Genomic DNA, 57,551 nt, shown 5'->3' with positions numbered 1-57,551 from the left:
ACGGGCAGTTGCCCGTTGTCGAACCCCGGTCGGGGATTCTCATCCCCCCAGGAAGGGAGAATATAAAAGAAAAAAGCCCGTACTTTCGTACAGGCTCTCGTCTGAAATGATGGCGGTGAGGGGGGGATTGACTCGCTTCGCTCGCCCTGCGGGCAGCCCACTCATGTTATTCGTGGTCTGTCCAGCGGGCAGTTGCCCGTTGTCGAACCCCGGTCGGGGATTCTCATCCCCCCTGGAAGGGAGAATATAAAAGAAAAAAGCCCGTACTTTCGTACAGGCTCTCGTCTGAAATGATGGCGGTGAGGGGGACCGCTAAATATGAATGCAAAGATGTTCAATCTAATCCTGTAACCTAATAAAATTAAGCGTTTTTTCTTGATGCCTGTCCGATTGAAACCAATATAACCCTGACGAAACACACCACAGATGGCATACTGAATGGCATACCAGAAATGTGCAAGAATTTTTCATGGCATACTGGATGGCATACTGAAAACAGCAGGATTTTCCCTTTTATGGCACTACTTACTGACACTAAAGCCAGGCACATTAAACCTGATGACAGGCCGTTGCCTCATGGCGGAATTACGGGACTTACGCTTCATCCTTCATCAGCAAAGGGGAGGGGAAAGTGGGTTTTACGCTATGTAAGTCCTGTTACTCAAAAAAGGCGAAATGCCGGACTGGGGACTTATCCCGAAATCGGTATCGCGGAAGCAGCACGTATGGCGCAGGCCATGCGCGAACAACTGGCGACTGGTGATGATCCGCTTGAGTTGAAAAAAGCCGAAGCTGAGAAGGTTATTATTCCGACATTTGAAGCAGCAGCGCGTCAGGTTCACGCTGAACTCTCGCCGGGATGGAAAAACCAGAAGCACATAAAGCAGTGGCTATCAACACTGGAGCAGTATGCGTTTCCGTCATTAGGAACTAAACCACTCGACCGCATCACGCCTGCTGATGTGGCAGAAACATTGCGCCCTGTGTGGCTCACGCTGGCAGAAACAGCCAGTCGCGTAAAACAGCGAATCCATGCGGTAATGCAATGGGGATGGGCTCACGGGCACTGTGTTGCCAATCCTGTTGATGTTGTTGACCATTTACTGCCGGTACAGGCGGGTATTAATGTACGAACTGAGCACCAACCGGCGATGCCCTGGCGAAATGTACCGCTTTACGTGGCGACGAAAGTCTACAGTGACGAGCGCTATAACGTGACCCGTGCGTTGTTGCTGATTGTGATCCTTACCGGGGCGAGGTCAGGAGAAGCCCGTGGTATGCGCTGGCAGGAAGTTGATTTGGACAAGCGAATATGGATTGTTCCACCGGAAAGAATGAAGGCGGGGATTCAGCATCGTGTTCCATTATCTTTGCAGGCTGTCGCTGTGCTTGAAAAAATGCAGGGTTTGCACGATGAGCTGGTTTTCCCGTCACCACGAAAACAAATTGTATTGTCTGATATGGTGATGACCACTTTCCTGCGTAAAACGGGGGCTGTCAGCGATACGCCAGGACGCCTCGCAACCGCTCATGGATTTCGTTCCAGTTTCAGAGACTGGTGCAGTGAGCAGGGGATATCACGGGATGTGGCCGAACGGGCACTGGCACATACGCTGAAAAACAAAGTAGAGGCTGCGTACCATCGTACTGATTTACTGGAACAGCGTATTCCGGTGATGCAGGCTTGGGCTGATTACGTGTTTTCGGCAGTGAAGTAAACTTGTTCTGCGCCTTTCGGGGCGCTTTTCTTTTTTGGGCTTAACTGTTGATTGGGACAGAACTACGGGTACTACCTGTTCACCATAACCACCATGCAAATCCAGCCAGTGTTATATGAACAGGTAGGTTTATTAATAAGTCCAGGTTACTCTCCCGCTTCAAACTTCAGTGCCATTTCGTAATAGCTGTTATCATTAAGGTACCAGGGGAACATACATGACTGATTCATTAGAAGATCTCGATAATATCGAATTTTAGAGTAACTATCTTTTTTTATCACTTTATGCCGCAAATACAAACTTCTTGCTGACACTATAAAATTATAATCCTCAAGTTTTGATTTGACTTTATCTGAAATTGTATTTTTATTATTCATCTCGTAATAAATCGCTACCCCAGGCTCTTCCCAACGGCTGACCTCAATATCAAATGCTCCCAGCGTCCCCAGCCAGCTTCCCTGCGTACCACCAAACATTCGTTTATGAAAATAAAATCGGCTCATGTTTTTAAGGAGCCGTTCGGCATTTGTTGCCGAAGCACGGTCTTTACACTTAAAATATGCAAAAGAATGTGGTTGTGCCTCCAGCAACCAGATATCAACAATCCTTTTGTAGTAATCGGCAATATTCTTTCGTGCTGGACGAGGCATCCGGGAGTCAAGAGCAGGGAGAGCAATTGTACCATTCTCCTTGAGAGAAATTATTACTGCCAGTGATCTTTGTAGCATCTTAAACTCAAACAGCAGGCCTGCACGGATGAACAGTAGCGATAATTCCGAACCAGACTCCTTCACGATCTTGTCATTTTTAGATGAGTATTTTTCACATGGAATAACACCAAGACTCACCAGTTCCCGATAAAAACTGAATCGCCACGGGTTTAACAGACACCTCAGAGTCATTTAAGATGGCTTAAAGAGAGGTGCCCATGAGCGGTAAGCGTTATCCCGAAGAGTTTAAAACTGAAGCAGTCAAACAGGTTGTTGATCGCGGTTATTCTGTTGCCAGCGTTGCAACACGTCTCGATATCACCACCCACAGCCTTTATGCCTGGATAAAGAAGTACGGTCCGGATTCTTCCACTAATAAAGAACAGTCAGATGCTCAGGCCGAGATCCGCCGTCTCCAGAAAGAGCTGAAACGGGTTACCGACGAACGGGACATATTAAAAAAAGCCGCGGCGTACTTCGCAAAGCTGTCCGACTGAGGTACGCCTTTATCCGTGACAACTCCTGTTGCTGGCCTGTTCGCCTGCTCTGTCGGGTGCTGGATGTTCATCCCAGTGGTTTTTACGCCTGGCTTCAGCAGCCGCATTCACAACGCCATCAGGCAGACCTGAGACTGACAGGACAGATTAAACAGTTCTGGCTGGAGTCGGGATGCGTCTATGGTTATCGCAAAATCCATCTGGATCTGCGTGACAGCGGGCAACAGTGCGGAGTAAACAGAGTCTGGAGACTGATGAAACGTGTCGGAATAAAGGCTCAGGTCGGATACCGAAGCCCGCGGGCACGTAAAGGCGAGGCCAGTATCGTGTCACCCAACAGGCTCCAGCGACAGTTCAATCCGGATGCTCCTGATGAGCGTTGGGTAACGGACATAACCTACATCAGGACCCACGAAGGCTGGCTGTATCTTGCCGTTGTTGTTGATCTGTTCTCACGCAAAATTATCGGCTGGTCCATGCAATCCCGGATGACAAAGGACATTGTCCTGAACGCACTGCTGATGGCTGTATGGCGGCGTAATCCCGAAAAACAGGTGCTGGTTCATTCGGATCAGGGCAGTCAGTACACAAGCCATGAGTGGCAGTCGTTCCTGAAATCACACGGCCTGGAGGGTAGCATGAGCCGTCGCGGTAACTGCCATGATAATGCGGTTGCAGAAAGTTTTTTCCAGTTGTTGAAACGTGAACGGATAAAGAAAAAGATCTACGGAACGCGGGAAGAAGCCCGCAGTGATATTTTTGATTACATCGAAATGTTTTATAACAGTAAGCGTCGGCATGGTTCTAGCGAACAGATGTCACCGACAGAATATGAAAACCAGTATTATCAACGGCTCGGAAGTGTCTAGATTATCCGTGGCGATTCAAACCGAGAGGGGCATCGGGATATTCCAGCGCATAGCAACATTCAGTTAGTCGGTATCTGATTAGATGCGGCATGGTTGATAATGCCAGCGCCTTATCATTCATCAACTCTTCCGTTACTCCAACAAGGAATTCACTGCCCACACCATTCTCGCGAGCAAGCTTGCTCAGCATAGCAATACTAAAATTTCGGGCGTATTCAGCAAATTGTTCATGCATAGTCCTGTTATAAGGCGTACCGCCAGCATCAGTTTTTTTATGGTACTCATCCATATTAGAAAAATAGTTGCTGTCAACAGACAGGTGAATTTCAAGAGCTGCCAGCAGATAGTGCCGGGTTATCTCAGCCGGTTTTCCGGTTATCCCTGTTTTCTGAAGTAGACCGTTGATTCTGCCAAATATGCGCGGATACCACTCTGCAGCGGGTTCTCCGTAGATGAAACTCATTACAACCTGACTGAAGTGAAGGCTGTCGATGGCATCAAACGCTGCTTTCTGTAAGGGGGTTGTTGCTGGCATAAGTTAGTGTCAAAAAAAGTAAGTGATAACTGCCAATTTTAGACACTATCAGACCTCATTACAATCCATCGCATACCAGCCAGTTGGCTCAGGTGGAGAATAACGGCGAATCGTTATTCAACAGACAACTTAATTTCGAACAGTTTAATGAGGTAGAAATATGATCGTCCATACCCCGACCGTGAAGATTCTTCGCATGCGTGCAGTTACAGCCAAACTCGGCATCGCCCGTTCGACCATTTACGACTGGCTCAATCCGAAGTCACCACGCTACGATGCTACTTTTCCAAAGCAGCGGCGACTGGGGCAACAGTCTGTAGGATGGCTGGAAGCAGAACTGGATCAATGGCTGCAGGAACGTGAAACGCCAAATATTTGAACACATTTTACCTGACAGGCTGGCATATAGCTCGTGCCCGGGAAAGGAATGCTGAAATATAGTCGGGGATAAGCGTTAATCCAGCCAGTCACGTATAAGTCGAGGTCGTTATTTTATTCTGGGGAGAGCAATAAATCTATTGAGGTACGGTATTTAAAAATTGTTATTTAATCTAAAAATATCCAAGGGATATATTATCTGATTGAGTATTACCTTCTAATTCTTAAAGAGGAAAATAACTAATGCACCTTGCGTATAATAAATATATTAATTTTTTAGCAACTTCAATTATTGATAAAGTTTGTGTTAACAAACCAGATATACCGATTTCTCATATTTGTCTTACTGGAGACGCTACTTTTTCTCGCTGAGCGCTGGCTGACACTGATTCATCTCGCTTTGCTCTCAATTTTAAAGAAATAAACGCTCTTCATGCGGTCCGGTAACGCCGGACGGCTCAATATCCACACACATTTGACTCAATTAAGGTGCAATATGCGCATTTACATCGACGATGGTTCTACACATATCAAAATGCTGTGGGAACAGCACGGCAGGACTTTCAGCCACCTCAGCCCTAACAGCTTCAAACGCGGATGGTCAGCCACGTTTGGTAACGGTAAGCCGTTTAACTACACCGCAGACAAAGAGAAATACTCGTTTGACCTGATTTCCCCCGACTCACTTACCACCAGCAATATTAAGTGGCAGTACAGCCCGCTCAATACCCTGGCAGTCCATCACGCGCTACAGACCAGCGGACTTAAGCCACAGGGCGTGGATATCGTGGTGACGCTACCGCTTGCGGAGTTCTATGATGAAGACGCCCAGTACCGGCTTGATAACATTGAGCGCAAGAAACAGAACCTGCTGCAACCGGTGGTGCTGAATAACGGTCACGTCTTTACCATTACCCGCGTCACCGTGCGCCCGGAGTCCATTCCTGCTGGGATTGCGCTGTGCGATCAACTCTCGTCCTCCAACTCGGTACTGATTATTGACCTTGGCGGAACGACGCTGGATATCTCGCAGGTCGCAGGCCAGATGTCTTCAGTATCGCGTATTTATGGCGATCCGGCGTTGGGTGTATCGCTGGTGACCGACGAGGTACAACAGGCATTACGTAAAGCCGGTATGGCGCTGTCCCGCTTCAACGTGGACCGGTTGATTATCAATCGTTTCGACGATACGTACTTAGCGAACAATATCAACGATCCGCGTGCTGTCGATAGCATAAAGCAGGCAATCCACAGCGGTATTGCACGTTACCGTGTGAGGGTACTGGAAGCGATGGATCGCTTCAAAGGCTATACCCATGTTGCGGTTGTTGGCGGAGGGGCCTGCCTGCTGGCTGATGACATTCGTACTCATGTTAACCTGCGCGAAGATCGTTTCTTTGTAGCACAGGAGCCGCAGTTCGCGCTGGTGCACGGACTGAAAGCCATTGGTTAACGGAGGTGGTCATGACTCGCAGAAAAGTATTGATTTATCTACGGCCTGAAACACATGCCAGCGAGCGCTTTGCTGATACAAGGATAGAGGCGCGTCATCGGGGTGATCGCGGTGAACTATCGCGGACAGCATTGCTGGCAGGTATAGCGCTGGGGGAAATTGACAGTCGGTTGCCGTCGGTGCTGGCGGCTCTGTTAGCTGACAATACGAGCCCGGAAACATTACGTATCATGCTGTCGTCGTTTCTGAACATTCAACCGGGTTCTGCTCCGTCTGTAATGGTGACGGCTACGGTGCCATCCCCTGCGGCAACGGAACAACCCACCAGCAGTGTTTCGGCAAAGAATCTGGCGGGTGCTCTGCCAGAGTGATTTGTTTTTGATGTTATATTATTACATAATTCAGATAAAAAACAAGACGCTCAGCCTTTGTGGCCGGGCGTCCTTTGCTTATTTCATTCTGTTCAATATTCTATAATACCATGAATACATGGATGAATTATGTTTCCCTCCATCACACAAGGTCTCCTCACGCACATCATAGTTATGCATCTCATTACTCAGAAAAAGCTTCGCGAATGGCACTATGGATGTATATACAGGGAATTGTTTTGTGCTAATCTGTCACTAATTTAACCCAGAAGAAAAATGTCATGAAAGAATTGCAGCCTATCGTCAGAAAATTGATGGAAGAATCACAACAGGCAGCCCAGCTACGTCTGGCCGAAGACCTTGCCCTTCTGAAGCAGGTTCTCGAAATTTATGATCAAAAAACTGTCGCAGAATGCTTACGTTCTGTCAGCAATAATGACTGGACAAGGGAATCCATTAATCGATGGATAAATGGTAAAACTGCCCCCAAACAGCTTGTTGAAGTCGAAGTAAAAATGCTTCATAACCTTTTGCCTGAACCACCAGCCCACCATCCTCATTATGAATTCCGCTTCATCGATCTTTTTGCAGGCATTGGCGGTATTCGTAGTGGTTTCGAAGCGATTGGCGGACAGTGTGTATTCACCAGCGAATGGAACGAGCAAGCGGTCAGAACCTACAAAGCAAACTGGTATAGCGACCCGAATGAGCATACATTCAACTCCGACATCCGCGAAATCACCTTAAGTGATAAGCCTGACATCCCGGAGTCTGAAGCCTACGCAAACATAGACAAACATATTCCACAGCATGATGTCCTGCTAGCGGGATTCCCCTGTCAGCCTTTCAGTCTGGCAGGGGTCAGCAAAAAGAATTCACTCGGCAGGGCACATGGGTTTGAGTGCGAAACTCAGGGAACACTCTTCTTTGATGTCGCCAGGATCATCGCGGTGAAAAAACCATCAATTTTCGTACTCGAAAACGTGAAAAACCTGAAGAGCCACGATAAAGGGAAAACATTCAAAGTGATTCAACAAACCCTCGATGAACTTGGATATGATGTCGCCGATGTTGACAGCTCAGGAGCATCAGATCCTAAAATCATCGATGGTAAACACTTTTTGCCCCAACACCGCGAACGTATCATTCTTGTTGGTTTTCGACGTGATCTCAAACTGGCAGAAAATTTCTCACTGCAGGATATTCAGAAATACTATCCCGCAGTTCGTCCTGCATTTAGAGAGCTACTTGATGATGAGGTAGATGAAAAATACATACTAACCGTCAAGCTCTGGGAATATCTCTACAATTACGCGAAAAAACATCAGGCTAAGGGTAATGGTTTTGGATTTGGACTGGTGTCACCCGATGACAGTCATGCTGTGGCAAGAACACTTTCGGCACGCTATCACAAAGACGGCTCAGAGATCCTCATTGACAGGGGATGGGATAAGGATAAGGGCGAAAAAGATTTTGGCGATGCGACAAATCTTGAACACCGCCCCCGTCGTCTGACCCCGCGAGAATGTGCGCGTCTCATGGGTTTTGAAAAACCTGGTGAATGCAAATTCCGTATTCCTGTTTCTGATACGCAGGCTTACCGCCAGTTTGGTAATTCGGTTGTAGTGCCCGTCTTTGAGGCCGTTGCAAAGCTACTGAAGCCGTACATTCAGAAAGCGGTTAGCAGCACTGATGAGCTAATACAAAAGGCAGGCTGATATGATTAAGGGCTGGCGAACACCTGCCCTTAATGTTTTATTTTTTCTCTTATCCCTGTAGATTGGTATCTCTTCGATAAAGGATTGTCCCTTATGAATCAGAACCTAAGAGATATCTTTCAGGCCGCTGCCGGAAAGTACCTGAGCGCTGTCGATGCCGAAGTCACGCGCTCTCATCAGCATGAAATTGGCGGGCTCGTAAAAGTGGGGTTTGGCGATGTACTGGGACGCCCTGGGAAAGATGAAACGCTGGAGCTCATGTGCAAAATGGTTTATATCACCGATGAAACAGGTGAGCCATTGATTGCTGATGATCTCGTCACCTGGTACGATGTCCGCCGAAAATCAAAGACCCGCGCTCCCGAGTACCGGCTTTACTACCGCGAGAATTCAGTTACTGAATCCATCAATGAAGGTGATTTTCTCCTCATCACAAGGCTGGCTAACGGCTCACTCCTGATGTGTTTCACTCCGGCTGACTCTGTCATTGAAGCGCAACTACGCGAACTGTTTGGATTGTCGGGCCAGCTTGACGAAACATTCCACCGGGCTGACACAGGCGATAAAAAACTTCTCCTGCCTGTGCAGACTCTGTTTGAACAATTGGGAATAAGCTTCGAGTCTGAACAAAAAACCGACAAGGAACTGTTGGCGTTTCTTCTTGAGCACTACCCTGAAGGTCTCCCTAAATCCCATGTATTCTCCGAACTTGCGCGGAAACGTAAACCTGCAAATCCCAGGAAGGATCCAGACGAAGCTCTTATGGAATGGCTCACCGAAGAAGAACATATTTTTCGAACCTACGAGCGCTATCTCGTCAGTAACCGTCTGCGTCATGGATTTGGAGATGATGGCAGTGATGTCGATACCTTCATCGATTTTTCGTTAAGTGTACACAATCGCAGAAAATCACGCATGGGGTTCTCATTTGAAAACCACCTTGGACATCTTTTTAATTTACATGGACTTAAGTTTGAGAAAGGTTCATCGAAAAAGACAACTGAGAATAAGTCAAAACCAGATTTTCTTTTTCCTTCGTTCGATGCATATCACGATAAAAATTATGATGCAGAAAAATTAATTCTGCTTGGTGCCAAAACAACATGTAAAGATCGCTGGCGTCAGGTACTGGCTGAAGGCGACCGTCTTAAGACGAAGTATCTGGTGACAATACAACCCGGCATAAGTAAAGCCCAACTGACTGAAATGAGAGATAAACACCTAAATCTCATAGTCCCCTTTCCATTATGGGAAACCTATCCCCATGATGTTCATCAGGAACTGATGTCGGTAAAAGAATTTATAGAATTAGTGGCATCAACTTAGCATGGCTGAACATTGACGCACGATTATCGACAACCCAAAAATTAATATCGCTGTGATATCATTTCTGTACCAAATACAGCAAACAGTATGGTGAAAGGAGTCAACATGAGCGACGAGGAAGTAAGCAAGTATCCGCATAGCGCTATTTCCACCTGGAGCGGATTTGTCTACCAGGGTAAAGTGGCGCTCTATCATTGTCTCAAATTAATTAGTGCAGGTGATAGTGGATTCGAGTTACAACTGGATAGTACAGATGATTTCGCAATTTACAAAGATGATAAACTCATCAGCGCCCATCAGGTTAAAGCAAAAATTGGTGATTATCGCAGTAACTATAAGGATGCTTTAGAAAAATCGGCCGCAATAGAACTGGATAGAATAGCAGGGATCAAAAGATATTTTCATATATCACAACCCATAAACGACCATAGTGATTACATAGATGCGAATCGCGAACGAGTTGAATTCTATCCATATGGTGAACACCGGCACTGTGAACTTGACAGGATAGAAGATCTAACGAAAGATTTTATTAAAGAAATATATTTCCGTCAGGCCATATTTTTTGATGATAGCCTTATAGATGCAAACTACTGTCTACTATCAGATAAAATTAGCTCACATGCGCTAGCCATTCACAAAAAAATACAAAATGATGGTGATGCTCAACGTAAAGCAGCTTATGAATACCGTATATCGGCAGAAAGTATTCTTGCAGACATAACGGATTCGAGTCCATACGAAAGAAAGGACTACTACGCGATCGAGCTAAAAGCGCGCCTATACACTCACCTGGAAGAAAGGCTAGCTGAATCACTTCCAGGTATGTCGGACGCGGCCTACGAAAGAGCAAGACATATCTACGAGCTTATAAGAGGCTCTGAGGGTGGCGATTTCAAAACACTCTGCCAACTGATGAAGCCCTCAGAAAAGTTTTCACGCATTCAGAACTCTGATATACGTCGGTACACGGACCTCGTGCACACCATTAATGTCGAACCAATTTTAAAACGACTACCGCACTATTTAGACAGCAACAATAAGTTTTACGCACCGACGGCATTGTATTTACCAGAACCAACAGACAAAAAATACTGTACCTCCGAAATTATCGCTGAAATAAAAAATAATGATGATCTAGGCAGGCTGTTGTTCGAATTTAACAATCTCATTGCAGCCAAGGCTAATGAGAGTTTCATAATTGACACCAAGTATACAAACTGCTTCGATATAATCTCCACTGACGATCAAAATCGCATCGACAGCAACATCACCAAAAGTTTATGCATCAGCATTTTAACGAAAGACGACGCAGAGGCTCGACTTAAATGATTATTGACCTCATACATCAAGCTCTGGATGCACACAATTTCTCCAAAATACACGAGAATGACACAACCAGCTTCTATGTTAGAGAGAACGGTACGGCTGTACGATTTGCAGTCTTGCACAGGTTGGATAATTTGATGAAGCCTGGCGATCTTAACGCAACAATCAACCAGTCCGCGCCAGTGGTATTTACATCTGATCCAGCATTTAAAAAGAATTGCGATTTAATCTGCATTCATCACCTTGACAAGCTGGCAGAATTCAAAAATTATGAAGAGCAGATTTTTGAAATCGAAGAAGACCCACATTTCTACAAAAAATACGTACTTTACTATAGTGATGCAGAAGTTGAAGCCATTAAAGGACTAAACTTCACCAAGTTAAACGAATTGATTTCAGATAAAAAACAATTCGATGCTTACAAAAAAGAACCCACATCAGCGACTAAGTACAGTGCGGCTGCTAAGATATTCATTAAGCTGCCTTTTTTGGAGCTTAGTATTAACAAAGCGGAACTAGTTCCACTCCGTTTACAAATTGAAGAGGCTGTGGCAGAAGCAGACCTTACTAAGACGTATGAAACGGTAAAAAAAAACGGCCAATTAAATGCAGAGGATTTGATCAAGGAACTGATTAATGATGAACTGGCAAATTTCTAAAATTGAGATTTCAAGCTTTAAAGCTTTCAAAAAAATTCATCTGGATTTCGGTGATTCATCACTTTTGACATTAGATGGACCCAATGGATTTGGCAAAACTAGCATATTCGATGCTATTGAACTATTGCTAACCGGTAGAATAAAAAGAATTTGTCACCTATTTACAACTTTAATGATGGGTAAAAGAACGAATTATGAAGACAACTTGCTTTGGAATAACCGTTCAGGCAATAATGACCTGACTATAAAAATAGAGTTTATTAGTGGCTTGCACAAGCTTACCCTAGCCAGACATACTCCTGCAGCAAACTTTGACGAGAAATCAAACAATCGAGCAGACCAATTTATCCACCTTAAGCTTTACGAGTTGCCCGAATTCGCGTCCAACGATTATATAGCAGAAAACCTTCGCAACGAAAACATCATTGAGGAGATTTTTGGCAAAAACTTCAAAGAAAATTTTTCTTATTTGAATTATTTGGAACAAGGCCAAAACCAGCTCCTGCACACACGAGTAGACAAACGTAAAGAGGCATTAAACAACCTCTTCAATATTAGTGATGTAAAAGCAGAAACTGATAGCTGTAAAGCTATTGCTTTGCGGCTTACAAAGTTCATTGGTGATCCAAAGCGTGCTGCAGATTTATCAAGGTTAGAAACAGAGGCCAGTTCACTCAAGGAAATGATTCAAGCTGACCTGGGAGCAATTGAATATAAAAAAATTTCTACCGCAGTGCTACAACCTGGCTGGGATAAAGAGAGCCCATTTCCCACCTATTCTGCGGAAATTCATAGAGAATACATTGAGAATATCCAGAGTCTTCAAAGATTGGTTCTGCTAAAGAGTGCAATACAGACCAGAGATAAAAATGACTCGATCGAAAATTTTATTGAACTTAACAAGGACTCCATAAAAAGCCTGGCGCGTTTTGGCAACGATTTGAACAAACTGGATGGTCTCGAATCCACCAAAAAAGAATTGAACCAGCTGTTCAAGCAAGGAGGGATTATCAAACGTGGCGCTACAGTCATCAAGGCCGATGAGGCCAAGAGCCTTATTGGATGGCCCCAAGAGCGCTTAAAATTGTTTCTTGAACAAATAGTTACTCGTGATTTGCTTCAGCAAAAGAGCGCTTCTAATACCAACGCTGCAGCCGAGCTGAATCGTCTAAAAAAAGAGCTGGTGACTGAGCACGCTAAACTCTATCCCAATGATCAGCATTGCCCACTGTGTGGGGCAGAATGGCATTCCCATGATATTATGCTGCAAAAGATTGAGATCCGAACCACGCAGATTAATGACGTGCTAAACACCGATGGTCAGACCCTGATAAATCTCACTGGGCTGATGGCTGCGGAGCTGGCTCAAATTGGCTCTCAGATACAAGGCCGGATAACGCAACTATCCGTTGGTTATAACCAAGCCCTACACAGCTTTCTGCTCCGTGATAAAACACGGTTACCAGCAATTAACCAACTAGCCTCCCGACTTCAAGCCTTAGGGGGAGAGCTAAACCATTCGTTCTCCGAAAATGATGAAGAAGTGGATACTCGAACTCAGTCTTTGATAGCGTTCATCAGAAACCAGAAAATAGCAGAGACAGAGCCTTTGCCGCAAGATTGGAGAAATGTCATCACCTTTGCTTTTAAAGAGTTGCAGGACTTTTATATCGTTGAACTTCAGAATCTGAAAGACAAAGAGCTGTATATCGCAGCTAAAGCAAACGAGGCCCAGAGCGTAAGACTCAAGCAGTGCCTTGATGAGCTACAGGTTATTCAGCGTGAAACCAAAGCAGCGCAGATTGCTAAAGGTAAGGTTACTAACCTAAAGGCTACATTGGAGAAAACAGAACGCCGCTACTCGGAACAAACGATTGCTGAAATTGAGTTGATTTTCCATATTTATAGCGGAAGGCTTATCCAAAACTATCAGCGTGGTTTGGGTCTGTTTATTGAAAGCAAAGATGGTAAAGAGCTCAGGTTTCTTACAGCCGAGAAATCTGAATATGACGCAATTCTGTCGATGAGTTCCGGGCAGGTATCGGCGCTCAGCCTGGGATTTTTCCTCTCGCTGAATAGAGTTTACTCAAACGTACCGCTGATCCTGATCGATGACCCATCCCAGTCGCTGGATGAGGTGAATATTGCCTCTTTGACTGATCTTCTTCGCTGCGAGTTCAGCAATCGTCAGTTGATCGTTTCCTCACACGAGGATGACATTTCCTCCTATATGCGCTATCGGTTTACCAAGGCCGGTTTGAGCACCCGATCGTTAAACATGCAACGCTTAGCTAAGGAAGCTCTGGTCGCTGCAGGCTGAGTCATCATGATAGGGGCATATGGAGCGTGCCCACAGGTCTATGGACTGAGATAGAGGTGTGAAATGTCCGCTTCACGCCCTGAGACATTCGACAAGCTTTTTATGGCTTCAGTAAGGGCGACTTTCGCGCCTCCAGTGCCAGCAAGTATTTCGCCGCATTGACTCAGCATTTTTGTTACCCAATACGCACTGTTGCCTCACCAAAATTGTTACTTTGGCTGTGTGATAAATAATGGACTTGACCTGCCCCCACGATTAGATACAACACTCAGTTAGTAACGTCGGAATCTTCATTCTCAGAATGCCCCTTTCTCCAGCCCGCTGCAAATTCAGACGGTGTCTGATAATTCAGCGTGGAGTGCGGGCGGCATTCGTTATAATCCTGCCGCCAGTCATTAATAATTTTCCTGGCATGAACGATATCGCTGAACCAGTGCTCATTCAAACATTCATCGCGAAATCGTCCGTTAAAGCTCTCAATAAATCCGTTCTGCGTTGGCTTGCCCGGCTGGATTAAGCGCAACTCAACACCATGCTCAAAGGCCCATTGATCCAGTGCACGGCAAGTGAACTCCGGCCCCTGGTCAGTTCTTATCGTCGCCGGATAGCCTCGAAACAGTGCAATGCTGTCCAGAATACGCGTGACCTGAACGCCTGAAATCCCAAAGGCAACAGTGACCGTCAGGCATTCCTTTGTGAAATCATCGACGCAGGTAAGACACTTGATCCTGCGACCGGTGGAAAGTGCGTCCATGACGAAATCCATCGACCAGGTCAGATTGGGCGCCGCCGGACGGAGCAGCGGCAGACGTTCTGTTGCCAGCCCTTTACGACGTCTTCTGCGTTTTACGCCCAGGCCACTGAGGTGATAAAGCCGGTACACACGCTTATGATTAACATGAAGCCCTTCACGGCGCAGCAACTGCCAAATACGACGGTAGCCAAAACGCCTGCGCTCCAGTGCCAGCCCAGTGATGCGCCCTGATAAATGCGCATCAGCAGCCGGACGGTGAGCCTCATAGCGGCAGGTCGACAGGGATAAACCTGTAAGCCTGCAGGCACGACGTTTCGACAGACCGGTCGCATCACACATCAACATCACGGCTTCCCGCTTCTGGTCTGTCGTCAGTACTTTCGCCCAAGAGCCACCTGAAGCGCCTCTTTATCCAGCATGGCTTCGGCAAGCAGCTTCTTGAGTCTGGCGTTCTCTTCCTCAAGCGACTTCAGGCGCTTAACTTCAGGCACCTCCATACCGCCATACTTCTTACGCCAGGTGTAAAACGTGGCATCGGAAATGGCATGCTTGCGGCAGAGTTCACGGGCGGGTACCCCAGCTTCGGCTTCGCGGAGAATACTGATGATCTGTTCGTCGGAAAAACGCTTCTTCATGGGGATGTCCTCATGTGGCTTATGAAGACATTACTAACATCGGGGTGTACTAATCAACGGGGAGCAGGTCAGCAACACGAATCCTTTTTCACCTTCGACATCCACCTCGATATCAAAAAGGGGCTTTTCAAGGCTTAGCGCCGGCGCATCCGTTTTTTTTGCCAGCCATTCAACCGCTTCTGAGAGACTTTCAAGCGTGCTGCGTTCAAGCCCACTGTCAACTGGCACCGGGCATCCGCGCCTGAACAGGGCATGTGCATAACCTTCGCTGCAGATAACAGAGCCATCCATACCTCTGCGAAATGCCAGTATCACCCAATAGGGTGGTCTGGCGCCATCCTGCGCTTCGCCGTTAATGCTCACCCCTCGCTCCGGGCGGAAGACCTGTTCACCGTCCGGCCAGATGAACGAGACTTCGTCCCGGGAAACCTTCGTGGACGTAAAAATCTGAAAGAACATCCGCGTTTTGTTTGCAGGCCAGTGTGCATCCGGACGTTCAAGCGTCTTCATTAGTTGTTCCCTGCCGTTTTCGCTCATACCTGGAGAAAACCGCACGATCTCAGAAAGCTGGCGACCACGTATAAATTCTGTTTGTTCCGTAACGTTCCTGAGCATCTTTATGGATTCAGAGACGCTGCGGGAGGGAAGCGGATACAGGGAGTCAAGGCGGTTAATACCTGCGTCCTCAATAAGAGTAAGCAGCAGCCGCGCTATACGCGGGCGGCGGGTACGACGGGTACGATCGTCAGCCGGTGTGGCGGGACGTCCTGGAGCTTTAACAGTGGTAGCGGCATCATCCAGAGGTAGAAAATCGCGGTAGCTTATTCGTCTGCTGCCTGCAGTTTTTCGGGTGCCGGCACGGGTTGCTCCTTCATCCCCACTGAAAGGGCGGTACATACGGCAGGAAATATCATGTTCGTGGCTGAATCCTGCCAGGAAGAGTGTGCCGGTATCCTTCATCAGGTTTGCGCTGTTGCGGGCTGGGTGTTCTCCACGTACGCAGTCACATTCAAGCCAGGCCTCTTTCTGCCGCATTTCCTGAAGTACCGAACCGGCTAATGCCAGTTCGCCAGTACTCAGCGGCTCGCGAGAGCTGTAGTAAGCCTTGACGGCGTCTTCCTCCTCGGGCCGCAGCCAGCGGATTGATCCACCTGTGGGGTTTTTCTTGCGAACCAGCTGCATGGCCATGGATATGTCCTCAGAATGTCAGTTACGGAGTGTGTCAGATGACTGTTGTCGGAGCAGGGTGACGGCGTCCTGTTCAGGCATTGAAAACTGTACACGGTGGCGGGCGGCGACATCGAGCGCGAACACCTTCGTGTAGACTTCCGTCGAGCTGACCGATTTGTGTCCCATCAGACTCTGCAGCACCTTGAGCGGAATACCGGCGTAGAGCATGTGCATGGCATAGCTGTGCCGGAACGTGTGCGGCGTCACCGGCACAGAGAATGTCACGCCGTCGGCCGCTGCAGCGTCCACGGCTTCACTAATCCACGTTCTTACCGTACGGTCAGTGATTTCCCACAGTCGCGCCTTTTCGGTCCGGCCGGTGCGTTTGTTTCTGCGTTCGAGCGGAATTTTCAGGGTGGCCACCATCATCTCCAGCTGGCTGACATAGAGGTTATCTGACAGCGGGACCAGACGGTGGGGCGTGGCACCGGCGGGTGTCCGGCCGGCACTGCGGGCCGCTTTCTCTTCACGCTGTTTGAGGGTGGCCAGCTGCACAAACGGATACGGTGATACCAGCGAAAAATCCCCCCGCGTCAGGGCCAGGGCTTCGTTGATGCGCGCGCCGGTGTTCCACAGGGTGGCCAGTAACATCCTGCGGTGCAGGTCCGGGACATAATGCAGCAGGGCATTGATTTCCGGGGCCAGCAGATATTTTGGCAGTTCATCATGCACCAGAGCCATCTGGCGCAGTGCCAGCGCAGCCGGATAATCGATGGTCACCGGCAGCGACGGTGTCTGATGAAAGGACTGAGAATGGGGAATCACGCTGCTCACAAATCCAGGTTCTCCGGGTAGTTCAGATCGTCTAACATTTTTCTTTCTTCAGCGGCTTCTTTAGCCCTCCGACGACGCGCCTTTCTCCATACGTCCCACATAACACGCTGAGCTGACCATTCCGAAATCGCAAGACGTGTTTCTGGAAATTCGGCCACCCTGCGCAGGCGTCTGACCTGGATGATGGCTTTTAGCCCCAGACGGGCATACTGATACTGGCGCTCACGGAAGTATTCGTAACGCTGGCCGAAACAGTCTGCGTCCGCGACGAACGCAATAGCTTTATGGGCTTCCTGCTGCAGAACGATGAGCTCCCTGATTCGATACATCAGACGTGCATCAAGAACCTGCCAGTCGCCACTGACGTTTGTGAAACTGAGATCAGGATAGCCGACGGTTGGCTCTCGGGTCGGTTCGGGATCGTCATTATTCTCACCCGCATCAGTTGCAACATCGGAGCAGGACTCGGCGAAATTTTCCAGCAGAAATACCAGCTCGGTGGCAATAAAATGCTGCTCCCGTTTTAGCTTTTCGTCTGATGCCCGTTTCTCACGCCGGAGCGTGAACCGGTGCGTCAGCATGACAGCTGCAATTGCCGCTCCGGCCGTAATAATCGCGGTGGCCACGTTACCCCAGATACCTGGCCCCTGCATAAACACCTGCACGGTGACCGGATGCGAGGCCACAGCCGCCATTCCTTCTGCCACATTTTCCTGCATTGATTTCGTTCTCCTGCCAGTTCGCTAAATCCCGTCAGGCCTGGTCCGGCATAAAACGGCCCGGCTCAAACGGCCAGCGGTCTCCCCCGGAATATCCTTCGATCCATTCCAGCTGCCCCTGGTTAAAGTACAGGTGATAGCACTGACGGGCGCATACGGTGATGCAGCCGTCAAACCCGGTCTCATTAAGTTCATCTGCGTCATCCGGCCAGCGGAGCAGACGGCCCTCAGCGGAGATCTCGTAAAAGGCACATTCACAGTCCAGGTCTTTGGTCTGGTATTCAGATTCCGTTTCGCCGTCCGGCATCCGGTAGCGAAACGTGACAGTATCGAACATCCCCATACAGGGCTCCTTATCTTGTTGGTAAATCCCGCCGTCAGGCTTGTATCGACCAGCGTCATCGTCCCCTAACGATAATGGGGCGGACGCGGCATTTTCCTGGTTTGCTCCGCGCTCTCCGCCATGATCAGAGGCAATTCCGGCGAAATGCTGTCCGAGTTCAGGGGTACTTCCAGCGCCCCGTCCGGTCTCTGATAAAATGCAGGGGCCTCATGGTCGGCCAGCATTCTCCAGCTGCATGGATCAGAAGTAACCTCCCTGCGGGCGACCAGCCCTCCCAGTTCATCAAGCAGGGCAACCAGCGGCTCGCCGGTGTATGGTGCGGGGCCGGAGTAAAACCAGACACTGCAATATTCCTGGTTCATGAGATCCGACCCCAGATCTTGAATTTGCATTTATTCCCCAACGTTAATTATCCCGCCCTGAAATCATCTCACCCTGACGTCATTCTTCCTTTCGTATTATCGCGCGACGTAAAAATCACACGCCTGATAATAAGCAGACATATAACCACGCCATTAAATTACCGGATGCGGGTTTCAGCCTGATCCGACTTTTGCGCGATAAGAGACTTTCCGGAAGTGTACCACGCACACGAAATAAGCAAAGCGGCCTTTTCGCCCCCTGCGTGCCGGGTCACGGGGCAGGGCGAAAACACAACATCTGGTATGAGATGTATCTGACTGAAGCACTAGATGTTGTGTTTCTGCGCCGCCGCGCGCCGGGGCGTGTTCCGGAGATCCGGGTCTGACAGAAATCGGATCTGCGGAATGATGAGTGACAAAAAAGCGTCTTTAAACTGGACATATACGGGTTCTTAACGTACATTCACGTATAAAAGTCGTACTAAGCCGGTTTAACCCCATATTCACTGAAAAAGAGAGGTCCCCGTGGACATGAAAGATCAGCGTATTGAACTTCGTCTTCCTCAGCAGCAACTTGAGGAGCTGGACGATTTTATTGCCGGCATTGAAGGCCAGTATAAACCCACTCGCTCTGACGTACTGCGTTCATTTATCGCACAGGGCGTGCGGGGCAAATTTACGCCTGCCAATCAGGAAGCTGAGATGTTCCCCCTGGCGGCGCGCCTGAACCTCTTTTTTCAGATTTGCCAGCAACTGACTCGTGACGGAAAGCCGCTCAATGCTCTTTCACGCGCTTACGACAGCCAGCGATATATGGTCAGGGATTTCCGCGAGAGTACCGTTACGGCTGAAACGCTGGTCCGCCGGGTTTATCTGCAGCGCATGACCTGGTTCTTTGAGCTGGATGCCCCGCACCTCAGATCCATTAATACCGATCTTGACCAGGAAATGATTCTGGCCCTGATTAATCCGCAGCACAGCCCTGAGGTCTGTAAAATTCTGGACGGTGTGACGGCGCTGCGTGACATGTTCTCGGATATTAAAACGGTACTGGACACGGCCAGAAAGGATATAGAGTACAATTCTGACAGCGAGCTGACCCGCAAGATGCTGAACCGCATTGACATGTGCTCGGAAGATAACAGGCTGCCGCTAACGTTCAAAGGGTATCCGGATACAGCAGCCTTTAAGCTGCAGATCGAGATGTGGGCAATGCTTGACTGGATTGAACGGGGGGAAGGCGACCGGCGTATCGTCGATTCAAGACTGCGTTGTGATGAGGATCTGACGGACAGGTATGCCGTCATGCTTGAGGTTTACCAGAATATCTGCAGTCAGCAGAGATTCGATCTCGACGGCCTGCAACAGCTGGTCAGAAGCCCTCAGTTCCACAGTCTCTGAACCTGGTGAAATCCCCGGAAGGGGCTTTTTTTGTTGCCGGTCAGCCGGTCAGTGACCCGCGAACCACATTCATCATGTGTTGATAGTGATTTGCCTGGCTGGCAGTAAGCCGCAGGCCCTCTGCCCAGCATTCATCCGAGAATTTCAGCGCTTCTTCTCCGGTGCGCTGCTCCGGTTACGACAGCGCTGGTCCTCCGGGCACTGACCAGCAGCTGTCTGCCCTTCCGTCTTGCTTGCTATCTGTGGGTGCCCATGACACATCAGGTCAGTGAGTGCGCCCCATGACTATCCGGTATTGATACCTTCAGGAAACAGCAATCTCCGGCGCATGCTCCCTGATTACGTTTAAAATAGCATTACTTCGCTCATAAATTTCACTGAAAAACGGAATATCTTTTTTTAAGACTGAGTACTGTTCTATGATCACGGTACGGTCATACAGCGCCTGCAATAGGCTTTCGTATATAGAAAATTCGGCTTTAAAATACTCCAGATCCCATACAAGATTATTTTTGCCATTTATGTATGACTGCAGGCGGGGCAAAAGAACCTTAGCTTCTTTTCTGATCTCCCCCAAAAGCCTCTCATAAATTTCATTATCGTCAGCATCCTGGCCAATCCGCGCACTGAACAGATCAAAATCGTAGCGAAAGGGGTTCTGTTGCCTGTCCATTTCAATATGGTTCAGGTAGCCCGATTCCTGCATGGCCTCCGTCATTTCCCCGTCAAGCCCGGGGGACGTTCTGTTTTCGAACACGGCCTGCGTAATGTCGTTTAACGTCGTGACAGTCACTTCCCCGTCTGAGTCCCCCACGGTTTTGATACCGTGATTTTTTAAAATACCGAGTGCCGTTTCCACAAAACGAACCGTGTTTTTTGCATGACTGGCGTGCGGCGAAACCTCAAGCGCGAATGCCGCCTCGTTTTCGGAAGCAGGACGGACCATATCCGGGACTGTCACCAGAAGTCCGCACCGTTCAAGATCAGCCGGCGAGCAGAAATTCGCATCACTGACAAGATTTATGCCTGCTTTTTTAAAGCATTGCGCTACTAAACGTGAACAAAACTGCTTTCTGCTGTTTTCACGGAATTGCCTCGTAAATTCAGGGCCTTTTACTAAAATGGCTTCAGCAACTGAATACTGGCTGCCCACAAGGTAACGGGCCTGATTGCACACAATTGTTGTTATTTCTTGTCCCGGATCTCTGGCCAGCCTAAGGACTTTGAAATCAGATATGGCCCTTACCGCCGATCGGTTTGGAATCCGACTGAAAACGCCTCCGGCCCTTGTGGCTTCAATAATCGTCCCGCCAACATATATCATTGCATGAGAGTAGTGGCCGCCGGTTTGCTTGCAGATTATATCTGAGTGCATTTCATACCCCCGCTCGAGAATAATATCTCCGGGACGGAGGCGGTCATGACGCAGTATGAAATACGGGCCCGCATAATCATTCGAGCTTGTAAATTTTCCCATCTTTTAATCTCCATGTTGTATTTGTGTGTTTGATCTGTCCGGGCTGCAGGAACTCGACTTTAACAATGGTTTACCTCATGGGGTCAGTAACGGCCCCGTTTCAGTTCACGTACACAGGGATCATACTCATCGGCATAGCCACCAAAGTCATGGCTGGGCATGAAGTACCATTTTTCGCCGTCCCAGCCGACTATCCGGGTGGTCGGTTTGGTTTTATTCAGAACAACAATACAGACACCGGCGAGAGACCCCGGAGGAAGAAACCGTTGCACCACACACTCACGATTACCGACATCAATCCAGCCTTTGACGTGAATTTCAGGATGGTTCATTGCTTATCTCTATGTGATGGAATTACTTACCGTACTGTATCCAGTTATAGGACATGATCATGCCTCCATTCCGCACCCGACACCAGTATGTTGAAGTGGCGTTGCCCTGATACAGCCAGCTCCTGTATGTGGATTTCCAGTCCTGACCTCGCTGCCACCGATCCTCCCAGTGACTCAGGTACTGAGCGGCAATCTCTGGTGCGTACTCAATATCAAGCAGAGCGCCTCACAACTGCCGATAAAAAGCGGCAGCACCAATATTCTATCGCATAAAAACATTGAATTCTCAAATTCTATCGCATAGATTTGATTGAAAATTGTATTCGTTCGTCTAAAGAGGTTTTCTATATGAAAGATATGAAGGCTGTTGTTGTATTTACCGGGAAGGATTTGAACATAATGAGAACTGAGGGTGGGTCAGGTTACTGGCATGCGAGAACTGACAGGCTCAATGATGCCGAATACCTCATAGCTGTAAGAAACAGAAGAGAAACGTGGGCAGTAAAAGACCTGAAACACGGTACAGCATTCCTGATAGCCAAAATTACCGGGTGTTTTAAAAATCCCGATTATGACGACAGGAACGTCATAACCTTTGATGAGTACGCAGAAATTCACTCTCCCGACGCATGGAAAATGCTAACCGGTGGTCAGCGTTATCCTGTCGCTTACCTGAATGCACAAGAAGCCTTTTTACGTATTGGGGTAACAGCGAAACAACTTGAATGGAAGAAATTCCATCCATCATCCCCATTGGTACCTAATGCAGTCGTTCCGAATCAGGCTGTAGAAAAAACAGAACAACTCTCCTTTAACGAGGCAATTGAAAGAGCCAAAAAGGATATTAGCAGCGCAACAGGGATTGATAGCTCTGCCATAACGATAAGCATCAAGATCTGATGAAGCGTGAAAATTACGCAGCCACATTCTCTACCCGAATCGCGCTCCTGAGGATAACAACGCTGTCAGTGGCGGCGAGGTGGCAAGGATACTCGGGGAGCATATCAATACCGGGTTAGCGAAAATGCTTACGGCATGATGTGCCCATTTTCCCGGTCCACCGGACCGGGTTTCACACCGCAACAGATTTAGGGGACAAGGAGCTGCCGGATGTCCACTGTAGCCTCGTGTGGATCAGTGATATCACTGTTCTGCGTCAGCTCATCAATATACTGGCGGATTTTCTTAATCTGTCGCAGGTAATAACACAGCTTAAGGGCTATCTGTGTCCTGAAATCAGAAAGCCCGCGCCAGCGGAATTCATTATTCCGAATTGAATCAACTTTTTCATACGGGTGATCTTTATATATTTTAAACACCTCAGCATGCAGCGCTGCAAAATTATCTTGGTCTTTCAGGCGCGGATCTGAATCGTAAATTTCCATGGCATCAGGCAAGTTATTCTGCTCCAGCAGGACCCAGCCATACAGGAGTTGGCTTGCCGGCATCTCGCCGGACCACAATCTGCCTAGTCTGTCGCCATGAATGTACATCTCCAACAACGCTGTGAGGCGATTTTCAAGCTGGGCCAGTTTAGTGAGTAATTGCCCCTCGGCACTGTCAATCTGATTATTGATCGCCAGATTCAGTTCAAGCATATAAAAAAACAGATTGATATGGGCATCGGTGATGCCACTGAATCGCCGCAGGGACTCTACACCTGGTTTTTCCTGTAAATGTAATTCATCCGTAAGAATGGCTCCCAGGTTTTCCAGAATTGCATAGAGATCGATACCGCGTACTTCCACGGCCTCCCATCTCTGCGGTGAAGGCTTTCTGAAACAGGCATCATACTGGTCAATAAACTGCTGATACTTGATACCCGCAGCATTAAACCGCTCCCCCCTGAGATCGTCCAGTATTCGGGTGATCTGTAGGCGGACCTCCTGCTTAAAGGTTTCCACATCAATATCATTATAGAATGTGATGTTCATCTGCTGGCTTATCAGATAGGGCGGGAGCGCGTCTGGCAAGCGCTCATTAGAAACGAAACGGCCGGTGGCGGGATTTCTGGCAGCCTGACGTGGCGGTTCCAAGACTGGATCTTTGGCTTTTGCCATCCTCTCAAACTCAGTACGGGTCGTTATATTAATAGGCATGCTTATCTCCGGGTGTCAGGGCTGAGAAAAAGCATTATTAAAACGTAAAAGCTTCACACCCGCAAAAATTCCGGGTTTTGCGGTTTTCGGATCTGTGTGTCAACAGAGTGGAACTACTGCTACTTTGGCAAAAACAATTGATGATTATTGCTTTAACCGCACTATTGTCATAAATGCAATAATTAACAGACTCTATTGCCTGAAAAGAAACATATGATGATGTTTACCCCCTGCACTCATCCGTAACCTGTTTAATGCGGTTCGGGTTCATATCAAATATTTATTAACCGGCGATGGAAATAAAATGAAGTCGGAACGGGATCGCCTTAATATAAATGAAATTATGCGGAGCCTCCCTCCGGGCATTCATCAGCAATTGAATTAAGGTATCAAGGAATGTATCCCGTATTTGAGAATGGATCCTGCTGGGTCAAGGTGGATTTTCATCTTCATACTGATGCAGATAAAGAATTTCGCTATGTCGGGGAACCCGACAGATATATTCGCGACTACGTCAGTGCTCTGAAAGCGGCTGAAGTGGAAGTGGGCGTGATAACCAATCACAATAAATTCGATCCCCGCGAGTTTAAGGCATTGCGCAAAGTCGCTCGCAGTGAAGGCACGGAGCTTCTTCCCGGCGTGGAGCTGTCCGTTAATGATGGTCAGGCCGGCGTGCACACGCTCGTGGTGTTTGCCGATGAGTGGTTTATCAATCAGCAGCAGACGAACCATATTGAAAGTTTCCTGACAGCCACGTTTGCGGGTGTTGATAATTTTGAGAACGAAAATGCCCGTTCAACAGAAAATATCACGCAGACCATCCAGCGCCTTGACCGGTATGAACGGGATTACTTTATTGTATTTGCCCACGTGGAGTCCCATAACGGGTTATGGGGTGGGCTGAGCCCTGGCCGAATCGGGGAGCTTTTTGATAATGAGCTTGTCCGCCGGCGCGTAATGGGATTTCAGAAGGTGATGACTCATGACCTGCGAGTCAAAATTCAAGGCGCGCTCGGTGAGCGCTATCCGGCCGAAGTCCAGGGGTGCGATGCCAAAACGCTGGAGCAGATCAGCGCCAGAAAAGTCGCCAGCTATCTGAAGCTGGGTGATTACAGTTTTGAAGCTGTCCGGTTTGCGCTGCAGGATTTCCCGCACCGCGTTAGTGGGGAGAAACCGCACCTGACTCACAGCCATATCCGCCAGATAGCATTCGAGGGAGCCGGTTCGCTCGGCGGAACCGTGGTGAAGTTATCTCCGGAGCTGAACACCCTGATAGGGATCCGGGGCAGCGGCAAATCCTCCATCCTTGAAGGGATCCGCTATGCTCTGGACATTCCATTTGGCGAAAAGGCCTCTGACCGCGACTACAAAGATAATCTGGTCAGTAATTTACTCAAAAGCGGTGGGAAAATCACCCTTGACGCCGTATGCCGTCACGGGCTGGCCTATCAAATAATCCGTATTTTCGGTCAGGAGCCGCAGGTCATTTTTGACGGCCAGGCCCGGCACGGGGTGGCGATTCGGGAAACGGTTCTGCACAAGCCGGTGTATTTTGGCCAGAAAGATCTGTCCAATACCGGCGCAGGATTTGAACACGATCTGATTGAAAAACTGGTCGGGGAACGCCTGGCCCCCGTGCGGAACAAAATCCGGCAGCAGAATGCAGTCGTCCTCGACAGATTACGCGAGTTTCGTCGTCTGAAAACATCAGGAGAAGCACTCTCCGAATGGCAGGCGAAAGAGAAGGATGCGCAGTTCCGCCTGCGCTTTTATGCCCAGCACGGGATGGAAGAAAAACTGGAGCGTCAGACCACCTTTGGGCGGGATGAGCGCTATCTCAGCAGTACTACTTCCCTGGCAACCCGTGCACTGGACAGTCTGCAGGATGGGATCAGGGAAACACTTGATGAGCTGAAGCAGGAGAAGAAACACGAGTCAGCGCATAACCAGGCAGACATCGATGATTACAGTGCGGGATATGATCGCTTCACGGCCCATCTCGACTCCCTGAACACCGTAGTGGACGGCGCCCGCCGGCTTCTCACAGAACTCGATACGAAGCAGCAGGCCTTCCTGGAGAAAAAGCTGGCGCTGACGGAAGAATTTGCTGAAATTGAGCGTGGCTTGGCTGAAGAGCTGAGGCTGGCAGGCGTGGAAAAAGCCGATCCAGCTGACTTTCTGAAGCTGAAGGCCGGGCTGGAAACCGCGGAACAAAAAATCGCTGAGCTGACCCGGGCAGAAACGAGCCAGGCGTTACTGGAGAAGAGCCTGACAGAATCGCTGAACCGGCTGTCCGAGCTCTGGGTAGAAGAATATCATGAAATTGAAGCCGTGCTGGCCGACATCAGTCAGGCAAATTCACCCCTGAAAATCGTTCCGGCCTTTGCTAACGATAAAAGAGCCATGCAGTCTATTCTGAAAGAAGCGTTTACCGGCAGCCGGCTGCGGGAAAGTACCTACCAGACCGTGGTTGACAACTTCAGAGACTTTGGTGAACTCTGGCTGAACAGGGACAAACTTCCGGAGGTTATCAACAGCTCTGCTGAGACGTTCAGCGAGTATCTGGAACAGCAGATTGAATCGCTGATTACCTGGCAAATACCCAATACCTACTCCATTGAATTCCGTGGCAAACCACTGGAACAACACTCGCTGGGCCAGCGCGCCTCCGCTTTAATGCTGTTTGTTCTGAATCAGCAGGATAATGATGTGGTGATCATCGATCAGCCCGAAGACGACCTGGACAATCAGACGGTTTATGACGACGTGATTAAAATCATCCGGGCGATGAAACCCCGTACCCAGTTTATCTTTGCCACTCACAATGCCAACATTCCGGTTCTCGGTGACGCAGAGAATGTTTGTGCCTGTAAATATGAAAGTGGAAAGATCCAGACAACTGGGGGAGGCGTGGATGCCCCGCTTGTACAACAGCACATCATTTCTGTGATGGAGGGAGGGCGGGAAGCCTTTGAGCGGCGCAGGGAAGTGTACGGCTCATGGCTCAGTAAAACCTGATTCCCTTATGCTTAATGAACATGCCGAAAAAGCCGCAGATGCGGCTTTTTCAATTTCCGACTCTACCTTTTTCGGATCTCAGCGGAAAAAGAGAAGAAAGCGTATAGGTCATGCATATCCATATGCCTGACATCTGCATAGGTATGGCATACGCATATCCTCACCATCTGCATATGCTTTACCTATACAAACCTGTTCCGAAGGCATATACTTCACCTATGCGGGAATACTCCCTGGCACACTCAGCATATGAGGAAAAACCATGCGCACAGTCTCTATTTTTAAAAACGGCAACAACCGCGCCATCCGTCTGCCCCGCGATCTGGATTTTGAGGGGGTGAGCGAGCTGGAGATCGTCCGGGAAGGGGACAGCATCATCCTGCGTCCCGTCCGGCCGACCTGGGGCTCGTTCGCGCAGCTCGAAAAAGCTGACCCGGACTTTATGGCGGAGCGCGAGGACGTTGTCAGCGACGAAGGACGGGTTAACCTGTGAACAAAATCTATATGCTCGACACGAACATCTGCTCGTTCATCATGCGCGAGCAGCCGGAAGCCGTGCTGAAGCGCCTGGAGCAGGCGGTGCTGCGGGGTCACCGCATTGTGGTTTCGGCCATTACCTACGCCGAGATGCGCTTCGGCGCCACCGGGCCGAAGGCCGCGCCGCGTCACGTCCAGCTGGTTGACGCGTTCTGCGCCCGCCTCGATGCCATCCTGCCCTGGGATCGCGCCGCGGTGGACGCCACCACGGAGATTAAGGTGGCGCTGCGCATGGCCGGCACGCCGATTGGCCCGAACGACACGGCGATTGCCGGACACGCCATCGCCGCCGGCGCCGTGCTGGTGACGAATAATACGCGGGAATTTGAGCGGGTGCCGGGTCTTGTGCTGGAAGACTGGGTAAGATAACGCTGAAAACAAAACAGGCGGTCTGGCGCTGCCGGACACTCTTTCAGTCAGCGGTATATAAAGGAATAAAAGATGCCTCTGATCACGCGGCTTATGCTGCAAAACTTTAAAAAGTTTCCGGAACTGGACCTGCGCTTCACTCATGACCGTAACATTCTGGTCGGGGACAATGAGTCCGGGAAAAGCACGATTCTGCTGGCCCTTGACCTTGTGCTGAGTGACAGCCGGCACCGGGTCGAGGCACTGGGTGTGGAATCGCTCCTGTCCCAGTCAGCCGTCAGGCAGTTTCAGGAAGGTGAGCGCCGCGCCGATCGGTTACCCGTGCTGACAGCTGACGTTTTCCTGAGTAACGGGGGAGATCCTGACCTGAACGGCAGGCAAAATCTGGCGGGTATCGATGCGGATGGTCTCAGAATGCGCATTGCACCCATGACGGAGGAATACGCTCAGGATATTCACCATGTCCTGCAGCAGGATCCCGATAATTTTCCCTATGAATACTATTCCGTGCGGTTCAGCACCTTCTCCGGCGGTCATTTCGCCGGCTTCAGACGCTATCTGCGCCATCTGCTGTTAGACAGTGCACGCATCGATAACGAGCACGCCGCACAGGAATATACGCGCACGGTTTACAGCGTCAATGTGCCGGTGGCCGATCGGTACCGGCTTGAAAACAGTTACCGGCAACAGAAAATGCACTTCTGCACCCGGCATCTGTCCGCCATAAACGACACGCTGGAAACGTATCAGTTTGGCGTGCGTTCCGGTGCCAAATCAGGTCTTGAGGCGAATCTGGACATTACCGAGGACGGTATTTCCATTCGTCACCGTGGAAAAGGAAGGCAGTGCTTCATCAAAACGGTGTTTGCACTGCAGCGGCATCAGCAGCAGGGAGAGCTCCACGCACTGTTGCTTGAGGAGCCGGAGAATCATCTCAGCCATGTCAGTATGAAGAGGCTGGTTAATCAGCTTGCCGCTGAACGGCAGACGCAGGTGTTTATTGCCACACACAGCAGCCATATCTCCTCCCGCCTCGATCTGCGTAAGGCAATCCTCCTCGGGCCTGCCCGGCCGGTACTGATGAATGAACTTTCCGCTGAGACTGCCGCCTTCTTTATGAAAGCACCGGATAATAACGTGCTGGAATTTGCGCTGGCCAGACGTGTGCTGCTCGTGGAGGGGGATGCTGAGTTTATTCTGATCGAGGCCTTTTATCGCCGCCTGTATGGCAGGGCGCCGGAGGATGACGGGGTTCACATCATCGCTATCGGCGGAACGAGTTTCCGTCGTTATCTTGAGCTGGCCCGTCTTCTGGAAAATCGCGTCGCGGCCCTTCGTGATAATGACGGCAACTACCAGCAAAACTGCGATGAACGCTATGCTGACGTGCTTTGTTCCCGCACCCGGGTATTTGCCGATCGCGACAACACCCGATCCACATTTGAAATCTGCCTGTATCAGGATAACGCTGATCTGTGTGATGCGCTTTTCCGCGGAACCCGCCGGACACTCACGGTGCAGGAATACATGCTGGCCAATAAGGCAGAAGCAGCATTCCGGCTGTTACAGCTGCACGCCGAAGAGCTGACAGTACCTGATTATATTCAGGGGGCACTGGCATGGATAAGAGAGTGATATTTGCGGTTGCCGGCTCGGGCAAGACCACGCTGCTGATACGACGGTTGAGTGAGGACCGGCGGACGCTGCTCCTGACCTTCACAGTGAATAATGAAGCGCATCTGCGGGCGCAGATTATCAGACGTTTTGGCTTTATCCCGGACGGGATCAGGGTGATGACCTGGTTTGAGTTTCTGCACGGTTTTTGCTTCCGGCCTTTCCTGCAGGAGCAGCTGGCATCGCGTGGCCTGAGCTTCGACCAGCCCCCACCCGGAATACCGCGCACGAATGCCCGGCATTATCAGGATCCCGCCGGACGGCTGTATCACCGGCGGCTCGCACACCTGCTGACAGCCCGGGGGCTGCTGCCGGATATCCGTACCCGGCTTGCCCGTTACTACGATGAACTGCTTGTCGATGAAGTTCAGGACTTTGCCGGACATGACTTTAATTTTCTGCTGGAGCTCTGCCGCGCGGAAATCACTGTGCTCTGTTGCGGCGATTTTTATCAGCATACCTTTGACACAAGCCATGACGGCAACGTTAATTCAACGCTGCACGATGACATTACGCGATATGAGGCCCGCTTCGATGCAGCCGGTTTCACTGTTGACCGGGACACGCTCAACCGGACATGGCGTTGCTCGGCTTCAGTGTGCGAGTTTATCACCGGGCAGCTGAACATCCGTATCGCTGCCCATGGGACACATGCCACCCTGATTGAAACGATCGCAGATGCAGAGCGCGCTGCCACCCTGCACGCTGATAATACGGTGATTAAGCTCTTCTATCGTGAACATCACCGTTACGGCTGTTACTCGCTGAACTGGGGCGTTAGTAAAGGGCTCGACCACTTTCAGGATGTCTGCATTGTGATGGGACCCACACACTGGAAGCTTCTGAATCGTCAGGAACTGGCAGCCCTTCCGCCGTCGTCCCGTAACAGGCTGTACGTGGCATGCTCACGGGCGCGCGGCAACATTTATTTTGTCTCAGAAACTCATCTGCGCCGATTCAGGGTCTGAATCAGTTGATCCTCCATTGCGCAATATCCAGTAAAACAAGCTCTTCTTGGCCGCACACACCTGTATTTCGTTCAGATTCGGAAGGGATTTCATAAGCACTCCGGATGTAGTAGACAACGCCTGTTTCTGCGTGTAATCTACCATCTAGTTGATTGGTTGGTTTTCAATTAATCATTAATTTAATCCGCACTGTATCTCAGGAGTTAAAATGACTGATTTAAAAAAACCTTTTGCTGACGCTAATGTTATTCGCGGTACACGAGAAGCTATTCGCCAGCATCCAGAACTGGGCAATCTCACCTTTAACATGAAGAGTAAATCCAACGGTGGAGTATCCGTCCGAGTGGAAACTCATGCGACTATCCAGAACGGCAAGGTTGATACCAGTCGCTCCGGAAAATTTGCTAATGTTGGCGATGAACCTGCTGATTTATCGGGTACGGATAGCGGTATGGGCCCAGCTGAATACATTTTGCAGGCACTTGCCGGTTGTTATACCGCGACTCTGACTGTGATGGCGGCAGAAAAGGGCATTGAACTTGATGGTATTGAACTTGACCTGAATTTCGACATTAATCTGAACGGTTTCCTGGGTCTTGACGAAAAAGTTCGCAACGGGGCGAAAGCGATCCGTGTTGGCGTTAAGCTCTCCAGTCCGACCGCCAGCCGTGAACAGCTTGAAGAAATGGTTCGTGCTCTCCCAGAAAGCTCGCCGATCCACGATACCCTGGCGAACCCGGTCAGTATTGATACCCGGTTGGTGTAGGTAAAACTCAGAGAGGGAAATGCCTGAACACTGTCATTTCCCTACTGCCTGATGGCTATTAACTCCGACCAAAACGCGTTATCAGAGAAGGTTAAATTACTGTTGTGAACTGATGTCCCCTTGCAGGGAACAACAGGCGCAGATAATATCTACCAACTAGTAGATTATAATTGTGAGGATTATATGTCAGTCATGACACGAGAAAGGCTTCTGAATGAAACGGACCATCTGATGCGCGAACGGGGTTACTCTGCATTCAGCTATGCTGATTTGTCAAAGAGTATTGGTATCACTAAGGCCAGTATTCATCACCACTTCCCAACCAAAGACGTTTTGGGCGAACAAGTGGTGATTCAGGCCCATACCGATACCAAAAACCGATTTGAACAGATTGAAAAGACGGAGAATACGGTTGCGCAGATGCTTACCGCTTACGTGGAGCTTTTCATCGAGAGCTATCGCACGTCGCGTATGCCGCTGTGCTGTGCTTTGTCTGCGGAAATGGCCAATCTGCCACCGAATATCAGAGTTCAGGCGACCGAATATTTCGATATGCAGATTGCCTGGTTGACCAAAATTGTCAGCCGTGGCGTTGATGCAGGGGAACTGACTGCTGACTTGCCGCCATCAAAAATGGCGCTGCTTATTTTGAATTTATGCGAGGGCGCTAGCGTTGTTTCCCGGGCGATTAATAAGCCTGAGCTTTTCAACGATACGCTTGAACAGATCCTAATGATTGTTAAAAGAAAATAATTCTGGAGATGACCCCATGTTAGACTGGAACGAATACCGCTCAGAAGTGATGCAACGTGTTGGTGATCTGGGTAAGCTGACCCCGGAAACGCTAAAAGGCGTCATGGCTTTGGGCAACGCCGGCAATAAGACCAACCTTCTGGGCGCGAAAGTGCGTGAACTGATTGCACTGGCTTGTGCGGTGACGACTCGCTGTGATGGTTGCATCGCCGTCCATGCCGAAGCTGCCGTTAAAGCTGGCGCCACAGAAGAAGAAATTGCTGAAGCCCTGGGTGTGGCGATCAACCTGAATGCAGGCGCTGCAGTTGTCTATTCAGCACGTACGCTGGATGCGATTAAGCAACTGAAAGCGTAATAGTTATCGCGCTGAAAATATAAAAGGGCATGACTGCCCTTTTTTCACTTCTGACAGACATTGTCATCATGCTCTCTGGCATTAGGTCTGATATGGCTTTCATTGCCCCTTTTCAGAACGAAAACAGACTTTATTTCTCGTTAAACACATTTCTTACCCATTCGGCCAAAGCCTGAACGCCCGGTCGGTTAAGGTTTTCTCGTGGCATAATGAGGTCATATCCTCGCCCGGCGGGTATTTCTATTTCAAAAGGGGCGACCAGTCGGCCCTCATCGAGGTAATGTCGAATGAGTCGTTTTCTGCCCATGATGATACCGCCGCCATTGAGTGCCGCTTCAATCGACATCTGACAATTGTTGAAGCTTAAAAAATTATCTTCAACGGGCAGGTTTTTGCCAGACTCCCTGCACCATTCTCGCCATTCTGAAAAAACATTCTGGGAGTCAACGGATTCAGAGGTATGAATGAACGGGACTTCAGCTAACCAATGGTTTGCTTGCCTGATTTTTTTTGCAAGAGATGGAATACAGACGGGAACCAGCATCTCTTCAGATAACCGTTCGCAGTAGAGATCGGGGTATTTCAGATTACTGTAGTAGATAGCGACATCTACCCGTTCAAGATTAAAATCTACCAGACCGGCCCTCACTCTGAAATTGATATTCAGCCCTGGCCACCGTTCGGTAAATACCGGTAAGCGCGGCATCAGCCAGAGAAAAGCGAAGGTAGGTGGAAGGCCGACAGACAAGGTTCCTCTCAGCCCCTGCACGCGAATATCTTCTATTTCATCACTGATGCGTTTAAGTGAAAACGCGAGTACGCCAAGTAAACGCTCCCCTTCATCGGTCAACTGAAGTTTTCTGGTCATTCTGATAAACAGTCTGAATCCGAGCATGGATTCAAGAGAACGAATGCGTTGGCTAACGGCCCCTTGCGTCAGATTGAGGGCTGTCGCCGCCTTAGTAAAGCTCATATGCAGTGCTGCCGTTTCAAACGTATGCAATAGTGCCAGTATGTTCTGTTGAGCGAGCATTCATTATTTTCCTTCTTAATTTTTCTTATACATTATTTACAGTAATGCATACCCCGGAATTGATCGTTTGTCCACTAAGCCCCTTGTCCTCTTTAATTGGCCCAACAGACGTCCTGACAACAACGATGAGGGGAATATCTAATGAAGGGTCTTAAGTTAGTGGTTATTGGAGCGGGTTCAAGCTACACACCTGAACTGATGGAAGGCATTATCAAGCGTCAAAATGAATTTCCGATCCGCGAGTTATGGCTGGTTGATATTGAGGATGGCCGTGAAAAAATGGCGATCATTGCGGGCCTCACCCGACGGATGCTGGAAAAAAATGGGCTGGATATACCGGTTTATGAAACCCTTGACCGCACAGAAGCACTGCCCGGTGCCGATTTTGTTTGTTCTCAGTTCAGGGCCGGCTGCCTGGAAGCACGGATCAGCGACGAAAGGATATCGCTGAAATACGACATGATCGGTCAGGAAACCAATGGGCTGGGTGGGTTTGCCAATGCATGCCGCACTATCCCGATTGCATTGGCTATAGCGAAAGAAATGGAACAACTGTGCCCGGATGCCTGGTTGCTGAACTTTACCAACCCGTCGGGAATGGTCACTGAAGCGATACTGAAATACAGCAAAGTCAAAACCGTAGGGCTGTGCAATGTGCCTGTTATCATGCAAAAAGGTATTGCCAGTGCTTTAGGTGTCAGTGACATCAATGAATTTATCATGCAGGTCGCGGGACTTAATCACTTCATTTTTGCGCGCCATATTTTTCATGAAGGTAAGGATAAGCTGCCTCAGGTTATTGAGCTGATTTCAGAGGGGAATGATCCGTTGGTGCCTAAAAATATTCCTCCTTTCAAATGGCCGGATCGGTTGTTGGCGAATATGGGAATGATACCTTGCCCCTACCTGCGTTATTACTACATGAGCGACGACATGTACCGTCAGGAGCTTGGCGAAGCACAAGGGGAAGGGACTCGTGGTGAGATCGTAAAGGAGCTCGAAAGAGAACTATTCGAAATTTATCGAAACCCGGAACTCGCCGAGAAACCGAAAGCGCTGGAAGGTCGGGGAGGGCAGTACTATTCGGATGCGGCATGTGAATTGATGAGCGCAATATATAACGACAAACGCATCATCATGCATGTCAATACGCGAAACGATGGTGCGATTGCGGGCCTGCCGGATGACTGTGCGGTTGAGGTCAGTTCAATGATCACCCGTTCAGGACCTATACCACTGAATGTCGAACCTTTCCCGGAAGATGTACTTCGTCTGATTCAACTGATGAAAAGCTTTGAGCAATTGACCATTGAGGCAGCCATCAGTGGTAATCGGTATACGGCATGGCGCGCCTTGGTTATTAATCCCCTGGTCAAAAGCGGTCAACTGCTTGAAAATGCATTGGATGAAGTGATCGAACATAACAAAGCGTTGATGCCGGCCTTCCAGCGCAATAAATAACGCTAAACAGACTGGTCGGTTATTTTATAACAAAGCGGTTATCACTCTGAACGAGGGGGAACCGCTTGCCGATGATGCATCAGACCGCTAAGAGACTTTTTTAAACATAGATAAAAAGGCATTACTGCCCTTTTTTCAGCTCTGACAATGCTTGCTGATAAAACCCTGCCGATTTAACACCCGGTATACGCTGGACCAACTGCCCATCCTTGAACATCAGTACGGACGGCAGCCCCCAAATTTCATATTTGGTGGTCAGCACCGGTGCCAGATCCACATTCACTTTGCCGACTTTGACGTCGCTGTCAGTCTGCTCGGCAAAATGGTTAAAAATGTCTTCGCTCATCTGGCAAGGCGGGCACCAGGGGGCAGAGAAGCGCACCACCGCAACCCCTTCATGCCTCTCGATTTCTCTAAAATTATCTTCATTGTAAAGGGCTAATTCACGCATCATTCACTCCTGTACGTTGTAACTTGTGAACAATTCTACCTACCAGTTGATAGAATTAATTAACATAAAAAGCTATCATCAATTGAAAGGTACTTAAGCGAAGACAATGCCATGTTTTATCAATGGTTAAGCGTCATCTTATGTGGACGGCGTGCTGAGAATTGTGATATTTCACTCCATCTGAATGAGAAAACTGACGTATTGTAAAATCGGGATTACTTTATAAAAAAGCAAGCCCATCCATAAAGTGTCGGCCTACAGGGCTGGCCTATTCCTTTTCGTAAGGCGATGATGGAAAGAACATTATCCAGTCGTATTAATGTGGGGAGTACAGCGCATGTGCTGCATACGCAGCCCCTGATGATGCGCCATATCACTATAGATGAACCCACAATCATCCTGGTCCGCCATGGCAGGAAAATAATCCGCTGGGCGCAAGAGGAGATAACGCTGGAAGCGGGTGACGCGGTGGTCATCGGGGAGGGGCACTCTTTTGATATCATCAATACACCATCACCTTTAACGGGTACGTACGAAGCATCATGGCTGAGTTTTTGTGCCGATTTCGTCCAAAACTACTGCTTCATGCATGCCCCACGTATGAGCATGCACGAAGCAAATAAAATGGCGGAGCCAGGCAACAGTTTTCGCCAGGCCTTTTATCACACTGCACAGGCCATTACAGATACTGAAAACATACCTGAAAGTATCGTGGCCAGGCGTATGGAAGAGATGCTGAGTTGGCTGGATGAATACCGCATTTTCTTCGCGCTGAAACAACATACCGGACTGGCGATAAAAATCCGCAAACTCGTTGCAGCAGACATATCACAAGACTGGAATACTGCGCAGGTAGCGGCTGCATTTGGTATGTCGGCCACCACCCTGAGACGCCATCTGCATGCCGAAAATACGTCATTCACCCATCTGGTGACTGACATTCGCATGTGCCGCGCCCTGACACTTTTGCAGGTGACCGATCTTTCAGTCACCCGCATATCCCTGGAAGTCGGCTATGAAAATCCGTCTAAGTTCGCCGCCAGATTTCGAACTCGCTTCGGATTCAGCCCCAGCCTGGTCCGGGTTTCCGGCCAGGCTATCGGCAACCTGGCTGCGGTTAGCGGCCCTGCGTAATCTGAAGATGCGCTTCGCCCAGTGAGTTCGCTTTTGCCATAAAGCCGACCAGGGCGGGCGTCGAGTCCGCCGTTATTCCCGGAAGTTTGTCGACACGAAGTGCCGTCAGCGTGATCTCATAACGGTGCGTTTCACCCTTCGGCGGGCAAGGGCCGCCATAACCCGGGATACCGAAATCAGTCCTGGTCTGAAGAGCCCCTTGCGGGAGATTTTTGTTACCCGCCGTTATCCCCGCCGGTAACGAATGAAGCGATGAGGGTATATTAACCACCTGCCAGTGGATCCAACCGAGGCCTGTCGGCGCATCCCGATCATAGATTTTGAGAGCGAAGCTTTGGGTTCCTGCCGGCGCACCACTCCAGTTAAAAGAGGGGGCAAGGTTTCCACCACTGCACCCAAATCCATAAGGTGAACTCAGGGTTTGAGCCACGGGGAAATGGTTTTTTTCAAGCTCATGACTTGTCAGCGTAAAACCGGCTGCAAAAGCGACCTGACTCGACAACGCCAGGCATAATGTACTGATAACTGTAAGGTGATGTCTGGACATTTACTCTTCTCCATAGGGGGGTGATTAATATCCGAATGATAAGAGGAGAGAAAGAGCCCGCGCCGCCCTGAACCGGCCAGTCTTAGCTCCATAACGCCCAAAAATGATATTTGTAATTCTCTGATTTCACAGGATGACGACCATCTCGCCGACGGCAGCTCACCTTACGCGGTATTCCCGGTGCCTGTCTGCTGTGACAAAAGAACAGCATGATTTGTTCTTTTACCTATTGACCAATCAACTAGTAGGTAGGTATAGTGCAACCATGCGCTTAACCGGCATCAGGTAGCGATCGTCAGCTCCCCGGCCCGCTAAGTATTAACTCCGGCCCCAGCGGGGCTTTTCTCTCTTTCGCCTTGCGAGGTACATGATGAGTAAGTTGTTCACCCCCTACAATCTGTCAGGCATGCAGTTAAAAAACCGCGTGGTCATGGCCCCGATGACCCGCACCCGCACAATGAACGACGTGCCGGATGACGTCGTTGCACTTTACTACGCCCAGCGCGCCTCTGCGGGGCTGCTTATCACCGAAGGCATGCCCGTTTCTGAAGAAGGGCGCGGCTATCTGTATACCCCGGGGATCTACAACGCTGCACACGTTCAGGGCTGGCGCAAAGTGACCGATGCGGTACATGCGAAGGGCGGCCGTATTTTTGCTCAGTTGTGGCATGTGGGCCGTATGTCTCACGTCTCTCTTCAGCCAGGTCACATAGCGCCGGTTTCAGCGGGCACCGTTCAGGCGGTCAATACCACCGTTTTTGCGCTGACCGAATCCGGAGAACCGGGCCCGGTTGTACCAAGCCAGCCGCGCGCGCTGGAAACGCATGAAGTGAAACGCATCACGGCAGACTTCGTGCACTCCGCACGCCTGGCGATGGAGGCCGGTTTTGACGGCGTGGAAATCATGGCGGCGAACGGCTTCATTTTCGACCAGTTCCTCAGCAGTGAGCTGAACCCTCGCACTGATGAATACGGTGGCTCTGTGGAAAACCGTCAGCGGTTCCTGCTGGAAACGGTTGATGCCATCTCTGCGGCTATTGGTAGCAATAAGGTGGGCTTGCGCATTTCACCGTTCGGGCGGATTTACGACCTGGCGCCATATGAAGGTGAAGAAGAGATTTGGGCCAGTATCGCAGCGGCTCTCGGCCAGCGTCAGCTGGCTTATGTACATCTCTATTATCAGCCTGTTTATACCCAGGCACCGGTTCCTGCCGGGTTCAAAGCCGCGTTCCGTAAAACTCTGGGGGGCACGGTTATTGCCGCCGGCGGCTTCACCCGCGAGATTGCCGAAACGGCACTTGAGGCAGACGAACTGGATCTTGTCGCGTTTGGCGTGCCGTACATCGCCAACCCTGATCTGGTCGAAAGAATGCAGAACGGCTGGCCGCTGGCCGAAAGCGATCGCACGACGTATTACGGCGTGACGGGGTCACCAGAGAAAGGCTACACCGATTATCCCGCCTGGAAAGCCAACTAACGCCACGAAGCCGGTGGTATTTGCGGTGCCCACATAAACAGGCACCGCCAGACGAAATTAATAGGGTATTCAGGAGCCAATATGCAAACCCTTAAGCCGATTATTACGATAGATATCTGGTCAGATCTGGTCTGCCCCTGGTGCTGGATTGCCAAAAAGCGTTTCGAACAGGGCCTTGCCGCCTTTGAACACAAGGAACAGGTCGTGGTCCGCCACCACAGTTTCCGTATTTCCGGCGACCGGCCTGCCGTGCCGTTCCGCAAAGCCCTTTACAAGAAGTTTGGCGGGGAACATGGGGCGGAACTGATGATGAATCAGGTGGGCACGGCCGGGAAGACAGAAGGGCTCCAGTATAACTTTGACACCATGCTTTTTGGCGATACCGAAGATGCCCATACGCTGCTCGCGGCTGCGCGTCACGCCAATATGGGCGACGCCATGGCAGAACGGTTTTATCGGGCCAGTGTGACTGAGGGGCGTTCCATTTTCGATCCGCTGGAGCTCATTGCGTTAGCTACAGAAGTGGGCATGTCCAGAGCCGACGCTGTAAGTGCCCTTGCCAATGAGGCCTTCCGTGCATCGGTGGCCGAAGATGAAGCTCATGCCCGGTCGATCGGGGTCAGCGGGGTCCCGCTGTTCCTGCTCAATGAAAAATATGCCATCAGCGGCGCGCAATCTGCGGACAACTTCCTGAACGTGTTGAAGCAAGTCTGGGAAGAAAAAGCGGCTGAACTGGCAAAAACTGACGGCCAGACCTGCGGCGCTGACGGTTGCAGCATCTGACACCTGAACGAGCCGGCTGCATGACTGCCGGCAAATCTACCCTGCAAATAACGGAGTTCAAAATGAGCGATTATTTTAAAGGCAAAAAACTGCTTGTCGTGGGTGGCACCAGCGGTATGGGTCTGGAAACGGCGCGTATGGTGCTGAAAGCCGGTGGCAGCGTGGTACTGACGGGCAATAAAAAAGACAAGGCAGAAGCGGTTCAGAAAGAACTGAGCCCACTGGGTTCCGTGTCCGTGATTGCGGCAAACCTGATGACCGAAGAGGGCATGAACGCCATTCGTCAGGAGATTAATGCCAATCATCGCGATATCAGCCTGATGGTCAACGCGGCCGGGATATTCATGCCAAAAGGCTTTACCGAGCATTTGGAAGCGGATTACGACATGTACCTGACTCTGAACCGGGCAACCTTCTTCATCACGCAGGACGTGGTGAAGAACATGCTGGCCGACGGCCGTGAAGGGGCGATTGTGAACGTGGGCTCCATTGGGGCGCAAGCCGCACTCGGCGACTCACCGGCTTCCGCGTATTCCATGGCCAAAGCCGGCCTGCACGCGCTTACGCGTAATCTGGCCATTGAGCTGGCCGGTGCGGGTATCCGCGTGAACGCGGTCTCGCCAGGGATCGTGCATACCCCGATTTATGAGGGTTTTATGGCGAAAGAAGACATTGCTGGCGCAATGCAATCGCTGAACGCTTTCCATCCGCTGGGGCGTGTCGGCACGCCGGAAGATGTGGCCAATACCATCTTCTTCCTGTTGTCCGACAAAGCCTCTTGGGTGACTGGCGCAATCTGGGATGTCGATGCCGGTATCATGGCCGTTCGCAGATAAGCTCGTCGTAACCTCGCAAAGCCGCCCCATGATGGGGCGGCTGACAGGTATCTTGCTTGTAACTCAACCATTTTGAAAGTTAACATAATGAAAAAATTGAAATTTACCTTCAAAAATGCAGAAGGTGAGGAACTTGCCGGGTTGCTTGAATTGCCAGAAAATCCAAAAGCCTTTGCCCTGTTGGCGCACTGCTTTACCTGCGGGAAGGATCTGAAAGGTGCTGCACGCATTGCCAGGAAACTGACAGAAAATTCAATTGCGGTGCTTCGCTTTGATTTCACCGGGTTAGGCAACAGCGAAGGCGATTTTTCCAATACCAATTTTTCCTCGAATATTTCTGACCTGCTGTGCGCGGTCGATTATCTTCGTCGGGAATACGAGGCTCCTTCGCTGCTGATTGGTCATAGCCTTGGCGGTTCGGCAATCCTCTCTATTGCAGCCAAAGTGCCTGAAGCCAGAGCGGTCGTAACCATAGGTTCGCCAGGCGAATTGACGCATGTACAGCGGTTGTTTAAAGACAATATCGAAGATATCAGGAACCATGGCGCTTTCCCGGTAGAGCTTGCAGGTCGGGTATTCACGCTAAAAAAGCAAATGCTGGATAACATTCAGGAGCATAAAATAGCGGAAAAGGTATTTACCATGAATAAGCCACTGCTGATTTTTCATGCTCCCAATGATGATACTGTGCTGATTGAACAGGCAGAGAAAATTTTTAAAGCCGCCAGACACCCCAAAAGCTTTATTTCACTGGGTGAAGCAGATCATCTTCTGACGCATCCTCAAGATGCGGAATATGTTGCCGGGATTATCGTTGCCTGGAGTTCTGCTTACATTTAGAGGGCGTGTAAAGTTTCGTGAAGCTGCAGGTGCTGTCGTTGGCCACTGAATAAATGGGCATAGCATTTTGGTTGCACATACAAAACTGCGTAGCATGCTTTCTTTACGCGAAAAAAGCCCTGCTTAGATGCTGGGCTAAGGGCACAGTAGCTACGGTTTATTTTTATTATTTCCCTGGCCTTGCTCAACTTCCAGGTTTATTACCTTCAGGTTGATATTCAATTAATTTAACTTTAACGCTCTCTTATTTTCCTGGAAAAATTGAAGTCAATTCGCGGGCGGTATCAACCAGAAGCTCACCGTTTTTGTACATCTCGCTCACTTCTCCGTTCTTGCCGGTAGCATTTTCAGGTCGTTCAATAAACTGCCCCAGAGGAGTCGCGTTCTCATCCAGTACCACGGCAAACGGAATTTTGACTTTATCGACACCAAAGTGTGCCTTAAAGACGGCTTCAGCCTTGTCGCGGGTGATAATACCCAGACGTATTGCCGGCGCTGACGCGGCAATGGCATGGATAACGGGCAGGTTTTTATGGCAGTCGGGGCACCACATTTCAGCAGCTACCAGAATGCTGTACGAACCCGGAAGTTGTGAGAGCTTACTGATGACATCGTCAGGTAATGCCTCGTTGGCAAGCCCCTCAAAATGCCGTAATGCATTGCGGTCTTCTTCTGCTCCGCTGCCAACAAATTCGTTATAATCTGATGCTGCTTCGAGCAGTACGTTGAAATCTTGCATATGTTCTCCTTTGTTAGTAACGGGTCTACGGCTTCACATAAATCTGGCAATGATAAAGGACAATTCTCCAGGCATGACCTGAAAAAGCGTACCATTTTAGTGTCTGGCTGCCATAAGTAGATATTGTCATCCTACCTACTAATTGATAGATTATCACGTAATTTGTTAATTTTGAGGCGTCAAGCTAATGGGCCGGTCTGTTGGATTCAAGATAGTGATAGCAATGATGGCATTCGCAGCCAATTCTGTGCTCTGTCGGATTGCGTTGAAAGGCGAACATATTGATCCGGTGACGTTCAGTGACCTTCGCCTGATGAGCGGGGCGGTGGTCTTATTACCACTGTTGTTGAGACGTGAGGGGAAAAAGCAGGGCGTCTGGAGCTTGAAAAGCGGGTTCTTTCTTATGGCCTACGCCCTGTGTTTCTCCCTTGCCTATATCCATTTGGATACAGGAACAGGTGCTTTACTCTTGTTTGGCGTTGTGCAGCTGGCGATGGTGGCCCATGGCCTTTTCCATGGGGAAAGGCTGTCTTTTTCCAGAGCAACGGGGCTTGGGCTGGCTGTAGCCGGCATGGCTGCTCTCCTCTTACCTGGTGCCAAAGAGCCCCCCCTGTGCAGCGCTGTTCTGATGGCGCTTTCAGGCCTTGCCTGGGCGGCTTATACCCTCTGCGGAAAGCGCTCTCCTGATGCTACGCAGGCCACTGCGGCAAACTTCATCCTTGCTGTACCTTTTGCCCTGGTGTTGTCGCCGTTCATTAGCCAGGGAGCGCACTTCGACGGTATTGGAATTCTCCTGGCAGTACTCTCTGGTGCGGGTGCTTCTGCCGGAGCCTATGTGTTGTGGTATTCACTTTTACCTCGTCTTGAGTCTGTTACAGCCAGTACGGTTCAGTTGAGTGTGCCCTGTCTGGCGATGCTGGGAGGCGTCACATTTTTGGGCGAGTCAATGAGCCTCAGAATGGCTTTTTCAACCCTGGCAGTTCTTGCAGGCATTCTGTTGGTGATCAAGGCTCCGGTTCGGAAAATACGGCACTGATATTAACGTGCCAGTCATGACTTGATTACTCTGCAAATGGTTTTTTAGATTTTAAAGCAATGGAATATCTAATTGTTAGCAAAAGTCAGTGGCGCTGTAACCTCATTTGATAAACTAACCGGGTAACCTCTATGAAATATGATTTTGATGAAGTAGTGGACAGGACTGGAACAGATAGCTTAACCGTCGACGGCTGGCGCGAATATATGTTCGGTGACCATGAAAGCCCCTTGCCGGAAGTACCGGCCACTGGTTTTATAAACCTCTGGGTAGCAGACATGGCTTTTCCCACACCCGATCCGGTGCTTGAAGCCATACGTTCCCGGTTAGATAAAAAAATTCTTGGCTACACCCGCGTTTATGACAGAGATTACTATGATATTTTTGGGGCCTGGTGTGAAAGGAATTACGGATATCGGTTTCCGGAAGAGAGCATTGTTTTCTCCCCTGGTATTATCCCTGCGCTTAACCGCCTTGTTCCGTTACTGACCCATGAAGAAGACAGCATCCTCATCCTGACCCCTTCTTATGCACCGTTTAAAAAAGCTGGAGAGTATAGCGGTCGTCGTGTCGTCGATTGCCCGCTTAGCAACAACGAAGGCGAATGGGCGGTAGATTTTGAGGCAATGGAACAAACTCTGTGCGATTACCAGCTGCGAATTAAAGCCTTCTTCCTCTGTAACCCGCATAATCCGACCGGACGTGTCTGGCGACGTGATGAGTTGCAGAAAATGATAGCGTTATGCATTAAACATGATGTGTGGGTTATTTCTGATGAAATCCACTGTGATTTATCCCGCTCGGGCGTCACGCACATCCCCGCCGCGTCAGTTTTTCCTGAAAATCATAAAATTATCACCTGCATGTCGACCAGCAAGACGTTCAACCTGGCGGGTAATCTGCTGGCAAATATCATGATCCCTGATGCCTCAGTGAGAGCAGAATGGCTTCGCCTGCATGATGATTTTATCTCACCGTTGAGTCTGGTGGCTAACAAGGCCGCCTGGTCCGAGTGCGATGAGTGGTTGACTCAGCTCAGGCTCTACATTGACGAGAATTTCCGTTTTCTACAGGACTATCTGAGAACATATCATCCGCTGGCCCGTTTTATCATTCCGGAAGGGACCTATCTGGCATGGATTGATATCTCTCCTCTGCTGGATGTCAGTAATCAGGAAGAAGTAACCCTCTTTTTTGCCAGACATGCGGGTGTATTGCTTGAAGGGGGACAAATGTTTGTCAGTAACGGAGACGGGTACATACGTCTTAATCTGGCTTGTCCACGCGCCGTGCTTGCCGAAGGGCTTAGCCGCATAAGCAACGCATTGAGTGCCAGTTCTACCGGAACCATAACCACAACAATGTAGCCAGGAGAACAGGATGACGAAACACTATGACCAGAGAGACTGGATAGGACGCTGAACAATTCTGATTTTAGCATGCCAGCGTATCAATTGTGTACGACAAAGAAACTGATTGGGGTCGTTGGGGGCGAAAAAGACGAAGGTATTATTGACGCTCTTAAATGTGCTGATTGCTGATTTTGATACGGCTATTAGGCTCCTAGGGTAATAGCCGCCTCGTCTGAATCACTCAATATCGGCGTGCCGTTCCTTCATTGTCTCATTCGTTTCATTAAGATTGGCCATTAATGCCAGAACCATACTGTCATAGGTCAGCAGGGAAGCCTGTTCGAAGAGAGAGGCCATCGGTTGAACGCTATGGACTGCCGGGATAGTGAGCACGTAATCCGCCAGGGTCGCCAGAGTTGAATCTGGTGAGGTAGTGATGAGCGCAATATAAACGCCATTATTCTTAGCAATTTTCACCTGGTTGATCAGGCGTTGGGTCTCTCCGGAGCCTGAACCAACGATCATCAGGTCGTTTTTGCGGGAATGCGGAGCGCTGATTTCCCCGACCACACTGACGGACAGGCCAAGATGCATCAGCCGGTTAGCAAAAGCGTTTATCATTTGCCCTGAACGTCCAGCACCGGCAAGAAATACATGACCGGCAGTAATAATAGAATCAACAAGTGTGCTAAATTCTTTCTCATCGATTTTATCCACAAGTGAAGATAACTCTTTCAAAACGAGGGAGTACTTTTTCATTATGGTCATTCTTTTATTGAAAAAGGCAGACAGGGTATATCTGCCTTTTGTTTATCAGGATGCGGCAAGCATTTCTTCAACATATTTCCCGACTTCGTGCGTTTTAAGGTTACGGCACGACTCGATGAACGAAATATCCTGGAAGAGCGTAAAGAGTCGGCGCAGCACAGACATATGCTGATCGCTTGTGGCGAATGCGAGATTAAACATAATGCTGCATTCAACTGTGAGGTCAGCATCTTCCATCTGACCAAACACGACCTCTTTATCAAAACGTACGATGCTTATGCTGTTGGTTTTTACCAGCGTATAGTCCGCATGTGGAATGGCAATGCCCTGACCATTCGCCATCAATAAACCGGTTGGATAAGTCTTCTCACGCTCCAGGCAGGCCTGTATATAGACGGGCGTGATATAGCCTTTTTCCAGCAGCTTCTGGCCTGCAAACTCAATTGCAGCATGCCAGTCAGCGATCGTACCCTCGACGTCGTTTACCAGAATCTCAAGTTTCATCATTTCACCTGGCCAAGCATTTCTTCTTTAACAGCATCAAAGATTTCATCTTCGCCCAGACCCGTTAACAGGCCTGCTCCCACAATCACACGCGTGGTGATGCCTGGGTTATCCAGCTTGGTTGAAGAAACGATCAGGTCATAGCTGTTAAACGTGTCCGTGGTACAGGCCATTAAAGAGGATTTATCTACCTGCGCTTCGATATTCTGTTCTTTCAGATAGTCCTGCAGGACAGAAACCATAATGGAAGAGGAGGCAATACCGTTTCCGCATACAACTAAAATCTTTTTCATTTTCAGGTACCTTCTGAGGTTTTAAGCCGTTTTTTCTGCCTCAGTTTTCAACTGACGGCGCGCTTTCTGTTTGAGTAAGTAGCCTACGGACAACAACAACACAGCGGCGAGAGCATAGCCTGCGATACCAACATGGCTGAGGCCAGCAAAAAGGCCGGTGAACGGGTTAGCTGACGGGTTAAGCGATGAGTACATCACGCTGGCATCAGGATTTGTGCCGAATTTCTGGAACACTTCATTCGTTGCCGGAGCCATCCAGGAAGCGATGTATAAGCCGCTGCCAAACAGGATGATGGAGGTCACCCAGGTTCTAATAATGTTGCCATTAAAAACAGGCACCATACAGGCAATAAAGAATACGAACTGTGAGAGGTCCCCCAGCGGCATCACGCGGTTGCCAGGAAGAACAACGGCGAGGATAACAATGACCGGGATCAGCAGCAGTGCAGGCGCAATAACTGAAGGATGACCAACAATCAACGCGGTATCCATCCCGACAGTGATCTCACGATCCGGGAAACGTTTAACCAGTTTCTTACGCGCCACGTTGGACAACGGAACCAGACCTTCCATCATGATTGAGGTCATGCGTGGCAGCAGGAGCATCACTGCGGCAAGGTACATACCCAGCTGCAGGCTGGCGATAATGGTGTGATACGGAGATTCCCAACCATAACCACAGAAGCCAAGAAGAATACCAATAATGAAACCAACCATGGTCGGATCGCCCAGGATACCAAAGCGTTTCTGAATGCTTTCCGCTGTAACGTTCAGATTACGGAACCCAGGTATGCGATCGTAAATCCAGTTAAACGGATAAGCGAAAAGCAAATAGGTATTTGCAACCGGATGGGAGATGGCAACGCCTTTTGGCAGGTTGAAGAATTTCTCGTTGTTTTTGGCACCCAGGTCAGCCGCAATAAGTGCCCAGACATGGAACAATGCAGCCGTAAGAACACCATAAAGGAAGCTGCCGGAATAAACCCCAACGATCGCTCCCATAGAGGCATTCTGATGAAGATTAAACACGTCAACGTTTACACAGTCCGTTAGACGGGCCACCAACATGGCAATATTCACGGCAACGCACAGAGGAATAATTATCGCCCCCATGTTTGAGCCAAAACCCATTACGGCGGTGGCTGCGCCACCAACGTCAATGGCGCTCAGTGAGGAACCGGTAGCCTCAGCAAGTCCCGTAACCGCTGGCTGCATTTTTTCAAGCATCAGCTTGATGGTCATGGTTAATGCAATAAAGCCGATGCCGACTTTAATGGCTGATGATATACACTCTGACAGGGGGCGCCCCAGAAGTTTCATCAGAATAAGGAAGATGACCGGTATAAAAATAAAATTACCCAGGTCATTGATAAACTGTGTGATCAGTTCCATTTTTTAGCCCTCAGATTTCTCATCATCTGGTCTGAAACCCATATTCCATCGAACATCTTCAGGTTTCGTCAGTAATGCGTTGTCACTCCGTTCTGCTTCCAGTAGATTCTTTTTGGAATTTTCCCTTGCAGTTGCAAAGTCGAACGCGTTGTCATACCAGGCATCAACGATCATTTTTGTGTATTCAAGATCATTAACTCTGCAGCCAAGTCCAATCACCTGTGCATTGTTACTGAGTCTTGCTCGCTTGGCCGAGTAGGGATTGGTGACGGCGACAGCACGGATCCCCCAGTGCTTATTTATCTGGCATGTAAAGCCAATTCCGGTACCGCAAATGTAGATACCGAGGCGGCATTCGTCCCGCTGAATCACACCTGCCATTTCATCCGCAAGACGAGCGAAATTGTTGAAACCGTCTTCTTTGCGTTTCACGGGATCGTACACGACCTCGGCATTTTTCTCTTCTTCGAGATACTTTTTAATTTCCTCCTTACGATCAAATCCAACATCATCACATGCGATTGCAATTTTCGTTTTCATCTCAAACAACCTGTCATTAAGAACTTAAGCCAAGTATGATGTTGGTATATATTGGTTGTCAACTGAGATCAAAATCACAAAATTTATAACTTATTGATTTGCATCGAATTAAAAACCAATAAAAGCTAATATTAGCCAATTTAATGGTGTTATACAGGAGGGAGATATTTACCGGCTGTGTTGATGTAAATTGATGTAAATTTATTAATTATCTGATTTTAATGAGTTTTAATGGATTTAACCCTTGTTCTCACGAACGACAGTTCCCAGAACTCTGGCTACTCATCTTTCCCTTTAGTTTGTTTTAGTTTGCATCTTATGTGCTATGATTCGCTTCATTACATTGAGTTGAAAGGTTATAGGGGGAAGGATGTACCTGGTTGAAGAAAGGAGAAAGTTGATCCTTGAAGAGATTATTTCGGCGGGTACCGTTTATGTTAGCGACCTTGCCAAAAAGTATGAGGTCACTTATGAAACCATCCGTAAAGATCTCACCCATCTTGAAAAAAAAGGTCTGCTGGTTAAAAGCCACGGAGGGGCGACATTAAAACAGGGCGCTGTCGAGCATCCTTTCCAGGTAAGGGAAAAGGAAAACAGTACTTTCAAACAAGCCATAGCCAGAAAAGCTCTGGAATTTATCCCCCCCAATAGCTCAATGATCATTGGTACCGGGAGTTCTAACTATGAACTAGCCAATTTGTTGTGCATGAAATCTGGCTTTAAAATTTTTACCGATTCTTTGCCCGTGGCCAGCGTGCTGATCGAGTCAGAAAACCAGGTCTTTTTGTTCGGCGGAGAACTGAGGAAGAAAAGCTCTTCTGTCTTTGGTGGGTGGGCTGTGTCAATGATTAATGATATTAACGTTGATCTCTGCTTCATCGGCACTGATGGCTTCAACAATATGACAGGTCCATCAACTCCGTCCTCCTCGGATGCCTTTCTGGATCGAACGATCATTGCCCATTCCGAGAAGAAATATATCCTGGGCGATTATACTAAATTCCAACGAAGTAGCTTATTTAAGATCTGCGACTGGTCTGAGATTACCGCGCTGATAACGAATGATATTGCTGATAAAGACGGTATTGCCGAGGTTGCGAAGCATACGACAGTTGTAACTTGTTGATTCTGAATTCAATAATTTCAATATTTACGATAAGGATGAAACGGATGTTATCTCGTGAGTCAGGAAGGGACGGTGCCACACAATCCTTCATTAAGGATAGATCTTCCCCGACACGCAAACCATAGTGAAATGTAGGATGGAATATTCCATGAACTTCGCGGATGTACCGAAATGTTGCGTTATGAAGTCATCGAAGTCCATAATTAAACTTTAGCAACTGACTGATTCATAGATAATTTTCTGAAAGAGAGGAACTCATGAACTTAATATCAAGCCCAGCATATTTAACATAAGATAGATTATACGAACTAACTATTTGATATTAAAAGGATTAATAATCTCTCTTAGCTTAGTTATCTCCAGGGCTCGTGTCGTGATGTATCCTGAGACTGACTGAGAATACGGATGATTGTGACCACTGCATACGATGACACGAAGTAGATCATGTGCTTCTCCACCGGCTGCGAGTAGATATCCTCTCCCAGTTCCGGGCGCTGCGTTCCAATGTTATGCGTGGCCAGCACGTCAAACACCGCCGCTATCCGACCAATATACTCATCCGCCTGCGCCACCCCGAACTGTCTGAAGCTGTAGTCCCAGATAATAGCCAGATCTTCTTCTGCTTTTGGTGTCAGCTCAATCCCTTTCATTTGCCGCCCTGGCTTTAACCTTCATCAGGAAAGCATCCTTGTTCCATGGCTTTGCGTCGCCGCTGCTGATCCCCTCAGCCAGCAGATCACGTAACGCCTGCAGACGGGATTCAGCCTGTTTCTCACGCAGTAGTCGCAGTGCGTCACGCATTACCTCGCTCTGGGTGCGATAATCACCGGCTTTGACCAGTGAATCGATAAATTCACGCAGTTCATCGCCAACATCAACTGTCATCGTCCGGGCCATGAGGTCTCCTGTAACTGATGTAAGATTTGTTCTTACATGCAGTATATCAGTGTAGCGCCCTTCTTTCATTCCTTGTTCTGGCATCAGCCCAAAAGGATTATCACAGGATCCGACTTTGGCTTTTTTCGGATCCCGGATGACAAAACGCATGATATTTCCTGTAAATGCAATTATTCATAACATTTATATTCATATATGTTAAAAGTGCGAAATTAGCATCAGTTGTTGGTTATTATTAAGATTTCAGCAACAAACCGTATCCCACCCGCTTCGTTAAAAAAACCGAAGGTCATCAGAAGCGCTCACTGATCGTTCCGGGCTGAGACGGTGGCAGCGTCACGGGTAATGTCTCTATTTTATTGGTCGTGAGGAAGGCCGGATAATGGCCAAACTAAGAAGCCATAGCATTGGGGGCAGCCTGCTGATCTGGTATGATCGAGCAGAGGCTCATCTCAATGAGCAATCCCCGCAACAAATTTTTTCGGGGTGCAACAGACCCTTTAGTGTCCAGGCCTGAAAAAAAAGAAAGCACGGTCTCTGAGAGACTACGGTCCTTACGCAACCATACCGGTTAGCAAGCTTTATATTTTCATTATGACTATCTGTATAACAGGGGAATGAATGTGATTAAAAAAATATGCGAAGTGATTGATGGAGAGTATGTCTGTGACATTGATATCAGTGTGGAAGAATGGAAAACTTTATTAACAAATGATAAAGTTTTTGACACAAAAAGTATTGCAGCGTTAAAAAAATGGTTTATTGAGCCAAATCATTCCTGCACATGCTTCGATATTGGTAAGAAGTACGACCTGCACAGCATGAGTGCTAATGGAGTCATAAACGGACTGGGTGGCAGAGTTCAAAAAGAACTTGGTAGATTCGAGGTTAAAGGTGTCGGAAATATCGCATCCGGTACAAAATTCATTACCGTAATGAAGAGTAAAGAAATCGGCGGAAAACCCAAAAGAAACTTATGGACAATTCGTGAGGAACTTGTTCAGGCAATTAACGAACTGGATTTTTTTGGTACAACAGAAATGGCCAGCAGTGAGTATTACTCTGACGATGAGTTGATCAATGCCATAGAGAAAAGTAATATCTTTGACAACGTTCAGACGTTTGAATATACAGGGGAAGCCAAACCAAAGAAAAATGCAATAGAAGTAAAAAATGGCCTCTCGTATCCCAGGAGTAAAGGCGTATCCCAAAATGCGCTGAATAAAGCAGGTTACAGATGTGAAGTCGATAGTGACCACCCAACATTCAGAAGGCGAAATTCATCCTTAAATTACACAGAACCTCATCACATTGTACCTATGTCCAGGCAAGATGCTTTTGACACATCTCTTGATGTTGAAGAAAATATCATATCTCTGTGTTGCAATTGCCATAAACAAATTCACCTTGGTCAGGGTTATGAAGATATGCTGAAAGAAATATACACTGCGCGAAAAAGGTTATTAAAAAAAGTTGGTATTGATATATCACTGGAAAACTTGATTCTTTATTACAAAATGGAAAGTAAGTGAGATTCAAACGAGAGTGATACCTTCGTTTTATTGGTCGGGATGAACAGCAGATGATGTTTCCGGCAAGTATCGGGTCCAGAAACTTTCTGTTAAAAAAGAGGTAAAAGTAGTCTTGAGCCCTGACTGCGAATTGCCATTGCGCATGACCAGAGAACAGGACGAACCCCTGCCAAACCCAGGCATGAGAAACGCTTTTAAAACATAGACTTAATTAAAATCAGCAATTCCCATCGAAATAATAAGCAAGCAGAATTGGCTCAGGTGAATTTCACTCGGTGCAGTGCATGCGTTGGGGGTTTTAAAAGGAAAAACCCGAAATGAATCGGGTTTTGATTAATTAACGATTAACAGGTTCCCGTGCCCGGGAACACTCTGACTGTACGCGCAATATATTATTTCCGCAATCATTATTTTTGATTACCAAGCCATTTATTCATCTGCTCAATTTCACCTTTTTGAGCTTTAATGATGTCCTGCGCGAGCTTTCTCATTTCCGGATCTTTTCCGTATTTTAGCTCGGTCTCAGCCATTGCTATTGCCCCTTCATGGTGTGCTACCATGCCTTTCGCAAAAGCCTTGTCGGGATCGGAATCTTTTACAGCGGCCATCATTTTGTCATGCATACCTTTCATGCCGGACATATATTCCTGTGACGATGCCGATGAGGATATATCTGACATTTTCATTTCTGAATGTTCTGCGGAAATCGCTGGCAGGGATAACATCAGTATAACAAAAAGCGAATTTGTGATTTTCATATAATAAACCCTTTCAGATGGTTACCGGATAAGTTTAGCTGAGTCAGACAAAAAAGCCCCCTGAAGGGGGCAAAAAATAACAACATATCCGTATAAGGGACAATCTATCAAGGAAAGGGTAACCGCACGGAAACTTCAGTTGTCATCAGCCCGCATTGATCATGCGGCGGTGTGCATCAGCCATAGCCTGATGGGGGCCGGACTGACCGTTATTCGTAAATTCATGGGCAACAGCTGCTCTTTCATGTTCATTCATCGCCGCAAACGAAGTCGCCGGACGGGAAGCGTTAACGGTGCCAGTTCCCATCATCTTCTGATGACTTTCCGCCATTTTTTTATGTGCATCTGCTGAACCATTGTTCATGGTTTCATGAACAATAATAGCCTGTTCATGCTGATCCATACCGGCCATCCGTGGAGCTGCCCCCTGGATGGCGGCTGGAGTTGAAGAAGACTGCATCTGATGGGCCGGAGCCTGAGCATTATTGACACGCTCATGGATATTTACAGTTTCAGTGGCCCAGGCCGTAGAAATTAAGCTCAAACCTAACACTGATGCTAAGACGATATTTTTCATGGTAACTCTCCATTTCTGAATTAGTGATGTCCGTGAATTTCGATCTGTGTCCTCAGTAGTACAACTGACAACTCTACAGACCTTATTCCGCCGGGATGAGGCTTTAATACAACTCCTGGCTTGTGCTGATGCCGTGTATGGATGAAGTAATAATGCCTTCCTGATAAGTTGCACTAATTATATCGAATAGCTTCTGTTTGCTGCATGACAGGCTAATGACATCTTTGTCATTTAAATCTTTATTCTCAGTACTGGGTTTCCGGAATCATTTTCTCCAGTCTGGGCACGGATAGGATAAAACGAGTTGAACGTACGTCCGATTCCACCTGCACTCTTCCGTGATGTGCTTCCACGATGGACTTCACAATCGCAAGGCCGATGCCGCTGCCTTCTCCTTTTCGTTGTCTGGACGGATCTACCCGATAAAAACGGTCAAACAGCCTTGATAAATGCTCTTCAGGGATTGGTTTCCCCGGATTTTCAATCACAAGGTCAAAAAAGCTCTCCTGCTCTCTTATTGAGACGGTGATTGCCTGTCCCTCCGGGGTATAACGCAGGGCATTGGATAACAGATTATTGATCGCCCTTCTGAACATTTGTGGATCTCCCTCAACCAGGCAGGGCATCCCGTTAAATTTGAGCGTGATATTGCGTTCTTCGGCCCAGGCTTCGAAAAACTCGAAGACTTTCATGACTTCCGCTCTGAGGTCAAACATGACCCTGTCAGGTATCAGCTGATTATTATCTGCCTGTGCCAGGAACAGCATATCGCTGACCATTTTGGTCATCCGGTTATACTCTTCAAGACTGGAATAGAGGACATCCTCAAGTTCCCTCTGTGTTCGATCCTGACTCAGTGCGATTTCAGTCTGCGTCACCAGATTGGTGATGGGCGTTCTGATCTCATGCGCGATATCGGCAGAGAAATTGGCCTGGCGGGTAAAGACATCCTCAATCTTTCCAATCATATGATTGAACGAGATAACCAGTTGCTCCAGCTCAATGGGAACGCGTGTCGGTTCCAGTCGCGCATCAAGATTCTCGGAGGTGATGTTTTTAATGGCATTGCTGACATTACGAAGGGGCAGGTGCCCCTGACGGACAGCGATTCGAATGATCAGAACAATCAACAGGCTTATCACGACGGCAATCGCAATCAGGTTCTTTTTCAGCGCATCGAGGTAATGGAGATGGAAATTAATGGATAGGCCAGTCAGCATGACATAGTTCTGCTGTTTGCCCTGAAATATCGCCTGACCAGAGGAGGCGATAATCCTGTATGTTTCCATCTTCATTTCGGACCCGGTATCCATCGGTCCCGCAGGATCCTCCACCGTCCAGAGAAAGACATCCCGTGCGCGGCTGTGCTCGCTAAAATCTGCTGAATTCACTGCCGGGCGTAGTGCCGCCCCCTGAGCTGAGCTAAAGAGCACTTCCCCCCTGGGATTGAGGAGCAAAAGGGCAACGTTGCGGTAGCTGGCAATTGATTCCTTTATTTTGCTTATTTTTTTATCATCCGGATCCACCGGGGACTGCAGTATACGGTTCAGTGTGGTGCTGATTTGTTGAAGATCGCTGACATCCTGCTCGGCAAAATGATTTTCAACAGAATGCAGCATAAACCAGGTGAAGGCGATAAAAGCCAGTATCGTGGACAGGCTGATAAAAAAGGTCAGCCGCAGAGCGAGTGAGAAAGGGCGTCTGGAAGGTTTGCTATGCATCCGGGACCTCCAGCATGTAGCCCACGCCCCGGACTGTCTGGATCAGCTTTGTCCCGTAATCGTTGTCTATTTTAGCGCGGAGTCGCTTTACTGCGACATCGATCGCATTAGTGTCGCTGTCAAAATTCATGTCCCAGACCTGAGAGGCAATCAGGGAGCGGGGAAGAACCTCTCCCTGATGGCGAATGAAGAATTCCAGCAGGCTGAACTCTTTACTGGTGAGCACAATGCGGTTTCCGGCGCGACTGACTTTTCTGGATACGAGATCAATCGAGAGGTCAGCCACCCTAAACTGGCTTTCCGTGATCATCGTGTTTCCCCGCCTCAGAAGGGTTCTCACCCGGGCGAGCAGTTCGGCAAACGCAAAGGGTTTAACCAGATAATCGTCCGCACCCAGTTCCAGTCCTTTGACCCTATGTTCGATCGTGCCGAGGGCTGTCAGCAGTAAGACCGGCATACCCTTTCCGGCAGTGCGCAGCATGCGGATGATATCCCAGCCGTTCACATCAGGTAGCATGATATCCAGAATGACTAAATCATACTCGGCTGTCATGGCGAGATGATATCCGGTAAGACCATTATCAGCGTGATCCACTACGAACCCTGCCTCTGTAAGCCCTTTGCTGAGATATTCACCTGTTTTAATTTCGTCTTCGACGATCAATATTTTCATCTTGCTCCCCGGCTGGCTGCTAATGTCATTCTATTGCGCCCACGATCGTTATCAACGGATTACAGCAAAAATGACAACATTGTCATTATCCTGTCACTCGGCAAACAGAGAGCGTTAGGTAAAGTACCCCTATCAATACTCTGGACTTCATTTGAACCATTTACCAGGTCTGCCTGGACGAGAAGCGTTATGTTCAAATTAAAATTACTCAGCATTAGCACGATATTCATCCTGGCAGGCTGCGTGTCGCTTGCGCCTGAATATCAGCGGCCCGCAGCACCGGTACCCCAGCAGTTTTCACTGTCCCATAACAGCCTGACGCCAGCGGTAAATGGCTATCAGGATACGGGCTGGCGTAACTTTTTTGTCGATCCCCAGGTTACCCGGTTGATCGGTGAAGCTCTGACTAATAACCGTGATTTGAGAATGGCTGCCCTGAAGGTTGAAGAGGCCCGGGCCCAGTTCAACGTCACGGATGCAGATCGTTATCCCCAACTGAATGCCTCATCCGGGATCACATACAGCGGTGGTCTGAAAGGTGACAAGCCGACCACACAGGAGTACGACGCGGGTCTGGAGCTCAACTATGAGCTCGATTTTTTTGGCAAACTTAAGAACATGAGTGAGGCTGATCGCCAGAACTACTTTGCCAGCGAAGAAGCCCGTCGTGCCGTACACATCCTGCTGGTCTCCAACGTTTCACAGAGCTATTTCAGCCAGCAACTGGCGTACGAACAACTCCGTATTGCGCGGGAAACGCTGAAAAATTATGAACAGTCTTATGCATTCGTTGAGCAACAACTGGTGACCGGGAGTACGAACGTTCTGGCGCTTGAACAGGCCAGGGGGCAAATCGAAAGTACCCGCGCCGAAATAGCCAAACGAGAAGGCGATCTGGCTCAGGCAAACAATGCCCTGCAACTGGTGCTGGGAACGTACCGCGCAGTTCCGTCAGAAAAAGGGATGAAAGGTGGTGAAATCGCGCCAGTAAAACTGCCCCCAAACCTGTCGTCACAAATTTTGCTGCAGCGCCCGGATATCATGGAAGCGGAATATCAGCTTAAAGCGGCTGATGCCAGTATTGGCGCAGCGCGAGCGGCCTTTTTCCCGTCCATTACCCTGACCAGTGGCCTTTCCGCAAGCAGTACGGAGTTGTCCAGCCTCTTTACGTCAGGAAGCGGAATGTGGAATTTTATCCCTAAAATTGAAATTCCTATTTTTAATGCCGGCCGGAACAAAGCCAATCTGAAACTGGCTGAAATTCGCCAGCAACAGTCGGTGGTTAATTACGAACAAAAAATTCAGTCGGCCTTTAAGGATGTTTCCAACACGCTTGCGCTGCGCGATAGTCTTAGCCAGCAACTCGAGGCACAGCAGCGTTATCTTGATTCACTCCAGATAACCCTCCAGCGAGCCCGGGGATTATATTCAAGTGGTGCAGTCAGCTACATAGAAGTGCTGGATGCAGAACGCTCCCTGTTCACTACGCAGCAAGCCATTCTCGACCTTACCTATTCCCGACAGGTTAACGAAATTAATCTGTTCACCGCACTGGGTGGCGGTTGGGTAGAGTAAATTATATTCAACATATCAGGAAATTAAAAATGCGTAACTCACTTAAAGCCGTTTTATTTGGTGCTATCTCTGTCATGTTTTCTGCCGGTCTTCATGCTGAAGTACATCAGCATGGTGATATGAACGCTGCCAGTGATGCTTCGGCACAGCAGGTTATCAAGGGCACCGGTGTCGTTAAAGACATTGATATGAATAGTAAAAAGATCACCATTTCGCACGAAGCAATCCCTGCTGTGGGCTGGCCTGCAATGACCATGCGCTTCACTTTTGTTAATGCAGACGACGCTATTAATGCCCTCAAAACCGGCAACCATGTTGATTTCTCGTTTATTCAGCAGGGCAATATCTCCTTGCTCAAAAGCATTAACGTTACGCAATCCTGATTGACAGTCCGGAACAGATATAACCAGTGCGCCTGAACATTCATAAAGTCATCATAGTGATTTAATGATCAGGCGCATATGCCAGGGGTTTTGATTTTTCAGCGAGAAATTGTATGGCTTCTTTAAAGATAAAATATGCTGCAATAATTATCAGCAGCCTCATAGCAGGAGGCCTGATATCGGTTACTGCCTGGCAGTATATCAACTCATCACAAAAAACAGTACAAACAGAACAAAAGGCACCGGAGCGAAAGGTTCTTTTCTGGTATGACCCGATGAAACCGGATACCAAATTTGATAAACCCGGAAAATCGCCTTTTATGGATATGGACCTGGTGCCAAAATATGCTGATGAAAGCGCCGAGAAAAGCAGTGGCGGGATCCGTATTGATCCAACGCAGGTTCAGAACCTGGGATTAAAAACACAAAAAGTCACGCGCGGGATGCTGAATTATACTCAGACCATTCCGGCTAATGTCAGTTACAACGAGTATCAGTTTGTCATTGTACAGGCGCGCTCTGACGGATTCGTCGAAAAAGTGTATCCCCTGACGATTGGCGATCATGTGAAGAAAGGCACTCCGCTTATCGATATCACCATTCCTGAATGGGTTGAGGCACAAAGTGAGTTCCTGCTGCTATCCGGTACAGGCGGTACGCCAACCCAGATAAAA

At 48.7% G+C, this 57,551-nt stretch carries 58 protein-coding genes, 1 other RNA gene and 1 pseudogene (1 of these 60 running past the window's edge); 33 read left to right on the top strand and 27 right to left on the bottom strand.

Features of this window, described 5'->3' with window-relative positions:
- Positions 1-110 precede the first annotated feature (110 nt).
- A non-coding RNA gene (locus Y71_RS16925) (RtT sRNA) lies at positions 111-248 on the bottom strand.
- A 267-nt stretch (positions 249-515) separates the two neighbouring features.
- On the opposite strand from Y71_RS16925, the gene Y71_RS16920 reads away from it, so the two are divergent.
- A complete protein-coding gene (locus Y71_RS16920; protein ID WP_035943286.1) occupies positions 516-1,718 on the top strand; it encodes a tyrosine-type recombinase/integrase in 1,203 nt (400 codons plus the stop codon).
- Between the two features lie 146 nt (positions 1,719-1,864).
- Here Y71_RS16920 and Y71_RS16915 read toward each other — a convergent pair whose 3' ends face one another.
- Positions 1,865-2,566 carry a hypothetical protein gene (locus Y71_RS16915; RefSeq protein WP_145954147.1) on the bottom strand — a complete coding sequence of 234 codons (702 nt, stop codon included), beginning with the start codon at positions 2,564-2,566 and terminating at the stop codon, positions 1,865-1,867.
- A gap of 80 nt (positions 2,567-2,646) precedes the next feature.
- Here Y71_RS16915 and Y71_RS16910 point away from each other — a divergent pair.
- Positions 2,647-3,794, top strand: a protein-coding gene (locus Y71_RS16910; protein WP_085949497.1) for an IS3 family transposase whose coding sequence is annotated in 2 segments (ribosomal slippage) — positions 2,647-2,884 and positions 2,884-3,794 — 1,149 coding nt in all. Because the reading frame shifts where the segments join, the coding sequence is not laid out codon by codon here.
- A gap of 1 nt (position 3,795) precedes the next feature.
- On the opposite strand, the gene Y71_RS16905 is transcribed toward Y71_RS16910, so the two are convergent.
- Complete coding sequence (locus Y71_RS16905) at positions 3,796-4,329, bottom strand: hypothetical protein (RefSeq protein ID WP_007374355.1); 534 nt, start codon at positions 4,327-4,329, stop codon at positions 3,796-3,798.
- A gap of 160 nt (positions 4,330-4,489) precedes the next feature.
- On the opposite strand from Y71_RS16905, the gene Y71_RS16900 reads away from it, so the two are divergent.
- The 8 genes from Y71_RS16900 to Y71_RS16865 all read left to right on the top strand — a co-directional run bounded on the left by Y71_RS16900 (position 4,490) and on the right by Y71_RS16865 (position 13,883).
- Positions 4,490-4,708, top strand: a complete 219-nt coding sequence (locus Y71_RS16900; protein ID WP_007374356.1) for an AlpA family phage regulatory protein — start codon at positions 4,490-4,492, stop codon at positions 4,706-4,708.
- Between the two features lie 495 nt (positions 4,709-5,203).
- Positions 5,204-6,160 (top strand): plasmid segregation protein ParM domain-containing protein, encoded by a 957-nt coding sequence (gene parM / locus Y71_RS16895; protein ID WP_007374358.1) that lies wholly within the window; start codon positions 5,204-5,206, stop codon positions 6,158-6,160.
- 5 nt (positions 6,161-6,165) lie between these two features.
- Complete coding sequence (locus Y71_RS16890; RefSeq protein WP_035943290.1) at positions 6,166-6,531, top strand: plasmid partitioning/stability family protein; 366 nt, start codon at positions 6,166-6,168, stop codon at positions 6,529-6,531.
- Positions 6,532-6,812: 281 nt separating this feature from the next.
- A complete protein-coding gene (locus tag Y71_RS16885; RefSeq protein ID WP_007374360.1) occupies positions 6,813-8,249 on the top strand; it encodes a DNA cytosine methyltransferase in 1,437 nt (478 codons plus the stop codon).
- Between the two features lie 93 nt (positions 8,250-8,342).
- On the top strand, positions 8,343-9,575 hold the full coding sequence (locus Y71_RS16880) for a type II restriction endonuclease (RefSeq protein ID WP_007374361.1): 1,233 nt from the start codon (positions 8,343-8,345) through the stop codon (positions 9,573-9,575).
- A gap of 105 nt (positions 9,576-9,680) precedes the next feature.
- On the top strand, positions 9,681-10,907 hold the full coding sequence (locus tag Y71_RS16875) for an ABC-three component system protein (RefSeq protein ID WP_007374362.1): 1,227 nt from the start codon (positions 9,681-9,683) through the stop codon (positions 10,905-10,907).
- Positions 10,904-11,563 carry an ABC-three component system middle component 1 gene (locus tag Y71_RS16870; RefSeq protein ID WP_035943293.1) on the top strand — a complete coding sequence of 220 codons (660 nt, stop codon included), beginning with the start codon at positions 10,904-10,906 and terminating at the stop codon, positions 11,561-11,563. The genes Y71_RS16875 and Y71_RS16870 overlap by 4 nt, the downstream gene beginning before the upstream one ends.
- Positions 11,541-13,883, top strand: coding sequence for an AAA family ATPase (locus Y71_RS16865; protein WP_236946442.1), 2,343 nt, complete (start codon positions 11,541-11,543; stop codon positions 13,881-13,883). The genes Y71_RS16870 and Y71_RS16865 overlap by 23 nt, the downstream gene beginning before the upstream one ends.
- A 268-nt stretch (positions 13,884-14,151) precedes the next feature.
- Here Y71_RS16865 and Y71_RS16860 read toward each other — a convergent pair.
- The 6 genes and pseudogenes from Y71_RS16860 to Y71_RS30405 form a co-directional block, all read right to left on the bottom strand.
- A protein-coding gene (locus Y71_RS16860) for an IS3-like element ISSen4 family transposase (protein WP_107224802.1) occupies positions 14,152-15,272 on the bottom strand; the annotation gives its coding sequence in 2 pieces (ribosomal slippage) (positions 14,152-15,014 and positions 15,014-15,272; 1,122 coding nt in all).
- A gap of 72 nt (positions 15,273-15,344) precedes the next feature.
- Positions 15,345-16,460 (bottom strand): annotated as a pseudogene (locus Y71_RS16850) (DUF8535 domain-containing protein); the annotation flags it as partial.
- An 18-nt stretch (positions 16,461-16,478) separates the two neighbouring features.
- Positions 16,479-17,183, bottom strand: coding sequence for a site-specific integrase (locus Y71_RS16845; protein ID WP_236946469.1), 705 nt, complete (start codon positions 17,181-17,183; stop codon positions 16,479-16,481).
- Between the two features lie 89 nt (positions 17,184-17,272).
- Positions 17,273-17,995: a hypothetical protein gene (locus Y71_RS16840; protein ID WP_007374369.1), complete on the bottom strand. Its 723-nt coding sequence runs from the start codon at positions 17,993-17,995 to the stop codon at positions 17,273-17,275.
- Between the two features lie 34 nt (positions 17,996-18,029).
- The gene (locus tag Y71_RS16835; RefSeq protein WP_007374370.1) at positions 18,030-18,338 is read right to left on the bottom strand and encodes a hypothetical protein; all 309 of its coding nucleotides are present in this window, start codon (positions 18,336-18,338) and stop codon (positions 18,030-18,032) included.
- Between the two features lie 65 nt (positions 18,339-18,403).
- Complete coding sequence (locus Y71_RS30405; RefSeq protein WP_035943297.1) at positions 18,404-18,730, bottom strand: hypothetical protein; 327 nt, start codon at positions 18,728-18,730, stop codon at positions 18,404-18,406.
- A gap of 501 nt (positions 18,731-19,231) precedes the next feature.
- Between Y71_RS30405 and Y71_RS16825 the strand changes: the two genes are divergently transcribed.
- Positions 19,232-20,101, top strand: coding sequence for a hypothetical protein (locus tag Y71_RS16825; protein ID WP_007374372.1), 870 nt, complete (start codon positions 19,232-19,234; stop codon positions 20,099-20,101).
- A gap of 304 nt (positions 20,102-20,405) precedes the next feature.
- On the opposite strand, the gene Y71_RS16820 is transcribed toward Y71_RS16825, so the two are convergent.
- Both Y71_RS16820 and Y71_RS16815 read right to left on the bottom strand, forming a co-directional pair.
- On the bottom strand, positions 20,406-21,578 hold the full coding sequence (locus Y71_RS16820) for a YiiX/YebB-like N1pC/P60 family cysteine hydrolase (RefSeq protein WP_007374373.1): 1,173 nt from the start codon (positions 21,576-21,578) through the stop codon (positions 20,406-20,408).
- Between the two features lie 83 nt (positions 21,579-21,661).
- The gene (locus Y71_RS16815) at positions 21,662-21,910 is read right to left on the bottom strand and encodes a hypothetical protein (protein ID WP_007374374.1); all 249 of its coding nucleotides are present in this window, start codon (positions 21,908-21,910) and stop codon (positions 21,662-21,664) included.
- A 348-nt stretch (positions 21,911-22,258) separates the two neighbouring features.
- On the opposite strand from Y71_RS16815, the gene Y71_RS16810 reads away from it, so the two are divergent.
- Entirely contained in the window at positions 22,259-22,810 is a 552-nt protein-coding gene (locus Y71_RS16810) for a hypothetical protein (RefSeq protein ID WP_081120804.1), read from the top strand.
- Positions 22,811-22,998: 188 nt separating this feature from the next.
- On the opposite strand, the gene Y71_RS16805 is transcribed toward Y71_RS16810, so the two are convergent.
- Complete coding sequence (locus tag Y71_RS16805; RefSeq protein ID WP_007374377.1) at positions 22,999-24,009, bottom strand: hypothetical protein; 1,011 nt, start codon at positions 24,007-24,009, stop codon at positions 22,999-23,001.
- 396 nt (positions 24,010-24,405) lie between these two features.
- On the opposite strand from Y71_RS16805, the gene Y71_RS16800 reads away from it, so the two are divergent.
- From Y71_RS16800 to Y71_RS16765, 8 genes are all read left to right on the top strand, one after another.
- Positions 24,406-27,027 (top strand): TrlF family AAA-like ATPase, encoded by a 2,622-nt coding sequence (locus Y71_RS16800; RefSeq protein ID WP_007374378.1) that lies wholly within the window; start codon positions 24,406-24,408, stop codon positions 27,025-27,027.
- Positions 27,028-27,289: 262 nt separating this feature from the next.
- Positions 27,290-27,520, top strand: a complete 231-nt coding sequence (vapB, locus tag Y71_RS16795; RefSeq protein WP_007853351.1) for a type II toxin-antitoxin system VapB family antitoxin — start codon at positions 27,290-27,292, stop codon at positions 27,518-27,520.
- The gene (locus tag Y71_RS16790; protein ID WP_007374381.1) at positions 27,517-27,933 is read left to right on the top strand and encodes a type II toxin-antitoxin system VapC family toxin; all 417 of its coding nucleotides are present in this window, start codon (positions 27,517-27,519) and stop codon (positions 27,931-27,933) included. The genes vapB and Y71_RS16790 overlap by 4 nt, the downstream gene beginning before the upstream one ends.
- 72 nt (positions 27,934-28,005) lie before the next feature.
- Positions 28,006-29,568: an ATP-dependent nuclease gene (locus Y71_RS16785; RefSeq protein ID WP_007374382.1), complete on the top strand. Its 1,563-nt coding sequence runs from the start codon at positions 28,006-28,008 to the stop codon at positions 29,566-29,568.
- On the top strand, positions 29,553-30,575 hold the full coding sequence (locus Y71_RS16780) for a DEAD/DEAH box helicase (protein ID WP_007374383.1): 1,023 nt from the start codon (positions 29,553-29,555) through the stop codon (positions 30,573-30,575). Before Y71_RS16785 ends, Y71_RS16780 begins: the two co-directional genes overlap by 16 nt.
- Before the next feature lie 208 nt (positions 30,576-30,783).
- Positions 30,784-31,341 carry an OsmC family protein gene (locus tag Y71_RS16775; RefSeq protein WP_007374384.1) on the top strand — a complete coding sequence of 186 codons (558 nt, stop codon included), beginning with the start codon at positions 30,784-30,786 and terminating at the stop codon, positions 31,339-31,341.
- A 183-nt stretch (positions 31,342-31,524) separates the two neighbouring features.
- Entirely contained in the window at positions 31,525-32,094 is a 570-nt protein-coding gene (locus Y71_RS16770; protein ID WP_035943306.1) for a TetR/AcrR family transcriptional regulator, read from the top strand.
- A gap of 16 nt (positions 32,095-32,110) precedes the next feature.
- Entirely contained in the window at positions 32,111-32,449 is a 339-nt protein-coding gene (locus Y71_RS16765) for a carboxymuconolactone decarboxylase family protein (RefSeq protein WP_007374386.1), read from the top strand.
- A gap of 130 nt (positions 32,450-32,579) precedes the next feature.
- Here Y71_RS16765 and Y71_RS16760 read toward each other — a convergent pair whose 3' ends face one another.
- Positions 32,580-33,482, bottom strand: coding sequence for a LysR substrate-binding domain-containing protein (locus tag Y71_RS16760; RefSeq protein ID WP_007374387.1), 903 nt, complete (start codon positions 33,480-33,482; stop codon positions 32,580-32,582).
- Positions 33,483-33,623: 141 nt separating this feature from the next.
- Here Y71_RS16760 and Y71_RS16755 point away from each other — a divergent pair, with 141 nt between their 5' ends.
- Positions 33,624-34,943 carry a 6-phospho-beta-glucosidase gene (locus tag Y71_RS16755; protein ID WP_007374388.1) on the top strand — a complete coding sequence of 440 codons (1,320 nt, stop codon included), beginning with the start codon at positions 33,624-33,626 and terminating at the stop codon, positions 34,941-34,943.
- A gap of 121 nt (positions 34,944-35,064) precedes the next feature.
- On the opposite strand, the gene Y71_RS16750 is transcribed toward Y71_RS16755, so the two are convergent.
- Complete coding sequence (locus Y71_RS16750) at positions 35,065-35,394, bottom strand: thioredoxin family protein (RefSeq protein WP_007374389.1); 330 nt, start codon at positions 35,392-35,394, stop codon at positions 35,065-35,067.
- A gap of 288 nt (positions 35,395-35,682) precedes the next feature.
- Between Y71_RS16750 and Y71_RS16745 the strand changes: the two genes are divergently transcribed.
- Complete coding sequence (locus Y71_RS16745) at positions 35,683-36,528, top strand: helix-turn-helix transcriptional regulator (protein WP_045334643.1); 846 nt, start codon at positions 35,683-35,685, stop codon at positions 36,526-36,528.
- Here the strand turns inward: Y71_RS16745 and Y71_RS16740 are convergent.
- The gene (locus Y71_RS16740) at positions 36,512-37,075 is read right to left on the bottom strand and encodes a YbhB/YbcL family Raf kinase inhibitor-like protein (protein ID WP_007374391.1); all 564 of its coding nucleotides are present in this window, start codon (positions 37,073-37,075) and stop codon (positions 36,512-36,514) included. The two genes, Y71_RS16745 and Y71_RS16740, sit on opposite strands and share 17 nt — an antisense overlap.
- 370 nt (positions 37,076-37,445) lie before the next feature.
- Here Y71_RS16740 and Y71_RS16735 point away from each other — a divergent pair, with 370 nt between their 5' ends.
- The 4 genes from Y71_RS16735 (at position 37,446) to Y71_RS16720 (ending at position 41,011) form a co-directional block, all read left to right on the top strand.
- On the top strand, positions 37,446-38,552 hold the full coding sequence (locus tag Y71_RS16735) for an alkene reductase (protein WP_007374392.1): 1,107 nt from the start codon (positions 37,446-37,448) through the stop codon (positions 38,550-38,552).
- An 81-nt stretch (positions 38,553-38,633) separates the two neighbouring features.
- Entirely contained in the window at positions 38,634-39,335 is a 702-nt protein-coding gene (locus Y71_RS16730) for a DsbA family oxidoreductase (protein WP_007374393.1), read from the top strand.
- Between the two features lie 62 nt (positions 39,336-39,397).
- Positions 39,398-40,171, top strand: a complete 774-nt coding sequence (locus Y71_RS16725; RefSeq protein ID WP_042936989.1) for an SDR family NAD(P)-dependent oxidoreductase — start codon at positions 39,398-39,400, stop codon at positions 40,169-40,171.
- A gap of 87 nt (positions 40,172-40,258) precedes the next feature.
- Complete coding sequence (locus tag Y71_RS16720) at positions 40,259-41,011, top strand: alpha/beta hydrolase family protein (protein ID WP_007374395.1); 753 nt, start codon at positions 40,259-40,261, stop codon at positions 41,009-41,011.
- A 244-nt stretch (positions 41,012-41,255) separates the two neighbouring features.
- Here the strand turns inward: Y71_RS16720 and Y71_RS16715 are convergent, their stop codons facing one another.
- Entirely contained in the window at positions 41,256-41,750 is a 495-nt protein-coding gene (locus Y71_RS16715) for a thioredoxin family protein (RefSeq protein WP_007374396.1), read from the bottom strand.
- A gap of 187 nt (positions 41,751-41,937) precedes the next feature.
- On the opposite strand from Y71_RS16715, the gene Y71_RS16710 reads away from it, so the two are divergent.
- Together Y71_RS16710 and Y71_RS16705 are read left to right on the top strand one after the other, a co-directional pair.
- On the top strand, positions 41,938-42,786 hold the full coding sequence (locus tag Y71_RS16710; RefSeq protein ID WP_007374397.1) for a DMT family transporter: 849 nt from the start codon (positions 41,938-41,940) through the stop codon (positions 42,784-42,786).
- 131 nt (positions 42,787-42,917) lie between these two features.
- Positions 42,918-44,153 carry a MalY/PatB family protein gene (locus tag Y71_RS16705; protein ID WP_007374398.1) on the top strand — a complete coding sequence of 412 codons (1,236 nt, stop codon included), beginning with the start codon at positions 42,918-42,920 and terminating at the stop codon, positions 44,151-44,153.
- A gap of 222 nt (positions 44,154-44,375) precedes the next feature.
- On the opposite strand, the gene hxlB is transcribed toward Y71_RS16705, so the two are convergent.
- The 5 genes from hxlB to Y71_RS16680 are packed head-to-tail and all read right to left on the bottom strand — an operon-like array spanning position 44,376 to position 47,635.
- Positions 44,376-44,897, bottom strand: coding sequence for a 6-phospho-3-hexuloisomerase (gene hxlB / locus Y71_RS16700; protein WP_007374399.1), 522 nt, complete (start codon positions 44,895-44,897; stop codon positions 44,376-44,378).
- A gap of 54 nt (positions 44,898-44,951) precedes the next feature.
- Positions 44,952-45,410, bottom strand: a complete 459-nt coding sequence (locus Y71_RS16695; RefSeq protein WP_007374400.1) for a PTS sugar transporter subunit IIA — start codon at positions 45,408-45,410, stop codon at positions 44,952-44,954.
- Positions 45,410-45,703 carry a PTS sugar transporter subunit IIB gene (locus Y71_RS16690; protein WP_007374401.1) on the bottom strand — a complete coding sequence of 98 codons (294 nt, stop codon included), beginning with the start codon at positions 45,701-45,703 and terminating at the stop codon, positions 45,410-45,412. Before Y71_RS16690 ends, Y71_RS16695 begins: the two co-directional genes overlap by 1 nt.
- A 21-nt stretch (positions 45,704-45,724) precedes the next feature.
- Positions 45,725-47,095, bottom strand: coding sequence for a PTS galactitol transporter subunit IIC (locus Y71_RS16685; protein WP_007374402.1), 1,371 nt, complete (start codon positions 47,093-47,095; stop codon positions 45,725-45,727).
- Positions 47,096-47,098: 3 nt separating this feature from the next.
- A complete protein-coding gene (locus Y71_RS16680; RefSeq protein ID WP_004105507.1) occupies positions 47,099-47,635 on the bottom strand; it encodes an RpiB/LacA/LacB family sugar-phosphate isomerase in 537 nt (178 codons plus the stop codon).
- Between the two features lie 370 nt (positions 47,636-48,005).
- Here Y71_RS16680 and Y71_RS16675 point away from each other — a divergent pair, with 370 nt between their 5' ends.
- The gene (locus Y71_RS16675) at positions 48,006-48,761 is read left to right on the top strand and encodes a DeoR/GlpR family DNA-binding transcription regulator (RefSeq protein ID WP_007374403.1); all 756 of its coding nucleotides are present in this window, start codon (positions 48,006-48,008) and stop codon (positions 48,759-48,761) included.
- 353 nt (positions 48,762-49,114) lie between these two features.
- Here Y71_RS16675 and Y71_RS16670 read toward each other — a convergent pair whose 3' ends face one another.
- Positions 49,115-49,411, bottom strand: a complete 297-nt coding sequence (locus Y71_RS16670; protein ID WP_007374404.1) for a type II toxin-antitoxin system RelE/ParE family toxin — start codon at positions 49,409-49,411, stop codon at positions 49,115-49,117.
- The gene (locus Y71_RS16665) at positions 49,398-49,658 is read right to left on the bottom strand and encodes a type II toxin-antitoxin system ParD family antitoxin (RefSeq protein WP_007374405.1); all 261 of its coding nucleotides are present in this window, start codon (positions 49,656-49,658) and stop codon (positions 49,398-49,400) included. The genes Y71_RS16670 and Y71_RS16665 overlap by 14 nt, the downstream gene beginning before the upstream one ends.
- 623 nt (positions 49,659-50,281) lie before the next feature.
- Here Y71_RS16665 and Y71_RS16660 point away from each other — a divergent pair.
- Entirely contained in the window at positions 50,282-51,190 is a 909-nt protein-coding gene (locus Y71_RS16660) for an HNH endonuclease (protein WP_007374408.1), read from the top strand.
- 407 nt (positions 51,191-51,597) lie between these two features.
- Here Y71_RS16660 and copM read toward each other — a convergent pair whose 3' ends face one another.
- The 4 genes from copM to silR all read right to left on the bottom strand — a co-directional run bounded on the left by copM (position 51,598) and on the right by silR (position 54,919).
- The gene (gene copM, locus Y71_RS16655; RefSeq protein WP_032716639.1) at positions 51,598-51,948 is read right to left on the bottom strand and encodes a CopM family metallochaperone; all 351 of its coding nucleotides are present in this window, start codon (positions 51,946-51,948) and stop codon (positions 51,598-51,600) included.
- Positions 51,949-52,093: 145 nt separating this feature from the next.
- Positions 52,094-52,525 carry a silver-binding protein SilE gene (gene silE, locus Y71_RS16650; RefSeq protein WP_007374411.1) on the bottom strand — a complete coding sequence of 144 codons (432 nt, stop codon included), beginning with the start codon at positions 52,523-52,525 and terminating at the stop codon, positions 52,094-52,096.
- A gap of 245 nt (positions 52,526-52,770) precedes the next feature.
- A complete protein-coding gene (silS, locus tag Y71_RS16645; protein WP_007374412.1) occupies positions 52,771-54,246 on the bottom strand; it encodes a copper/silver sensor histidine kinase SilS in 1,476 nt (491 codons plus the stop codon).
- A complete protein-coding gene (gene silR / locus Y71_RS16640; RefSeq protein ID WP_007374413.1) occupies positions 54,239-54,919 on the bottom strand; it encodes a copper/silver response regulator transcription factor SilR in 681 nt (226 codons plus the stop codon). Before silR ends, silS begins: the two co-directional genes overlap by 8 nt.
- Positions 54,920-55,108: 189 nt before the next feature.
- Here silR and silC point away from each other — a divergent pair, with 189 nt between their 5' ends.
- The 3 genes from silC to silB form a co-directional block, all read left to right on the top strand.
- On the top strand, positions 55,109-56,494 hold the full coding sequence (gene silC / locus Y71_RS16635) for a Cu(+)/Ag(+) efflux RND transporter outer membrane channel SilC (protein ID WP_007374414.1): 1,386 nt from the start codon (positions 55,109-55,111) through the stop codon (positions 56,492-56,494).
- Positions 56,495-56,523: 29 nt separating this feature from the next.
- Positions 56,524-56,877: a cation efflux system protein CusF gene (gene cusF / locus Y71_RS16630; protein ID WP_007374415.1), complete on the top strand. Its 354-nt coding sequence runs from the start codon at positions 56,524-56,526 to the stop codon at positions 56,875-56,877.
- 113 nt (positions 56,878-56,990) lie between these two features.
- Positions 56,991-57,551: the beginning of a Cu(+)/Ag(+) efflux RND transporter periplasmic adaptor subunit SilB gene (gene silB, locus Y71_RS16625; RefSeq protein WP_007374416.1), read on the top strand. Its footprint extends 732 nt past the window's final position; 561 of the gene's 1,293 nt are visible here — the first part of the coding sequence; the start codon lies at positions 56,991-56,993; the stop codon falls past the right edge of the window.

This window comes from Kosakonia radicincitans DSM 16656 (assembly GCF_000280495.2).
GTDB lineage: Bacteria > Pseudomonadota > Gammaproteobacteria > Enterobacterales > Enterobacteriaceae > Kosakonia > Kosakonia radicincitans.
This window is presented reverse-complemented; position numbering and strand designations above follow the sequence as displayed.

Coding starts and splice junctions, on each gene's coding strand:
- Y71_RS16920 (WP_035943286.1), top strand. CDS start 516: ATGGCACTACTTACTGACACTAAAGCCAGGCACATTAAACCTGATGAC.
- Y71_RS16905 (WP_007374355.1), bottom strand. CDS start 4,329: ATGCCAGCAACAACCCCCTTACAGAAAGCAGCGTTTGATGCCATCGAC.
- Y71_RS16900 (WP_007374356.1), top strand. CDS start 4,490: ATGATCGTCCATACCCCGACCGTGAAGATTCTTCGCATGCGTGCAGTT.
- parM (WP_007374358.1), top strand. CDS start 5,204: ATGCGCATTTACATCGACGATGGTTCTACACATATCAAAATGCTGTGG.
- Y71_RS16885 (WP_007374360.1), top strand. CDS start 6,813: ATGAAAGAATTGCAGCCTATCGTCAGAAAATTGATGGAAGAATCACAA.
- Y71_RS16880 (WP_007374361.1), top strand. CDS start 8,343: ATGAATCAGAACCTAAGAGATATCTTTCAGGCCGCTGCCGGAAAGTAC.
- Y71_RS16875 (WP_007374362.1), top strand. CDS start 9,681: ATGAGCGACGAGGAAGTAAGCAAGTATCCGCATAGCGCTATTTCCACC.
- Y71_RS16870 (WP_035943293.1), top strand. CDS start 10,904: ATGATTATTGACCTCATACATCAAGCTCTGGATGCACACAATTTCTCC.
- Y71_RS16865 (WP_236946442.1), top strand. CDS start 11,541: ATGATGAACTGGCAAATTTCTAAAATTGAGATTTCAAGCTTTAAAGCT.
- Y71_RS16845 (WP_236946469.1), bottom strand. CDS start 17,183: ATGGCTCTGGTGCATGATGAACTGCCAAAATATCTGCTGGCCCCGGAA.
- Y71_RS16840 (WP_007374369.1), bottom strand. CDS start 17,995: ATGCAGGAAAATGTGGCAGAAGGAATGGCGGCTGTGGCCTCGCATCCG.
- Y71_RS16835 (WP_007374370.1), bottom strand. CDS start 18,338: ATGGGGATGTTCGATACTGTCACGTTTCGCTACCGGATGCCGGACGGC.
- Y71_RS30405 (WP_035943297.1), bottom strand. CDS start 18,730: ATGCAAATTCAAGATCTGGGGTCGGATCTCATGAACCAGGAATATTGC.
- Y71_RS16825 (WP_007374372.1), top strand. CDS start 19,232: ATGAAAGATCAGCGTATTGAACTTCGTCTTCCTCAGCAGCAACTTGAG.
- Y71_RS16820 (WP_007374373.1), bottom strand. CDS start 21,578: ATGGGAAAATTTACAAGCTCGAATGATTATGCGGGCCCGTATTTCATA.
- Y71_RS16815 (WP_007374374.1), bottom strand. CDS start 21,910: ATGAACCATCCTGAAATTCACGTCAAAGGCTGGATTGATGTCGGTAAT.
- Y71_RS16810 (WP_081120804.1), top strand. CDS start 22,259: ATGAAAGATATGAAGGCTGTTGTTGTATTTACCGGGAAGGATTTGAAC.
- Y71_RS16805 (WP_007374377.1), bottom strand. CDS start 24,009: ATGCCTATTAATATAACGACCCGTACTGAGTTTGAGAGGATGGCAAAA.
- Y71_RS16800 (WP_007374378.1), top strand. CDS start 24,406: ATGTATCCCGTATTTGAGAATGGATCCTGCTGGGTCAAGGTGGATTTT.
- vapB (WP_007853351.1), top strand. CDS start 27,290: ATGCGCACAGTCTCTATTTTTAAAAACGGCAACAACCGCGCCATCCGT.
- Y71_RS16785 (WP_007374382.1), top strand. CDS start 28,006: ATGCCTCTGATCACGCGGCTTATGCTGCAAAACTTTAAAAAGTTTCCG.
- Y71_RS16780 (WP_007374383.1), top strand. CDS start 29,553: ATGGATAAGAGAGTGATATTTGCGGTTGCCGGCTCGGGCAAGACCACG.
- Y71_RS16775 (WP_007374384.1), top strand. CDS start 30,784: ATGACTGATTTAAAAAAACCTTTTGCTGACGCTAATGTTATTCGCGGT.
- Y71_RS16770 (WP_035943306.1), top strand. CDS start 31,525: ATGTCAGTCATGACACGAGAAAGGCTTCTGAATGAAACGGACCATCTG.
- Y71_RS16765 (WP_007374386.1), top strand. CDS start 32,111: ATGTTAGACTGGAACGAATACCGCTCAGAAGTGATGCAACGTGTTGGT.
- Y71_RS16760 (WP_007374387.1), bottom strand. CDS start 33,482: ATGCTCGCTCAACAGAACATACTGGCACTATTGCATACGTTTGAAACG.
- Y71_RS16755 (WP_007374388.1), top strand. CDS start 33,624: ATGAAGGGTCTTAAGTTAGTGGTTATTGGAGCGGGTTCAAGCTACACA.
- Y71_RS16750 (WP_007374389.1), bottom strand. CDS start 35,394: ATGCGTGAATTAGCCCTTTACAATGAAGATAATTTTAGAGAAATCGAG.
- Y71_RS16745 (WP_045334643.1), top strand. CDS start 35,683: ATGATGGAAAGAACATTATCCAGTCGTATTAATGTGGGGAGTACAGCG.
- Y71_RS16740 (WP_007374391.1), bottom strand. CDS start 37,075: ATGTCCAGACATCACCTTACAGTTATCAGTACATTATGCCTGGCGTTG.
- Y71_RS16735 (WP_007374392.1), top strand. CDS start 37,446: ATGAGTAAGTTGTTCACCCCCTACAATCTGTCAGGCATGCAGTTAAAA.
- Y71_RS16730 (WP_007374393.1), top strand. CDS start 38,634: ATGCAAACCCTTAAGCCGATTATTACGATAGATATCTGGTCAGATCTG.
- Y71_RS16725 (WP_042936989.1), top strand. CDS start 39,398: ATGAGCGATTATTTTAAAGGCAAAAAACTGCTTGTCGTGGGTGGCACC.
- Y71_RS16720 (WP_007374395.1), top strand. CDS start 40,259: ATGAAAAAATTGAAATTTACCTTCAAAAATGCAGAAGGTGAGGAACTT.
- Y71_RS16715 (WP_007374396.1), bottom strand. CDS start 41,750: ATGCAAGATTTCAACGTACTGCTCGAAGCAGCATCAGATTATAACGAA.
- Y71_RS16710 (WP_007374397.1), top strand. CDS start 41,938: ATGGGCCGGTCTGTTGGATTCAAGATAGTGATAGCAATGATGGCATTC.
- Y71_RS16705 (WP_007374398.1), top strand. CDS start 42,918: ATGAAATATGATTTTGATGAAGTAGTGGACAGGACTGGAACAGATAGC.
- hxlB (WP_007374399.1), bottom strand. CDS start 44,897: ATGAAAAAGTACTCCCTCGTTTTGAAAGAGTTATCTTCACTTGTGGAT.
- Y71_RS16695 (WP_007374400.1), bottom strand. CDS start 45,410: ATGAAACTTGAGATTCTGGTAAACGACGTCGAGGGTACGATCGCTGAC.
- Y71_RS16690 (WP_007374401.1), bottom strand. CDS start 45,703: ATGAAAAAGATTTTAGTTGTATGCGGAAACGGTATTGCCTCCTCTTCC.
- Y71_RS16685 (WP_007374402.1), bottom strand. CDS start 47,095: ATGGAACTGATCACACAGTTTATCAATGACCTGGGTAATTTTATTTTT.
- Y71_RS16680 (WP_004105507.1), bottom strand. CDS start 47,635: ATGAAAACGAAAATTGCAATCGCATGTGATGATGTTGGATTTGATCGT.
- Y71_RS16675 (WP_007374403.1), top strand. CDS start 48,006: ATGTACCTGGTTGAAGAAAGGAGAAAGTTGATCCTTGAAGAGATTATT.
- Y71_RS16670 (WP_007374404.1), bottom strand. CDS start 49,411: ATGAAAGGGATTGAGCTGACACCAAAAGCAGAAGAAGATCTGGCTATT.
- Y71_RS16665 (WP_007374405.1), bottom strand. CDS start 49,658: ATGGCCCGGACGATGACAGTTGATGTTGGCGATGAACTGCGTGAATTT.
- copM (WP_032716639.1), bottom strand. CDS start 51,948: ATGAAAATCACAAATTCGCTTTTTGTTATACTGATGTTATCCCTGCCA.
- silE (WP_007374411.1), bottom strand. CDS start 52,525: ATGAAAAATATCGTCTTAGCATCAGTGTTAGGTTTGAGCTTAATTTCT.
- silS (WP_007374412.1), bottom strand. CDS start 54,246: ATGCATAGCAAACCTTCCAGACGCCCTTTCTCACTCGCTCTGCGGCTG.
- silR (WP_007374413.1), bottom strand. CDS start 54,919: ATGAAAATATTGATCGTCGAAGACGAAATTAAAACAGGTGAATATCTC.
- silC (WP_007374414.1), top strand. CDS start 55,109: ATGTTCAAATTAAAATTACTCAGCATTAGCACGATATTCATCCTGGCA.
- cusF (WP_007374415.1), top strand. CDS start 56,524: ATGCGTAACTCACTTAAAGCCGTTTTATTTGGTGCTATCTCTGTCATG.